The 57,671-nt window shown below is 36.3% G+C and carries 50 protein-coding genes; 29 read left to right on the top strand and 21 right to left on the bottom strand.

The genetic code is table 11. The annotated features are described in order from the left end of the window. The first annotated feature begins 389 nt into the window (after positions 1-389). Genes FLS47_RS00560 through FLS47_RS00570 form a run of 3 tightly spaced genes read left to right on the top strand, consistent with a single transcriptional unit; the run spans position 390 to position 2,455 of the window. The gene (locus FLS47_RS00560; protein WP_149912454.1) at positions 390-1,673 is read left to right on the top strand and encodes a PAS domain-containing sensor histidine kinase; all 1,284 of its coding nucleotides are present in this window, start codon (positions 390-392) and stop codon (positions 1,671-1,673) included. Further along, positions 1,588-2,142, top strand: a complete 555-nt coding sequence (locus FLS47_RS00565) for an IS1634 family transposase (protein ID WP_149912455.1) — start codon at positions 1,588-1,590, stop codon at positions 2,140-2,142. Before FLS47_RS00560 ends, FLS47_RS00565 begins: the two co-directional genes overlap by 86 nt. 1 nt (position 2,143) lies before the next feature. After that, positions 2,144-2,455: a response regulator gene (locus FLS47_RS00570; RefSeq protein WP_188347323.1), complete on the top strand. Its 312-nt coding sequence runs from the start codon at positions 2,144-2,146 to the stop codon at positions 2,453-2,455. Positions 2,456-2,461: 6 nt separating this feature from the next. On the opposite strand, the gene FLS47_RS00575 is transcribed toward FLS47_RS00570, so the two are convergent. From FLS47_RS00575 to FLS47_RS00585, 3 genes are all read right to left on the bottom strand, one after another. Beyond that, positions 2,462-3,142 carry a copper homeostasis protein CutC gene (locus tag FLS47_RS00575; protein WP_149912457.1) on the bottom strand — a complete coding sequence of 227 codons (681 nt, stop codon included), beginning with the start codon at positions 3,140-3,142 and terminating at the stop codon, positions 2,462-2,464. Position 3,143: 1 nt separating this feature from the next. Further along, positions 3,144-4,133, bottom strand: a complete 990-nt coding sequence (locus FLS47_RS00580) for an isoaspartyl peptidase/L-asparaginase family protein (RefSeq protein ID WP_188347324.1) — start codon at positions 4,131-4,133, stop codon at positions 3,144-3,146. 102 nt (positions 4,134-4,235) lie between these two features. Continuing rightward, the gene (locus FLS47_RS00585) at positions 4,236-6,011 is read right to left on the bottom strand and encodes an aminopeptidase P family protein (RefSeq protein WP_149912459.1); all 1,776 of its coding nucleotides are present in this window, start codon (positions 6,009-6,011) and stop codon (positions 4,236-4,238) included. Between the two features lie 90 nt (positions 6,012-6,101). Between FLS47_RS00585 and dacB the strand changes: the two genes are divergently transcribed. The 6 genes from dacB to FLS47_RS00615 all read left to right on the top strand — a co-directional run bounded on the left by dacB (position 6,102) and on the right by FLS47_RS00615 (position 19,180). After that, on the top strand, positions 6,102-7,577 hold the full coding sequence (gene dacB / locus FLS47_RS00590; protein WP_223225072.1) for a D-alanyl-D-alanine carboxypeptidase/D-alanyl-D-alanine endopeptidase: 1,476 nt from the start codon (positions 6,102-6,104) through the stop codon (positions 7,575-7,577). Positions 7,578-7,650: 73 nt separating this feature from the next. Then, the gene (locus FLS47_RS00595; protein WP_149912460.1) at positions 7,651-9,924 is read left to right on the top strand and encodes an NADP-dependent malic enzyme; all 2,274 of its coding nucleotides are present in this window, start codon (positions 7,651-7,653) and stop codon (positions 9,922-9,924) included. A gap of 3 nt (positions 9,925-9,927) precedes the next feature. Then, a complete protein-coding gene (gene ruvA / locus FLS47_RS00600; protein ID WP_149912461.1) occupies positions 9,928-10,512 on the top strand; it encodes a Holliday junction branch migration protein RuvA in 585 nt (194 codons plus the stop codon). Between the two features lie 325 nt (positions 10,513-10,837). Next, the gene (gene sov / locus FLS47_RS00605; protein ID WP_149912462.1) at positions 10,838-17,791 is read left to right on the top strand and encodes a T9SS outer membrane translocon Sov/SprA; all 6,954 of its coding nucleotides are present in this window, start codon (positions 10,838-10,840) and stop codon (positions 17,789-17,791) included. Between the two features lie 68 nt (positions 17,792-17,859). Then, positions 17,860-18,330 (top strand): GAF domain-containing protein, encoded by a 471-nt coding sequence (locus tag FLS47_RS00610; protein ID WP_149912463.1) that lies wholly within the window; start codon positions 17,860-17,862, stop codon positions 18,328-18,330. 31 nt (positions 18,331-18,361) lie between these two features. Beyond that, positions 18,362-19,180 carry a hypothetical protein gene (locus FLS47_RS00615; protein ID WP_149912464.1) on the top strand — a complete coding sequence of 273 codons (819 nt, stop codon included), beginning with the start codon at positions 18,362-18,364 and terminating at the stop codon, positions 19,178-19,180. 4 nt (positions 19,181-19,184) lie between these two features. On the opposite strand, the gene FLS47_RS00620 is transcribed toward FLS47_RS00615, so the two are convergent. From FLS47_RS00620 to FLS47_RS00670, 11 genes are all read right to left on the bottom strand, one after another. Further along, on the bottom strand, positions 19,185-20,084 hold the full coding sequence (locus FLS47_RS00620) for a WD40 repeat domain-containing protein (RefSeq protein ID WP_149912528.1): 900 nt from the start codon (positions 20,082-20,084) through the stop codon (positions 19,185-19,187). Positions 20,085-20,149: 65 nt separating this feature from the next. Continuing rightward, positions 20,150-20,734: a bifunctional phosphoribosyl-AMP cyclohydrolase/phosphoribosyl-ATP diphosphatase HisIE gene (gene hisIE / locus FLS47_RS00625; RefSeq protein ID WP_149912465.1), complete on the bottom strand. Its 585-nt coding sequence runs from the start codon at positions 20,732-20,734 to the stop codon at positions 20,150-20,152. 42 nt (positions 20,735-20,776) lie between these two features. Further along, the gene (gene hisF, locus FLS47_RS00630; protein ID WP_149912466.1) at positions 20,777-21,529 is read right to left on the bottom strand and encodes an imidazole glycerol phosphate synthase subunit HisF; all 753 of its coding nucleotides are present in this window, start codon (positions 21,527-21,529) and stop codon (positions 20,777-20,779) included. A gap of 1 nt (position 21,530) precedes the next feature. Continuing rightward, positions 21,531-22,283, bottom strand: coding sequence for a 1-(5-phosphoribosyl)-5-[(5-phosphoribosylamino)methylideneamino]imidazole-4-carboxamide isomerase (locus tag FLS47_RS00635; RefSeq protein WP_149912467.1), 753 nt, complete (start codon positions 22,281-22,283; stop codon positions 21,531-21,533). An 18-nt stretch (positions 22,284-22,301) separates the two neighbouring features. After that, entirely contained in the window at positions 22,302-22,892 is a 591-nt protein-coding gene (gene hisH / locus FLS47_RS00640; protein WP_149912468.1) for an imidazole glycerol phosphate synthase subunit HisH, read from the bottom strand. 84 nt (positions 22,893-22,976) lie between these two features. Further along, positions 22,977-24,116 carry a bifunctional histidinol-phosphatase/imidazoleglycerol-phosphate dehydratase HisB gene (gene hisB / locus FLS47_RS00645; protein ID WP_149912469.1) on the bottom strand — a complete coding sequence of 380 codons (1,140 nt, stop codon included), beginning with the start codon at positions 24,114-24,116 and terminating at the stop codon, positions 22,977-22,979. A 7-nt stretch (positions 24,117-24,123) separates the two neighbouring features. Continuing rightward, positions 24,124-25,176 (bottom strand): histidinol-phosphate transaminase, encoded by a 1,053-nt coding sequence (gene hisC / locus FLS47_RS00650; protein ID WP_149912470.1) that lies wholly within the window; start codon positions 25,174-25,176, stop codon positions 24,124-24,126. A 54-nt stretch (positions 25,177-25,230) separates the two neighbouring features. Beyond that, entirely contained in the window at positions 25,231-26,142 is a 912-nt protein-coding gene (locus FLS47_RS00655) for a ribonuclease Z (protein ID WP_149912471.1), read from the bottom strand. A gap of 6 nt (positions 26,143-26,148) precedes the next feature. Further along, positions 26,149-26,520, bottom strand: a complete 372-nt coding sequence (locus FLS47_RS00660; protein WP_149912472.1) for an STAS domain-containing protein — start codon at positions 26,518-26,520, stop codon at positions 26,149-26,151. A 19-nt stretch (positions 26,521-26,539) separates the two neighbouring features. After that, complete coding sequence (locus FLS47_RS00665; RefSeq protein ID WP_149912473.1) at positions 26,540-27,484, bottom strand: phosphoribosylaminoimidazolesuccinocarboxamide synthase; 945 nt, start codon at positions 27,482-27,484, stop codon at positions 26,540-26,542. Between the two features lie 35 nt (positions 27,485-27,519). Further along, entirely contained in the window at positions 27,520-28,497 is a 978-nt protein-coding gene (locus FLS47_RS00670; RefSeq protein ID WP_149912474.1) for a PhoH family protein, read from the bottom strand. Between the two features lie 246 nt (positions 28,498-28,743). Here FLS47_RS00670 and FLS47_RS00675 point away from each other — a divergent pair, with 246 nt between their 5' ends. Beyond that, the gene (locus FLS47_RS00675; RefSeq protein ID WP_149912475.1) at positions 28,744-29,526 is read left to right on the top strand and encodes an SAM hydrolase/SAM-dependent halogenase family protein; all 783 of its coding nucleotides are present in this window, start codon (positions 28,744-28,746) and stop codon (positions 29,524-29,526) included. A gap of 1 nt (position 29,527) precedes the next feature. On the opposite strand, the gene FLS47_RS00680 is transcribed toward FLS47_RS00675, so the two are convergent. Beyond that, positions 29,528-30,160, bottom strand: a complete 633-nt coding sequence (locus FLS47_RS00680; RefSeq protein ID WP_149912476.1) for a hypothetical protein — start codon at positions 30,158-30,160, stop codon at positions 29,528-29,530. Position 30,161: 1 nt separating this feature from the next. Further along, entirely contained in the window at positions 30,162-31,409 is a 1,248-nt protein-coding gene (locus tag FLS47_RS00685) for an LVIVD repeat-containing protein (RefSeq protein WP_149912477.1), read from the bottom strand. Positions 31,410-31,525: 116 nt separating this feature from the next. Between FLS47_RS00685 and FLS47_RS00690 the strand changes: the two genes are divergently transcribed. From FLS47_RS00690 to FLS47_RS00760, 15 genes are all read left to right on the top strand, one after another. Continuing rightward, complete coding sequence (locus tag FLS47_RS00690) at positions 31,526-32,077, top strand: hypothetical protein (protein WP_149912478.1); 552 nt, start codon at positions 31,526-31,528, stop codon at positions 32,075-32,077. A gap of 61 nt (positions 32,078-32,138) precedes the next feature. Further along, positions 32,139-33,977 carry an ABC transporter ATP-binding protein gene (locus FLS47_RS00695; protein WP_149912479.1) on the top strand — a complete coding sequence of 613 codons (1,839 nt, stop codon included), beginning with the start codon at positions 32,139-32,141 and terminating at the stop codon, positions 33,975-33,977. A gap of 103 nt (positions 33,978-34,080) precedes the next feature. Further along, positions 34,081-34,455, top strand: a complete 375-nt coding sequence (locus FLS47_RS00700) for a YtxH domain-containing protein (RefSeq protein WP_149912480.1) — start codon at positions 34,081-34,083, stop codon at positions 34,453-34,455. 53 nt (positions 34,456-34,508) lie between these two features. Continuing rightward, on the top strand, positions 34,509-35,171 hold the full coding sequence (locus tag FLS47_RS00705; RefSeq protein ID WP_149912481.1) for a heme exporter protein CcmB: 663 nt from the start codon (positions 34,509-34,511) through the stop codon (positions 35,169-35,171). Between the two features lie 15 nt (positions 35,172-35,186). Then, positions 35,187-35,852, top strand: coding sequence for a cytochrome c biogenesis protein (gene ccsA, locus FLS47_RS00710; RefSeq protein ID WP_149912482.1), 666 nt, complete (start codon positions 35,187-35,189; stop codon positions 35,850-35,852). Positions 35,853-35,860: 8 nt separating this feature from the next. Next, on the top strand, positions 35,861-36,064 hold the full coding sequence (locus FLS47_RS00715; RefSeq protein ID WP_149912483.1) for a CcmD family protein: 204 nt from the start codon (positions 35,861-35,863) through the stop codon (positions 36,062-36,064). Positions 36,065-36,090: 26 nt separating this feature from the next. After that, positions 36,091-37,074, top strand: a complete 984-nt coding sequence (locus FLS47_RS00720) for a DUF6427 family protein (RefSeq protein WP_149912484.1) — start codon at positions 36,091-36,093, stop codon at positions 37,072-37,074. Positions 37,075-37,244: 170 nt separating this feature from the next. Further along, positions 37,245-38,549 carry a hypothetical protein gene (locus FLS47_RS00725; protein WP_188347325.1) on the top strand — a complete coding sequence of 435 codons (1,305 nt, stop codon included), beginning with the start codon at positions 37,245-37,247 and terminating at the stop codon, positions 38,547-38,549. Beyond that, positions 38,542-39,153 carry an LPS export ABC transporter periplasmic protein LptC gene (lptC, locus tag FLS47_RS00730; RefSeq protein ID WP_149912486.1) on the top strand — a complete coding sequence of 204 codons (612 nt, stop codon included), beginning with the start codon at positions 38,542-38,544 and terminating at the stop codon, positions 39,151-39,153. Before FLS47_RS00725 ends, lptC begins: the two co-directional genes overlap by 8 nt. Before the next feature lie 147 nt (positions 39,154-39,300). Beyond that, positions 39,301-41,403 carry a peptidylprolyl isomerase gene (locus FLS47_RS00735; protein WP_149912487.1) on the top strand — a complete coding sequence of 701 codons (2,103 nt, stop codon included), beginning with the start codon at positions 39,301-39,303 and terminating at the stop codon, positions 41,401-41,403. Between the two features lie 62 nt (positions 41,404-41,465). Further along, the gene (locus tag FLS47_RS00740; RefSeq protein ID WP_149912488.1) at positions 41,466-41,984 is read left to right on the top strand and encodes a DUF2480 family protein; all 519 of its coding nucleotides are present in this window, start codon (positions 41,466-41,468) and stop codon (positions 41,982-41,984) included. 30 nt (positions 41,985-42,014) lie between these two features. Next, positions 42,015-42,806, top strand: a complete 792-nt coding sequence (locus FLS47_RS00745) for a DUF3108 domain-containing protein (protein WP_149912489.1) — start codon at positions 42,015-42,017, stop codon at positions 42,804-42,806. A gap of 5 nt (positions 42,807-42,811) precedes the next feature. Further along, positions 42,812-43,375: a DUF3109 family protein gene (locus FLS47_RS00750; RefSeq protein WP_149912490.1), complete on the top strand. Its 564-nt coding sequence runs from the start codon at positions 42,812-42,814 to the stop codon at positions 43,373-43,375. A 57-nt stretch (positions 43,376-43,432) separates the two neighbouring features. Then, positions 43,433-44,404, top strand: coding sequence for a polyprenyl synthetase family protein (locus FLS47_RS00755; RefSeq protein ID WP_149912491.1), 972 nt, complete (start codon positions 43,433-43,435; stop codon positions 44,402-44,404). Position 44,405: 1 nt separating this feature from the next. Continuing rightward, positions 44,406-45,458 (top strand): TerC/Alx family metal homeostasis membrane protein, encoded by a 1,053-nt coding sequence (locus tag FLS47_RS00760; protein WP_149912492.1) that lies wholly within the window; start codon positions 44,406-44,408, stop codon positions 45,456-45,458. A 96-nt stretch (positions 45,459-45,554) separates the two neighbouring features. On the opposite strand, the gene ltrA is transcribed toward FLS47_RS00760, so the two are convergent. From ltrA to tpx, 4 genes are all read right to left on the bottom strand, one after another. Continuing rightward, the gene (ltrA, locus tag FLS47_RS00765; RefSeq protein ID WP_223225073.1) at positions 45,555-46,703 is read right to left on the bottom strand and encodes a group II intron reverse transcriptase/maturase; all 1,149 of its coding nucleotides are present in this window, start codon (positions 46,701-46,703) and stop codon (positions 45,555-45,557) included. Between the two features lie 697 nt (positions 46,704-47,400). Beyond that, a complete protein-coding gene (locus FLS47_RS00770) occupies positions 47,401-48,342 on the bottom strand; it encodes a hypothetical protein (RefSeq protein WP_149912493.1) in 942 nt (313 codons plus the stop codon). Positions 48,343-48,493: 151 nt separating this feature from the next. After that, entirely contained in the window at positions 48,494-49,405 is a 912-nt protein-coding gene (locus FLS47_RS00775; protein ID WP_149912494.1) for a hypothetical protein, read from the bottom strand. Between the two features lie 80 nt (positions 49,406-49,485). Further along, positions 49,486-49,983, bottom strand: coding sequence for a thiol peroxidase (gene tpx, locus FLS47_RS00780; protein ID WP_149912495.1), 498 nt, complete (start codon positions 49,981-49,983; stop codon positions 49,486-49,488). A 129-nt stretch (positions 49,984-50,112) separates the two neighbouring features. Here tpx and FLS47_RS00785 point away from each other — a divergent pair, with 129 nt between their 5' ends. From FLS47_RS00785 to FLS47_RS00795, 3 genes are all read left to right on the top strand, one after another. Continuing rightward, positions 50,113-51,333 carry an OmpP1/FadL family transporter gene (locus FLS47_RS00785; RefSeq protein ID WP_149912496.1) on the top strand — a complete coding sequence of 407 codons (1,221 nt, stop codon included), beginning with the start codon at positions 50,113-50,115 and terminating at the stop codon, positions 51,331-51,333. Positions 51,334-51,338: 5 nt separating this feature from the next. Next, positions 51,339-52,643, top strand: coding sequence for an SGNH/GDSL hydrolase family protein (locus FLS47_RS00790; RefSeq protein ID WP_149912497.1), 1,305 nt, complete (start codon positions 51,339-51,341; stop codon positions 52,641-52,643). Between the two features lie 81 nt (positions 52,644-52,724). Further along, positions 52,725-53,141 (top strand): OsmC family protein, encoded by a 417-nt coding sequence (locus tag FLS47_RS00795; RefSeq protein ID WP_149912498.1) that lies wholly within the window; start codon positions 52,725-52,727, stop codon positions 53,139-53,141. Between the two features lie 419 nt (positions 53,142-53,560). Here the strand turns inward: FLS47_RS00795 and FLS47_RS00800 are convergent, their stop codons facing one another. Further along, on the bottom strand, positions 53,561-54,610 hold the full coding sequence (locus FLS47_RS00800) for a DUF2157 domain-containing protein (RefSeq protein ID WP_149912499.1): 1,050 nt from the start codon (positions 54,608-54,610) through the stop codon (positions 53,561-53,563). Positions 54,611-54,749: 139 nt separating this feature from the next. Here FLS47_RS00800 and uvrA point away from each other — a divergent pair, with 139 nt between their 5' ends. Further along, the gene (gene uvrA, locus FLS47_RS00805) at positions 54,750-57,593 is read left to right on the top strand and encodes an excinuclease ABC subunit UvrA (RefSeq protein ID WP_149912500.1); all 2,844 of its coding nucleotides are present in this window, start codon (positions 54,750-54,752) and stop codon (positions 57,591-57,593) included. Positions 57,594-57,671 lie beyond the last annotated feature (78 nt).

Raw genomic sequence — 57,671 nt, forward strand, 5'->3', positions numbered from 1 at the left:
GTTATATCCCTCGTGTTTCAATTACTTCTATTGTTCGCAAGTTAAAACAAGAATCTACTTATTACATTTCGCGTTCACCACACAGGTCATTCTTATTTAAACATTTTTGGAAAGAACATACTTTCTGATCTGATGGTTATTTTGTTTGTTCAATAGGTGAAGCATCTCCTGATACTATTCGTGAGTATATTATCAATCAGGGTTAGTCGCTTACATCCAACAGGCTAAAGACCTGTGGGTTTTACGCTCCGTTTTATAAAATTGTTAAGAAAAATGTTAGTTATATTATCAAGATCAATTCAAAAAAGAAGTCCAGGTATATCTCCGCAACATTTGAACAATCGGAAAATAAAGAAAACTATATTGTTTCTATCCTTGACAATACGGACTTGATTGAAAAAATTCTTGAATTTAAAAAACAAGAATATCACCAACGACTTCTTGTATCTTCTATCAATGATATTATTTTTGAAGTAAATAAAGACGGAAATTTTTTAAATTATTGGACGAATAAACCTGAGCTTCTAATCCATCCGCCAAGTACATTTATTGGTAGACCTCTTACTGATGTTCTACCACAAGAAATTTCATCAAAAATACTGCATCTAATACGAAACAGTATAAAAGAAAAACAGCATAATAAATTCCAGTATAACCTACCAAACGCAAATAATAAACAGGAATGGTACTCCTTAACCATCAAAAATATTCCGGACCAGGATGAAATCGTAGCTGTCGTCATAACTGATATTACAAAAGAAAAAGATTATCAAGACAAATTGATTTTTTGGGAGAAAAAATTTTATCAAGCCTTCCATTTTTCAGGTATCGGCACAACACTGACTTCACTCGAAGGATATTTAATCGAAGGAAATAATACGGTTTCGGAGATACTGGGATATAGTCGAAAAGAGCTACAACATATTCGATCTATAGATATTACACATCCTGATGACAAAGCATTTGATTTATCGGTGCGCAGTGATTTAGTACAAGGGAAAAAAAATTACCAAACATTTCTGAAGAGATATCTACATAAAGGAAATTATTATGTTTGGTGTTCTATCATAATATCCTTAGTAAGAGAAAATTGGAAAAACCCTCAATATTTTATTGTTCAACTTGTCGATATGACAGAATTCATTAGAAATAATGAAGAACTAATCCTTGAAAAGAAGAAATTAGAAACTATAAAAGCGCAATTAGAGTCTAAGATTTTACAAAATGAGGAAGCTAATCATATTATTGCACACAATCTATTAAGTCCAATTGCTAATATCAAAATGTTAATTGATAATCTTAAAGAAACACAAGAAAAAGACATTTTGTTGAATTTATTAAGCTCATGTTGCGACGAATTAGATGAAACAGTTGCGGATCTAAATGCCATTGCTTCAAACATAAATAATAACTTAAATAATCACGAAATAGAGTTGTGCAGATTCAATGAGATTTTAGACAAAATTATTGAAATCAAGCAACCGGTAATTTCTAAGAAGAATGCCGAGATAATTACTGACTTTCAAGTTCAAGAGATCAAAACTCAAAGGGTAGCGTTGTACTCTATTATAGATCAATTACTAGACAATGCTTTGCAGTTTTCAGCAGAGACAAGATCGCCTCTTACTCGAAAAGCAAATCAACAGTGGCAGGCTTACCAAAAGCAATATTAATAACAGAGGCTATAACAAATACCTTAAAATGGAGGGAAATGTCAAAATCTCCATCGATAGGGAAAAATATGACCAGGACCAAAAATGGGATGGATTAAAGGGGTATGTGACCAATAGCACGCTTCCCGCTAAAGAAATCATAGCAAATTACAAAAATCTTTGGCACATCGAAAAAGCATTTCGGATGTCTAAAACTGATCTTCGGATCCGACCAGTTTATCATAGGTTAAGGCATAGGATCGAGGCTCATATTTGCTTGTCTTTTGTAGCTTACACCATTTATAAGGAATTGGAAAGGGTACTTAATAAGGAATCCTTCTCATTATCACCGGAAAAAGCCGCAGAGATAACAAGAAATATATACCAGCTGGAAATAGTACTCCCGGAATCCAGAGCCATAAAAAACATCCTCTTGAAAATGGATGAAAAACAAACAAGGTTAATCGAGATCGTCAATAAAAATTTCTAGGGTGTCCCTTTGCGGAAAACAGGAAAATGCACTAGATGCGTTAGAAGGATTAAAATCAAGTCTGGTTAATAATTCAAAAATCTCCGATTATCTTTTTGTCGATATTAACATGCCCTATATGACAGGCGGGGAAATGATGGATAAGTTGCAAGAAGATGAATATTCTTTTCTCCAAAATTCTAAAATATTCATCGTTAGTTCCTCACACTCAGAGTCAGGCACAAATAACACCCAACAATACACTTTTATTACTGAGTATATTCAAAAGCCTGTTAAGAAGGAAAAACTAATAGAAATATTAGCTCTTCCTTAAAACATTCTATTTCGATATCTCCTTAAGAACTGACTTTAGAGCAGATACTTCCGCACCTACTGCTGTATCTCCACCATTTGTGATGGCAGAAGAATGATAAAAGTGTGCTCCAGTTTTGCTGTGCAAATTTTGAATATTTGTCGAACGTAAACCGCCACCAGGCATTATAACAATTCTGTCTTTCGCTAATTGAACCAATTCTCTTAGATTATCTATTCCAAAGTCTACATTTGGTTCACAACCTGAAGTTAATATTGTTTGAAATCCACATGAAATAACATCCTCCAAGGCCGTTTCACAATTCGCAACTTCATCAAAAGCGCGATGAAATGTACATGGAGTTGGCGAAGCTAATTTAACTAATTCTTTATTCTGCGTAATATTAACGCTATTGTCCTCCTGCAATACACCAAACACAAAACCATCTACTCCAAATGCTTTAATTCGCAGAATATCTGCTTTCATTTGTTGAAATTCGTGATCAGAATACACAAAATTTCCACCTCGCGGACGAATCATAACATTAAGCTTGATATGTAAATTCTTCCTAGATTGAATAATATCATCGTCACTTGGTGTTGTGCCCCCAACTTCCATTCCCGCACACAATTCCACGCGATCCGCACCATATTCTTGCGCTATTAGCGCTGATTGTATATTGAAACTTGCTATTTCTAGTTTAGCCATTCTATTTTAAAAATGATTTTCCTTTAATCAATACATTGCCCTTTATATCATACTTCGCGAAATTGAAGCCCCCGTGAATACAATATGCACCATATTCTCCTTGCTTATTGAGTGCAATAAAACCAACTTGAATATTATCAAGTGACTTGCCTCTATTTTTTGTGAACTTAATTATTCTTTTCACAGCCTCTTCACATGCTTGCTGCGGAGAATTTCCTTGACGCATGAATTCCACGACCAAATGGCTGCCCACAGTACGGATGACTTCTTCCCCATGCCCCGTTGCTGTCGCTGCTCCAATTTCGTTGTCTACATACAGACCAGCACCTATAATCGGTGAATCACCTACGCGACCATGCATTTTGTAGGCCATACCACTTGTTGTACACGCTCCAGAAAGATTTCCATTTGCATCCAACGCAATCATTCCTATCGTATCGTGATTTTCAATATTAACAACAGGTTCATATTTTGCTGTTTTCAGCCATTCACGCCATTCTTTTTCGGACTCTTCGGTCAATAGATTCTCTTCTATGTATCCTTGTGCTTTTGCAAATTGCAACGCCCCCTCACCTACCAGCATGACATGTGGCGTTTTTTCCATAACGGCACGTGCTACGGAAATAGGATGTTTTATATTTTGCAAAGCTGCCACAGAACCAATATTTGCCTGATCGTCCATGATACAGGCATCCAATGTTACAATGCCATCACGATCCGGGCGACCACCATAGCCAACACTGCGCTCTTTGGGATCTGCTTCTGTCAGTCTAACGCCTTGCTCAACCGCATCCAATGCACGTCCACCTTTGGCTAAAATTTTCCAAGCCTCTTCATTCGCTTGAATACCAAAATCCCATGTAGATAACACAATTGGCTTATTCGATTTAGCTTTTGAAACTAAAGATTTTGCATTCAAAATTGAAGTTGATAAGCCCAATCCTATTCCCGAAAGCCCTAATTTTTTTATAAAAAGTCTTCTTGATTTCATAATTTCTCGTAGCTAGATAGATCTAAAATTGAAACCTTAAATATATCACTTTAAACGCTAATAAATGAAAAATGCCACTCTTCAGAGCAGCATTTTCTTAAATTAAATTGCTTTCGTCTTGTTCGCTAACCAACTTGCTTCAGCGGTAGTCAAGTGGGGTGCTAATTTGTCAAAGACAAATTGGTTATAATGATTTAACCAATCGATATGTTCTTGTGCTAATAAATCTTTATTGACTAAATCCGTATCAATATAACAGATTGTTAGCGTTTCAAAATTCATGAAATCACCAAAAATACTATTATCGTATTTTTTTGCCAAAACAAGGTTTTCAATACGGATTCCATGTTTACCTTCACGATACAAACCTGGTTCTATCGAAGTAATCATACCCTCTTCGATGGCGATGTCTGTTGGAGTAGGATTAAATACATGTGGCCCTTCGTGCACATTCAAGAAAAAACCAATCCCATGTCCTGTACCGTGACCGTAATTGCGCAACGTTGCCCACATAGGTCTTCTGGTAATCGCATCGATTTGATAACCTTTTGAACCTACAGGAAAAATAGCTTGACTTCCTTCAATTGTACCTTTCAACACAATCGTGTAATCATCCTTCTCCTCTTGCGTTATATTACCTAATGAAACCACACGCGTAATATCGGTAGTGCCAGTTTTATATTGCCCACCCGAATCCACCAACAATAGCCCCTCAGCTTTAAGTGTGTAGTTACTAATCTCATTAGCGGAATAATGTGGCAAAGCACCATGATCCAAATATCCTGCAATAGTATTAAAACTTACATCCACAAAACCTTCTTGCTCTGCTCTAAAACCACGTAGTTTCTCAGCAATAGAAATTTCAGACAACTCTTCCTGACCGACAGACTCTTCTAACCATTTGAAAAATTTCGTCATCGCGACTCCATCATTCACCATGGTCTGACGAATATGGTCGACTTCAACTTCGTTTTTTATAGCCTTTAATGAAGTGGAAGGATTGATTTTTTCAACAATGTTGACAGCAGAAGGTATACTATCGTAAACCGCAAAACACGTACGTTTTGGATCTATTAAGATAGAATTTACCTTAATATTCTTAACAAATTCAAACGCTTCATTATAATCTGCGATTTCGACACCTTGATTATTTAAAGTCACGATATCTTCAGCAGTCAGCTTTCCATCTGCAATAAACAAGATAGCTTTTCCTTGAGAAACATATACAAAAGACAGCACCACTGGATTGCAAGGCACGTCTTGCCCACGAATATTTAATAACCAAGCAACATCATCCAACGAAGAAATGAAATGACCTTCTGTACGACTTTTCGCTAAAATTTGACGTACTGCTACTAATTTAGATTCAGTCGATTGTCCCGTTGTTACTACATCTAATAAATAGGCTTTTACTTGCGGAAGTGCTGGTCTATTTTCCCAAATAGCCGTTAATAAATCCACATGACCATTCACATTAATTTGCAAAGGCTTCAATGTGTTTTTAACCGTTTGTGCTACTAACAATGAAGCTAAATTGCCATCAAAAGCAACTAGTGCACCTTCGGTTAATTTCTCTCCTAGCCAATCCGCATATTCCGCAGCACCTTGCGTCTTTAGTTTTACCAGTTCAATTCCTGAACCTTCCAATTGCTCATTTGCTTGGACAAAATAACGTGCATCCGTCCATAATCCTGCAAAATCTTGCGTAATAACCAATGTGCCAGCCGACCCCGTAAATCCAGAAACCCAGGCAATGCATTTGTATCTTTCTGGCAGATATTCGCTAATATGAGGATCAGAAGAAGGAATAATGTAAGCGTCAATTCCTTGACTGCCCATCGCCGTTCTAATCTTTGCTAATCTATCTTTATGTGACATAGTTTTTATATGTAAAAGTAATGCAAGTTAAACATTTATACGCCCAATATCGAAACACAAAGCCCAAAGTAGGTAGCTTTTTTACAAAATATGCACATTACACATACTTTTGAAAAGCGTATATTTGCTTATATGCCAAGAAATATGAAAATACATGCATTACTGCTTACGGGATTGTTTAGCTTAGGTGTAACACAGATCAGCCAAGCACAAAATATCAAACAAAAATTAACGCAAAACTTTACTACATTTTCAGGTCATTCGTCTTTGACGAACGGTATTGCATCACTTCATGTAATGAATACCGAAACTGGCGAAACGGTTTTCGAAAAAAATGCTGAAGTAGGCTTACCAACAGCTTCTACGCTTAAAGTAATCACTTCCATCACTGCGTTAGATTTATTAGGGAAAGATTTTACGTACAAAACTAAATTGTATTACGCTGGCGAAATTGATTCGCTTGGTATTTTACATGGAGATATTGTGATTCATGGCGCAGGCGATCCGACTTTGGGAAGTCATCGTTATGCGCATACAAAGGAAGATGTCATATTAGAAAAATGGAAAAAAGCCATTCTAGAATCAGGAATAACAGCTATTAATGGAAGAATCATCGCAGATGATAGTATGTATAAAGGTATCGATGTACCTGGCGGCTGGCCTTGGACAGATATGGGAAATTATTATGGTGCAGGCATTTCTTCTTTAAATTGGAGAGAGAACAGCGCGGGGATTAATTTCCAAGCTGGCAACCTACAAGAACCCGCACCTATTGCAAACACGACTTCGGATTTGAGTTACTTGAAATTAGTAAACCATGTCACTGTAGGTCTCAACGGTTCTGGTGATAATGTCTATGCCTACTCCGCACCTTACAGTGAAAAAATTGTGATAAAAGGAACGTACGGGCAAGATCTAAAAAAGACCATAGAAATTTCTTTGCCAGACCCAGCTTACGATTTAGCCTTTAATCTAAGTAAAACTTTAGCTTTAGATAGTATTGTTGTAACTAATGGAATTACAACAGGACAACGCTTATTCGAAGAGGGATTAACAGTTCCTAAAGCAACAAAAGAATTAAATACACATACTTCACCTCCTTTGCACGAGATTGTTCATTGGTTTAATCAACGCAGTATTAATCTATACGGCGAAGCAATATTGCGAAGTATCGCATACATTACGGGAGGAAAAACTTCAACTTATGATGGCGCACAATACTTGAAAAAATATTGGGAACAAAAACTAAATATCAAAGCAAGTGAATTGGATGTAGTGGATGGCTCAGGGTTATCACCGCAAAATAACGTAACAACCCAAGCAATGAACCAAATCATGCAATACGCTGTAAAAAGACCGTGGTTTGCAGAATTTAATAAAAGTTTACCAACTTATAATCAAATGACCATGAAAAGTGGAACCATCAATGGAACATTAGGCTATACTGGTTACCATACCGCAAAAGATGGCAAAAAATACACTTTTTCGCTTCTAGTGTATAATTATGCCGAAGGCGGAGCCCAAATGCGTCAACGAATGTTTACACTACTAAATACATTAAAATAATAGTCAATAATTTTCGTCCTTCTTATAAAAGAATAATACTTTTGTAGATTAAGTAGATTACTAAAAAACAATTATGAGCAATATTAACAGAAAAAAGGATGCCCTCAACTACCATGCAATGGGTCGTCCTGGAAAAATTGCAGTCGTTCCAACAAAACCATACAATTCTCAAAGAGATTTATCATTAGCGTATTCTCCTGGTGTAGCTGAGCCTTGTTTAGCTATCGCTGAAAACCCAGAAGATGCATATAAATATACTGCCAAAGGAAACCTCGTCGCCGTAATCAGTAATGGTACAGCTGTATTAGGCCTAGGCGATATCGGCGCGCAAGCGGGCAAACCCGTAATGGAAGGTAAAGGTCTTTTATTTAAGATTTTTGCCGATATAGATGTATTTGACATCGAATTAGACACCAAAAATGTTGACGAATTTGTCAACATTGTGAAAGCTTTAGAACCTACTTTTGGTGGTATCAACTTGGAGGATATCAAAGCTCCTGAATGTTTTGAAATCGAAAGACGTCTGAAAGCCGAGATGAACATTCCGGTAATGCACGATGACCAACACGGTACAGCCATCATTTCGGGTGCTGCATTGATCAATGCGTGTGAATTGCAAGAAAAGAATATTGCTGATGTAAGAATCGTAGTGAACGGTGCTGGCGCTGCCGCAATTTCTTGTACAGCGATGTATGTTGCTGTAGGTGCGCGCAAAGAAAACATTGTCATGTTGGATAGCAAAGGGGTTATTCGCAGAGACAGAGAAACATTGGATGCGACAAAAGCTGAATGGGCAACTGATAGAGATATTACAACATTAGCTGATGCCGTAAAAGATGCCGATGTCTTTATCGGACTTTCTGCAGCAGATGTATTGACATCAGAAATGTTGAAAACAATGGCGCCAAAACCTATTGTGTTGGCAATGGCAAACCCGAATCCAGAAATTGCATACGATCTAGCTGTAGCTACACGCGATGATATCATTATGGGTACAGGTCGTTCGGATTATCCAAATCAAGTAAATAATGTTTTGGGATTCCCATACATTTTCCGCGGCGCTTTGGATGTACGTGCAACAGCCATTAACGAAGAAATGAAAATTGCTGCCGTTAGAGCAATTGCAGAATTAGCAAAAGAATCTGTTCCAGAAGAAGTAAACCAAGCTTATAATACAAGTAATCTGCGCTTTGGAATTGATTATGTGATTCCAAAACCAACAGATCCACGTTTGATTACAGAAGTATCTATTGCTGTCGCAAAAGCAGCTATCAAATCTGGAATCGCGCGCAAGAAAATTGAAAATTGGGATTTATACAAAGAAGAATTACGTAAACGTCTAGGTAAAGATGACGGCATTATGCGTAATCTTTCTGCTGTAGCAAAAAATAATCCAAAACGTGTTGTTTTTGCGGAAGCGGACAACTATAAAACACTTCGTGCAGCCCAAATAGTGAAAGAAGAAGGTATTGCACTTCCAATCCTATTGGGTAATAAAGAAAAAATCAAAAACTTAATCGAGGAATATGCTTTTGATTTAGATAATGTAAACATTATTGATCCAAGAGAAGAAGTAAAAACACCTCGCTTCGGAGAGTATGTGGACAACTTGTACAAAAAACGACAACGACGTGGTTTGTCCAAATTTGACGCAACACAATTAATCACAAACCGCAACTACTATGCAGCAAGTATGGTTGAATTTGGTGATGCCGATACATTGATTTCGGGTTTGACTCGTAATTATGCTTCTACAATCAAACCAGCTTTACAAGTGATCGGTGCTAAACCAGGAAGCCGTATTGCAGGTATGTACATGATGTTGACAGAAAAAGGACCTTTATTCTTCGGTGACACTACGGTCAATGAAAACCCTACAGCAGAAGAATTAGCTGACATTACAGTATTAATTGAAAAAACTGTTCGACGATTCAATGTGAAGCCTCGCGTAGCTTTATTGTCTTACTCAAACTTCGGTTCAAATGATGGTCCAACTTCGATCAAAGTACGTGAAGCAGTGAAATTATTACACCAAAATCATCCTACTTTAGTTGTTGATGGTGAATTACAAGCAAACTTTGCATTAAATAGTGATTTGTTAAAATCAAACTTCCCTTTCAGTACATTGAATGGTGAAGCTGCCAATACGCTTATTTTCCCTAACTTGGAATCAGGAAATATTGCTTACAAAATGTTGCAGGAAGTTGGCAATGCAGAGGCTGTAGGTCCAATCTTATTGGGAATGAACAAGCCAGTTCACGTATTGCAATTGGATAGTTCGGTGCGCGAGATTGTGAATATGGTAACAATAGCCGTGGTAGACGCACAGTCACACGATAAACAATAAAAAATGTACGATTATTTCAACGGTAAATTGGTATTCAAAGCACCTACGCATGTCATTCTTGAAGTAGGTGGGATTGGATACTACATCCATATTTCTTTGACAACGTATACACTAATCAAAGACCACGAAAACTGCAAGCTGTTTATATCTTTTCAAGTTAGAGAAGACGCACACACCTTGTACGGTTTTGCGACAGAAGGCGAACGTCATTTGTTCAATCATTTAATTTCTGTATCCGGAATCGGATCAAATACTGGACGGATGATGCTTTCATCTAGTACACCTGAAGAAATTCAGTCTGCGATTGTCAATGGTCAAGTTGCTTTGATTCAAAAGATAAAAGGAATAGGCCCAAAGACAGCACAGCGTGTTATCTTGGAATTGCAAGACAAATTGAAAAAGCAGGGTGACAATGCGTTATTGCCGTTGCCAATAGCGAAACAATCTGTTCCTGATGAAGCATTATCAGCATTGGTAATGTTGGGATTTGGCAAAAGTCAAGTCGAAAAAGTGTTGTCTTCTATTGTCCAAACCAATGAGGCGCTTACTGTCGAACAAATTATTAAATTAGCTTTGAAAAAGCTTTAGAAATAAAATGCGGATGTTTCAACATCCGCATTTTATTTTGGATACCTTTTGTTAACTGTAGAAATATTCCAATTACTAGACGCTCATACTCTCATCTAAAATCAAAAGGTAGTATTTATAACCATACTTCACCAAAATCATTTCAATTACAAGCAGGATAAATCACAAACTAGTGTTATCCCATTATTCTTTTTAGGAAGAAGACAAAACCTTATTTTGCAAAATACTTTGGGAGGATATTGTGAAGCTTTGTTATTCTTAAAAGAAATCGTATACTTATAAGTAAATAATACACAACGTTTAGCTCTAACCAGCACTAACCTAGATGAATCTTAGATTCTTTAACCTGATTGTGGTGTTTCTTATGCTCTCTATTCCTAGTGAGGCACAGTCACTATGGTCTTTAGGAGATTCCTTAAGAATATCTTGGTATGATTTACATAAAGCTAAAACCCTTAAGAGCTATTTCCAGAAACAACGACAAGATCCATCCAATTTTAAATTTGAATCTGGTTATGATCCGTCCACCCAATTATTTACAATTCAAAATAGGTTAAACAACGGAAGCAACATTCAACACTATCTGAATCGTACACAATATGTCACGCAAACTAATCGGTTAGCGGTAAAACGAAATTGGAATAATCCAACTATACACACGCAGACAAGGAAGGATAACAATTTTATTCAACCTATTAATATCAATAGTCCTGTTTTTGAACGAATTTTCGGGGGTAACAAAATTGAAATTACACCAAAAGGTAGCGTCGATGTATCCATCATGGCACAGCGAAATACCAACGAAAATCCATTGCTAAATGAGCGTCACCGCAAACTTTGGGGATTAGATTTTGATCAGAATTTCAACTTAAATCTCGTTGGAAAAATTGGTGAACGTGGAAGTGTATTGGCAAATTTTAGCTCGGATGCGGAGTTTGATTTGGAAAATCAAATCAAGTTCGATTACGTGGGTAAGCAAGATGACATTTTACAGCGATTAGAAATTGGTAATGTCAATTTTGTCACACGGTCGCAATTGATGGGAAGTACAGAAGCACTCTTTGGTATCAAAACACAATTGCAAATCGGAAAAGTAAACTTTACTGGGGTACTTTCTCAAAAGCGATCTGATCACCAAGAGATTATCCTTTCGAATGGAAAAGCAAAACGTGAACTTAACATTCCGCTCAGTAATTACGAAGCCAATCAACATTATTTCCTAGCGCATTACTTTCGCGAAAACTACAACAAAAGCTTACAAACCGTACCATTAATTAATTCACCGATTCAAATAACCGCCATCGAAGTTTGGTTAAGTAATCTCACAAATAAAACAGAAGGTGCGCGAGATATTCTAGCTTTATTAGATTTGGCGGAGAAAAATACGTACAATCCCAACATAACAGGAAATAAAATAGCTCTCTATCCGCACACGAAACTAACAAATAGCAATAATATCAGTAGCTCCAATAATCTTTTAGAATTTCTCGGTGAAAATGGTCGCAACCCCAATAGCAATTTTGTTCAGTCCTTTTTTGCTAATGCTGGAGACACTGATAATTATGCCAAATTGAGCGCAGCCCGAAAACTGCTTGAAGGACAGGATTTCACAGTACATCGGCGGTTGGGGTATATATCCTTAAGTTTTCCCTTACACGAAGATCAAGTGCTAGCCGTTTCTTATCGGTACATCGCTAATGGTGTAGAATATCAAGTGGGCGAATTGTCAACCGATGTGCCTTTTGATGCGACATCGCCAAAAATGCTCTATACCAAATTGCTGAAAAATGAAATCGTAAACACGAATCTTCCCAATTGGGGTCTGATGATGAAAAATATATATACTCTCGGGGGGAACAATTTCAGCGAGCAGGATATACAACTTCAGATAGTGAGAATAGATACACGAAATGCGACCGAAAATCCTATACTTTTTGAAGGACAACAAACAACCAATCAATCCTGGTTACAATTAACAGGTCTGGATCGACTTGCACAAAATAACGCGGCTAGTGCAGATGGACTCTTGGATTTTATTGACGGAATTACCATTGACAATGCGCGCGGCAAATTGATATTTCCAGTTGTCGAACCTTTCGGAAAAGACCTAGAAGCGAAATTTTCAACCATAGAATCAGATCTAAAAGAAATATACAGCTTTCCAGAGCTCTATCAGTTACAGCAAGTTGAAGCAAAACAGAAGTACAGCAACAAAGATAGGTATCGACTTCGTGGCTCAATCCAATCAAATAGTGCGTCAGAATACCTATTGGGCATATTTGACCTAAAACCCAATACCATAAAAGTCTATTCGGGAGGTATCATGCTCCAAGAAAACGCAGATTATTCTATTGATTACGAATCGGGCACTTTACGAATATTAAATCCTGCATTGTCACTTTCAAATAACACCTTAAAAGTATCAATTGAAGACAATTCAATTTTTGGCGCGCAGCAGAAAACCTTTATTGGAGGTCGAATAGATTATGCTGCGAATGATAAACTATTGTTGGGAGCGACATTTATGAAATTGAATGAACGTCCTTTCTCAGAAAAAGTTTTTGTCGGTTCAGAATCCATTTCCAACACAATGATTGGCGCAGACATCAACTATACAACCAAGTCCACTTGGCTCACGCGTATGGTTGACAAACTGCCATTTATCAAGACAAATCAAGAATCTACAATTAATTTTTATGGCGAAATAGCACATTCAAAACCCGGCTACGCGAAAGCATTGAATACCGAAAATGACAGCCGTGGTGTAGCTTATTTGGATGATTTCGAACATAATTTTAGTTTTATCAATATCAAAAACCAACATGGATGGCAAATTTCAAGTACACCACAACTATTTCCTGAACACACCTTAAGTAATGACCTGGCTTATGGATATAATAGAGCGCAGTTTTCTTTTTATAATATTGACCCTATATTTTACCAATCTTCCAGCTTGAATCCCAATATTGACTCCAAGTTTTTAACAGATCACCGTACGAGACGCGTGACTGAACAAGAAGTTTTTCCTCTCAAAGAAATCAAAACGGGCACAGACGCATTCTTGCCGACCTTAGATTTAGCTTTCTATCCTATGCTACGTGGCCCGTATAACTTTAGCACAAGCTCAATTGACTCGGAAGGGAAGTTATTGCTACCCAAACAACGCTGGGGCGGGATGTTTAAGAAATTGGAGCAAACAGATTTTGAAACCAACAATATCGAATACCTCGAAATGTGGATGATGGATCCGACGCTGACAAATCCCAATCTCGCAGAAGGCGATATCTACATCAATTTGGGGAATATTTCGGAAGATATTCTCAAGGACGGACAGAAATCATTGGAAAATGCGATACCGGCAAATGGTGATAAATCAGGTATGGACAAGACCGCTTGGGGTTATGCTAGCCGTTTGCAACCTATCAACGCAGTTTTTGAAAATTCAGACGAAAGTCGCAAAAACCAAGATGTAGGCTTGGATGGTCTTTCGAATGATGAAGAAGCCGAGTTTTACAGCACATATCTGAATCAAATGCGTAACATTTTGTCACTTGATGCTTACGCAAAATTAGCAATAGATCCCGCAGGAGATGATTACAACTATTACCGCAGTGCGAATTTTGGTAAGGATCAGGGAATACTGAAGCGGTATCAATACACAAACGGTACGGAAGGAAACTCGAAAACACAAAATCAATCACTAGCAGAGTATGGTGTCGAAACTGGAGCTCGCTCCTTACTTCCGGATGCCGAAGACATCAGCCGAGATAACAGTATGAATGAATCGGACAATTATTACCAATATCGGATCTCGCTTAGACCACACGATATGTTGATCGGCTCGAATTATATTGTAGACGAACACACTACCCAAGCAGTTGTAGTGAACAGAAAAAAAGATGTAAAATGGTATAAATTACGTATTCCTGTTCGGGATTTTGAAAGCAAATATGGAAATATCAACGACTTCAAATCGATTCGATTTATACGACTTTTTCTTACTAATTTTTCGGATACTACTATACTGCGTTTTGCGCAAATGCAATTCGTAAAAAGCGATTGGCGACAGTATAACCCCGAAAACTCCTCCCAATGGACCATTGCAGATCCAAATTTAGGCTTGAATCCCCCAGCCGATCAATCCAATCTAGAAATCGCAAACGTAAATATTGAAGAAAACGGAAAACGAACGCCAATTCCTTATGTCGTACCGCCAAACATCAATCGTCAAGTCGATTATTCAAATAATAATCTCGACGTGCAGCTCAATGAGCAATCCCTAAGTTTGAAAATAAAAAATTTGAAAGATGGTTATGGTCGTGCAGCTTTCAAAAATGCTTCATATGACCTCAGACCTTATGGCAACATTGAGTTTTTTGTTCATGCTGAAGGTGAAACCTTGCGCGATGATCACGCATACGCTTTCATTCGATTAGGCACAGATGATCAGCAGCACTATTATCAATATGAATCTGCATTAAAAGTGACACCAGCAGGTAGTAGCTCTCCTCAAATCATTTGGCCTGCCGAAAATAATATAGTAGTCAATTTGAATGCACTTCGTGACGCGAAAATGGCTCGAGATAAAGCGTTCAAAAATGGTGCTCCTTGGCCACTTGACGAACCTTTTGAATACAGCGATGGAAAAAATATTATCACAATCAAAGGCGCACCAGATTTGTCCAAAATTCGATTTTATATGTTAGGTATTAAAAATCCTTTGCAAAATAGAGATTCGGGTAATAGCGTTGACAACGGTAATGAAATTAATGGTGAATTTTGGTTTAATGAACTACGTGTTACACATTTTGAAAATAAAACGAGATGGGCAGCCACGGGTCAGTTACACGTGAAACTTGCGGATTTAGCCAATATATCACTTTCTGGAACTAAAATGTCAGCTGGTTTTGGCGATATTTCGCAACGTATTTCAGAACAAAACAGAACTGAACACCTTTCTTTAGATTTTATGGCGAATGCCGAATTGGGCAAATTTATCGATCCCAAACACGGCATTTCTATTCCGCTCTATTTTAATTTTTCCAAACAAATCGGCACCCCAGAATATAATCCTTTTCAAGGCGACATTTTACTTAAGGAAACCTTAAAAGATCTTTCTGAATATGGGAAAGATTCGTTGAAGCAAATTATTCAAGATTATACCTTCCGTAAAAACTTTAGTATTGTCAATGCGCGTAAAATATTCCGATCTACGGAAAAACAATTGAAACCATGGAATATAGAGAATTTTGCTCTTTCCTTTCTTTATAATGAATACGAACACCGCGACTTGTACACGAGTAATTCAATGCAGAAAAATTATAGAGGTTCGCTAGATTATACGTTCAATAATCCATCCGTCACTTTCCGAGAGCCTTTCAAAAATAGTAATCTGTTGAAATCCGTTAATTATAATTTGATACCTTCCTTACTCAGTTTCCGCATGGAAGTCAATCGAATATATCAAGAAAATACATTTAGGGATAATGCTTCAAACAATGTCTTGCCCACCTATTACAATAAAAACTTCAATACAAATCGCATTTACGGCATCAGTTGGGATTTGACGAATTCGTTGCGTGTGGATTTCAACGCAACCAATTATGCCATCATTGACGAGCCTAACGGGCGAATTGATGGCGCACGCAAAGATACCTTATGGAATAATTTTTGGCGAATGGGAAGAAATATGGACTACAACCATATGCTTAATTTCACGTACAGCTTACCAATAAACAAAATCCCATATTTGGAATGGCTTAATGCTACTACACGCTATGGAAGCCAATTTAATTGGCAAAGCGAACCTTTAAATCTTCTTAAGAACGAAAGTATTAATTTGGGAAATAGCATTCAAAATAACCGAACTATACAAATAAACCCATCTCTAAATTTTAGCAGTCTTTACAATAAATTCAGTTTCTATCGCAATAATACAGGACTAAGGAATCAAGATTGGAAATCATTTTTCGTACATATGTTGACGGGAATCAGAAGTGTGAATGCCGCATATACACGCGTGGAAGGAACGTATTTGCCAGGCTATATACCAAATTCGAATATTCTGGGGAATAGTTTCAATCAGAATGCACCGGGATGGGATTTTATTTTGGGTGCACAAGTGGATATGTTGGTTCGTGCGCAAAGTAACCAATGGTTGTCTACGGATAGTCTTCTGAATAATGCATATACAAGATCTTATGCTGAAAATATATCTGCAATAGCACACGCAGAGCCAATCAAAGGTTTGCGACTCGATATTACATCAACTAAAATTGATAATAGAAATAGTCTACTACCATTGCAAGCTTTGGGAAATCAAACTTTTCACGAAACCGGAAGTTATGCCGTTTCGCAAATTGGAATCAAAACCTCCTTCAAAAATTCACTTTCCTTGTTTCAAGAATTTGAGAAAAATAAGCAATTGGTTTCTGAATTGCTGGGGGATCTTAACCCCAATTCATTGGGAAGAGATGCTAATTTTTTTGCCGATGGCTACAATGAAAATCAACAGGACGTTATTGTTAATGCTTTCCTAAAAACTTTTCTAAATAAAGATTTTAAGCTCGAAAAAACAAATAAACCTACTTTCCCACTGCCGAATTGGCGACTCAATTATTCAGGACTCGCACAACTTTTAGGTATTGAAGATTTTATCCGTTCAATTAATATCAATCACAATTACCAATCTACGTACAGCATTTCCAATTATGTTTCTAATCTGCAGTATGTAGTGGAAGAAAATTTCCCGTATGTGCGCGACCAAAACAATAACTTCATTCCGCAATACCAATACAGTCAATTGACCTTAACTGATCGTTTCTTACCATTAATAGGGCTAGATTTGAGATTTGACAATAATATGAGCGTGACGACGGAATATAGAAAATCACGCGATTTAGCATTGAGTTTAGAAAATAGCCAGCTATCGACTATGCATGAACAGTCTTACATTGCGGGATTTGGTTACAGAAAGCTTAATACACGCTTGCCTTTTGGACTATTCGCTTCGCGGAATTGGAAGAGTGATCTTAATGTGCGGATGGATTTAGCATGGAATGACAGAAAAATACAAATGTACCGTACAGGTGTAAATTATGAAGAAACAACTGGAGGTAACAAAAATATAACACTAAATCCTTCCGTGGATTTCACAATGAATAGATTCTACAACATCCGATTGTTTTACAACTCTAATGCAACACGCCCTTATACATCACAAACTTTTGCTTCTTCTTACACGTATTTTGGTTTCACATTTAAATTATTATTTCAATAAAAATTCCCAAATTTGCTTAACAAAATTGCGGTTGATGAAGTTTTGTACATACTTATGAAAAACAGCACATGGCAGAAGATTTAAAAATAATTGGAGGAGAAAGAGAAGAGCAATACAAGAGTCTAGTTCCACAGATTAAAGGACTTTTGACGGGTGAAAGAGATTTAATAGCCAACCTAGCAAATATCAGTGCTGCATTGAAAGAACAGTTCAACTTTTTTTGGGTAGGCTTTTATTTAATCAAAGACAATGAATTGGTGTTAGGACCATTTCAAGGTCCTGTTGCATGTACAAGAATCGCGTACAATCGTGGAGTCTGTGGCACTGCTTGGGCGAAAGAAGAGACACTTATTGTGCCTGACGTGGAAGAATTTCCAGGTCATATCGCATGTAGTTCACTTTCCAAATCTGAGATTGTCCTACCATTTTATGTCGATAATAAATTAGTAGGTGTATTAGATGTTGATAGTGAACATATCAATCATTTTACAGCAGTAGATGAGAAATATCTGAAAGAAATATTATCTTTAATAAACTAATCCATATCTACATTACTCTTATTAACCAAGGATGAAAAGTGCACATCAATTAGCTTTTCTAAATCTGTTGTTTATAATTATAAATTCGTTTTGGATTATTATTGTAGACGACAAAAAAATATATGGGCTACCCATATACGATACCTTTTTTGATAATTGGTCATTTCTGACACCACATGTTGCGACATTTAACATTTGGAAAATCATTATTGTTACCTTAGTCTTTACAGCTGTGTTGTACTGCATTGTCCTCAAGAGAGAATATGCAGAAGATTTACCATTAGCTCAGAAAATCGAAGATGCTGGTAATTTGATGATATTGAATCAGCTATTACTTGGAATAAGCATGGTGCTCAAGGTGAATAATTATTTGATTGCCGCTTATATTTTTACCTTCGCAACCTATTATACGCTCCATAAACTAAATATTATTTTCAGTATACGTGATCACAAAAACCCATCTTTCGTACATTTCTTCACGCGTACGTCTTTAGGACTTTATAGCGGTTGGTTTGTTTATTTATTGGGCTTTAATGGAATCCCTACACTAAGTTCTATGTTCAATGAAAGAGCTGATCATCCTGTATTTTTCTATGTAGCTATTTTATTTCTTATTGGAAGTTTTTGTTTTACGTTGTACAAATCATTTGTGTGTAATCTACCGGCGATCATGGTAGGATACACCGCTGGCATCTTGGGCTCCTACTATTACAATGTTAGTCAAGGTAAAGAAGATGTCGTCTATTATATTATTATGCGCTATAGCTTTTTGACCCTATTGATTTTAGCGATATTGACGATATTTTATCTCCTATTCAAGCGAAGAAAAACACTAATGTCTTTAGAGTAGAAAATTAATAACTAATCTTCCAAATTTTTACCATTTTGTCGTCACCTGCTGTGCACAAAAGTTGTTGTGTAGAACTGTAAACCACAGTATTGATAGACAAATGATGTGAGTCAATCCCTCGATCGCGCGAAATATTCTTCTGCAATTTGAATTCCGAATCCCAAATCTTTAACGTTTTATCTCGGCTCACACTCGCGAAATAGGAATTTCCCAAAGACACTATGCCATAAACCGTAAACATATGCGGTGTGACTTCTGCAAGCACAGAAAGATCTGTAATTGATAATTTGTACATTTTGGCATCTCTTCCTCCCGAAATCAAATGACTATCGACGAATGACAAACTAGTCACAGACTGTGTATGAATCTTTTTTGATAACAATGTATGGTAATCTCTAAAATCCAAAAGATGCATAAAACCATTCTTATCACCCAAAGCCATTAAATGTTTCTCTTCATCAATTTCTAAACTTCTGACAGTTGTATTGGTTGCTTGAAAAGAATAAAGCAATTCAAAATTTTCTAAATTCCAAACATAAGCTTTTCCATATTCATCGATTGCCAGCAACTCATTCTTGGATAGAATTGCTTTAACAACAAAAGCCGCACCTTTTTCAACTGCTAATTTCGCAACCAATTCAGGTTCTGATTTCCGAATAACCAAGATATCACCTGTTCGCAATGTTGTGACTAACAAATCTTTCTCCGCAATATAGCACAAGTTATAAACCGATGATGGAACGGTACACAAAACACGTTTGAACTTCAATGTATTCAAATCCCATTCCACAATCCCTTTATCATTCCCTGCTGAATACAACAAACCATTTTGCTCATCCACAGCTAAGGTATAAATAGGATTTTGATGTCCAATCAACGTATTTTCTAATGTAACTTCTATCATATCAATAAAAAAAAATGCCGTACGAAGATACGGCACTTTTGTAAGAATATCATCGTAAGAATGTCTTACTGATGTCTACTTTCTAAATTTTTAGCAATTGTCTCTAAGGAAAGCCCCTTTTCACGTAATAACACTATCAAGTGAAATAACAAATCCGAAGCCTCGTTAATCAAATCCGTTTCAGTTTCAGCTAAAGCAGCGATAACTGTCTCCACACCTTCTTCACCTACTTTTTGCGCAATCTTATTCAATCCTCTTTGACGTAAACGATTCACGTAAGACTCTTCCATAGGATGCTCAAAACGATGGCTTACAATACGCTCTAACTGCAACAAAAAGTTTTGATTAAATTCTGTATTAAAACAACTGCGAGAGCCTGTATGACAAGTAGGGCCAACTGGCTCTGCTTTGATTAAAATCGTGTCTTTATCACAATCAATATGATAGCTTTTTACAAGCAAAAAGTTACCACTCTCCTCGCCTTTTATCCACAATCTATCCTTCGTTCTGGAGAAAAACGTAACTTTCTTTTCTTGTTGTGTCTTTTGCCAAGCCTCATCATTCATGTAGCCTAACATCAACACTTCTAATGTTTGAAAATCTTGGACAATTACTGGAACTAATCCATTCCCTTTTTCAAAATCTATCATAGCTTTATTTATATTTCGCCCCTTTCCAAGAGCTTATTTCGATTATCTGACGATAATACCGTTTTTACGTAATGTTTCTTTCAAATCTGGAATCAATATTTCACCATAATGAAATACCGAAGCCGCCAAAGCAGCATCCACATTGGCTTGCTGGAATGTATCCACAAAATGCTGTTGATTTCCTGCTCCGCCCGAAGCTATCAATGGAATATTGATTGTATCGTTAATTTTCTTTAACAATCCATTATCAAATCCATTCTTCGTGCCATCATGATCCATCGAAGTCAACAAGATTTCGCCAGCTCCACGACTTTCAGCTTCTTTAATCCAGTTTTCAGTTTCGATATCTGTTTTGTCACGACCACCACGTAGATGCACATAATTTTTGCCATCCACCAAGCGTGTATCTACCGCAACAACCACGAATTGTGTTCCGAAAGCTTTTGCTAAGTCGTCAATTAATTGTGGATTACGAACCGCAGCCGAATTAATCGAAATTTTGTCTGCACCACTATTCAATAAGATTTCCGCATCTCGCATCTCATTTATTCCACCACCAATGGTGAAAGGTATATTAACTTGACGTGCAACGGATTTAACCAAATCAATAGTAGTTTTACGCTTTTCATGTGTAGCTGTAATATCCAAAAATACCAATTCATCAGCGCCTTGTTCCGAATATTGCCAAGCCAATTCCACAGGATCACCCGCGTCCCGCAAGTCCACAAAATTGACGCCCTTTACCGTGCGTCCATCTTTGACATCCAAACAAGGAATGATACGTTTTGCTAGCATCTTAGAATTTAATTAATGATTTCAAATTCCAATCTTTGATCTCTTCAATTGAAATTTTATTTTCATAAATCGCTTTTCCTACAACGACAGATTCAATACGACCTAAATCGTTCAAGTCTTCGATATCTTTCATTGAAGAAATACCACCTGAACCGATCAATTTGATGATTGGCGAGTGATCTAACAATTTTTTGTACAATTCTACACCAGCACCACCTAATTTTCCGTCTTTAGAAATATCTGTACACAAGAAACGGAAGAATCCTAATGCCAAACATTTATCAATATATTCTACTAATTTGATTGGAGAACTTTCTAACCAACCTGAATATTTGATAACCTCATCCAATACATCAATCGCAATAACGATGTGATCTGCGTATTTAACAGGACCTTGGTTCAATGTTGCTAATTCTTCTAAAAAAGAAGGATTTGTAATCGCTTGCGTACCCACGATAACGCGGTAAACACCAGCATCTACCAGTTCTTTTACTTTCTCAATACTGCGTACACCACCACCGTATTGTACTTTCATATCCGTTTTTTGGATAATTTCGAAAAGGTATTCTTGATTCGAAAAATCACCTTTAGCACCGTTCAAATCTATGATATGCACCATTTCGGTACCATTAGCATAGTAATTTTTGATTTGGTCTTCTAAAGAGATATCGTAAGTCGTCACGTCTTGATAATTACCTTCTCTAAGACGTACTACCTTTTTGTCTAAAACATCAATCGCTGGAATGATATACATAGTAATATTTTTATTTAATTAAAATCTTGAAAAATTCAATAACAACTGCTCGCCAAATTTACCCGATTTCTCTGGGTGAAATTGTACGCCATAGAAGTTATTTTTTTGAAATGCTGCCGCAAAATCCAAATCATACGAACAAGTCGCCGCAACAGTCGATTCTTCGCGCTCAATAAAATACGAGTGAACGAAGTAAAAGTAGCTATTATCTGCAATATCCGTAAAAAGCGGACTATTATTTTCTACACGTACACTATTCCAGCCCATATGCGGAACTTTAGCTCCTATACGTTTGTCAAAATGTAACGTTTTAACAGGGAAAATGTTCAACATATCGGCATTTCCTTCTTCCGAGAAGGAAGTCATCAGCTGCATGCCTACGCAGATGCCTAGAACAGGTTTTTGTAGTGCCAAAATAGTATCCACCAAACCCGTATCCTGCAACTTTTTCATTGCAGCACCTGCATGTCCCACACCTGGAATAATAATGTGGCTATATTTATCGAAGTCTTCTTGAGTATTAATCATGCCATGCTCCACTTGGATTCTATCCAACGCCGCCGTCAATGAAAATATATTCCCCGCTCCGTAATTTACAATTCCAATCATATTTAATTAGATATTAGATTTGAGATAATAGACATTAGACAATTTCAAGGTCTCCTATCTCAAATCTTATGTCTCAAATCTAACCTACAAGACTCCCTTCGTACTTGGCAACTGCATATTGTCTGCGTCGCGGCGTACTGCTTTTTTGATTGATTTCGCAAAAGCTTTGAAAATTGCTTCAATCTTGTGGTGTTCGTTATCGCCTTCGGCTTTGATATTCAAATTCGATCTGGAAGCATCAGAAAATGATTTGAAGAAATGGAAAAACATTTCCGTGGGCATATCTCCTATTTTCTCACGCTTGAATTCCGCATCCCACACAATCCAATTACGACCACCAAAATCCAAAGCTACTTGCGCCAAACAATCGTCCATTGGCAAAGTATAAGAATAACGCTCAATTCCACGTTTATCACCTAAAACTTTTAAGAAAATTTCACCTAAAGCGATACCTGTATCTTCGATAGTATGATGCTCATCAATATGCAAATCACCTTTCGCTTTCACCGTTAGGTCAATCGCTCCGTGACGTGCAATTTGGTCAAGCATATGATTGAAGAACGGCAACCCTGTTTCTATTTCCGCTTTACCCGAGCCGTCCAAATTCAACTTGATATAAATATCGGTCTCATTAGTTTTGCGGTGATGTTCACCAGTACGTGTTCCTAATTTCAAGAACTCGTATATCGCTTTCCAATCTGAAGTTTCCAAACCTATTGCCTCTTGTGCAAATTCTACACCCTCAGCCTTTCCTAATTCGTCGTTATTACGTAACCAAATAGCTTTAGCGCCCAAATTTTGAGCCAATTTCACATCATTTACACGATCACCAATCACGAATGATTCAGCCAAGTTGTATTTTGTAGCGTCAAAATATTCACCCAACATGCCAATTCCTGGTTTACGTGTTTCCGCGTTTTCATGTGGATAAGTGCGATCAATATGTTCTTTAGCAAAAGTAACACCTTCGCCTTCTAATACTTCTAGTATAAAATTGTGAACTGGCCAAAAGTTCGCCTCAGGATGTGAGTCTGTTCCCAAACCATCTTGATTCGACACCAAAACCAATTCAAAATCCAGTTCTTTCGCAATACGTGGAAGGTATTGCAAAGCGCCAGGATAAAACTTCAATTTTGCAAAAGAATCTATTTGTTGGTCTTCCGGCTCTATAATTAAAGTGCCGTCACGATCAATAAATAAAACTCTTTTAATCAAATCTGCCATGTTTCGTTTATATATAAAATTGCTTAATAGCTTCTACTAATTTAATATTTTCTTCTGCCGTTCCGACTGTCACTCGTAGACAACCTTCGCATAATTCTACTTTCGAACGATCACGTACGATAATTCCTTGATTCACCAAGAAATTATACAATTCACGTGGTTCTACTAATTTGGCTAAAATAAAGTTAGCGTCCGAAGGTGTAATGTGATGAACTTGTTCAATCTGATACAAAGCTGTCGCTAATTTCTCACGTTCTTCGACTGTTTCTTTAATCCAAGAATTTACCTGTTCCACATTCCCTAAAGCTTCCAAAACTAAGTCCTGCGTTGCTTGATTGATATTATAAGGCGGTTTTATTTTATTGAAAACAGCGATAATCTCTTTGCTCGAAAATGCCATTCCCAAACGCAAAGCTGCTAATCCCCAAGCTTTAGACAAAGTCTGAAGAATCACCAAATTCGGAAATTCATTCAATTCTTGTGTAAAAGAACGTTGTTTCGAAAAGTTGATATATGCTTCATCAATCACCACTATACCATCAAAATTTGTCAACACCGTTTCGATATCTTGACGACGAATACTATTTCCTGTTGGATTATTGGGCGAACAAATAAAAATCAATTTTGTATTTGCATCGATCGCTGTCGCAATTCCATCCAAATTCAACTGATAATCTGTAGTCAAATTCACTTTACGAATCTCTACATCATTGATATTCGCAGACACTTCATACATACCGTAAGTTGGTGGAACCAATATTACATTGTCCACTCCCGGTTTACAAAATGCTCTGTACAAGATATCAATCGCCTCGTCACTACCATTTCCTAAAAAAATATTTTCTCCCGGAATCCCCTTTATAGCAGATAGTTTGTCTTTAACTTGATGCTGTAATGGGTCAGGATAGCGGTTGTAATGATGCGGTAATGGTGAACCAAATGAATTTTCATTCGCATCCAACAATACCGACGCTTCTCCTTTGAACTCATCACGAGCGGAAGAATAAGGGACCAACTTTTTAATGTTGTCCCGTAAAAGATTTTCTAAGTTAAAAGACATAATTAGAGCCTGTTAAAATTAAGGCGTAAATATGAGGAAAATTATACAAAAACACTAGACATTATACCATTTTCCTTCAAAAGACAACTCAGAATTGAAAAATTCTAATTTTGCTTCTTCAACTAAAGGATTCAATTCACGGTATCGTGCTGAATAATGCCCTAATAATAATTTTTTAGCGCCGACATGCTTGGCTACTTGCGCCGCTTCAAGTGCTGTACTGTGTAAAGTTTCTATCGCTCGCTCCTTCATATCATGCATAAATGTGCTTTCATGATACAAAAGATCAACATTTTGAATACTGGATACATAAGACTCAAAAGCGCGTGTATCCGAACAGTATGCATAACTGCGGGAAGCTGGAGCTGGCTTGGTTAGTTCCGCTGCTTTATAAACTGTTCCATCTAAATCCACACAGTCCATACCGCGCTTCAATTGCTGTAAAAAGACTGTTGGGATTTTTAGTTTTTCGATTTTCTTTCGAATAATTGACGCATTCCGAGGCGCTTCATCGAATCGAAATCCCGTTGTCGGCACGCGATGCCGCAACGGAAATGACTTTACCGAAATAGAATTATTTTGAAAAACAACCTCTTCCTCATTCGAATTTGTTGGGTGAAAAATCAAATTAAATTGTAAAAAGGTTTCCGAGTATTTGAGTTGCAGATTGATAATTTCAATCAATGGTTCAGGACCATACAGATGAAGATCACTATGTCGACCATGCAGACTCATTGATGACAACAAACCTACTAAGCCCAAATAGTGATCTCCATGTAAATGACTGATAAAAATGTGTGATATTTTATTACTTTTCACACCATACCGATGCAATTGCATTTGCGTCCCTTCACCACAGTCAATCAGATATATTTGCTCATTGAAATTAATGATTTGGGCAGTTGGGTGGCGATCATACATTGGCGTAGCCGAACTATTCCCCAAAATCAAAACTTCAAATTTCATATTTCTTTATCCTCCTATTAAATCGCGCTGTAGCTCATTCCCAAAAATCCAATCTTCAGCAGCTGCCAATGATTTCAAGATTGTGAAATGCATATCCAAATGTAATACTTTCAGCGTTTGTTCCACCTGCGGATTGATATTAATTATTATAAAATCTCCGCCCGCCGCATTACAAAGGCGGTGTGCCAATAGGCCCATGCGTATGCCTTCTTCACTGATCTCTTCCACTTGATTAAGATCTAACACAATATTTCGCTGCCCAGCAGTATTTCGTAACATGAATTCTCCTTTTAAATAATTTGCGGCAGCTCCATCTATTACTTCACGCAAAGGTTCGATGACTACATAGCGTTCGTGCTTGTCAATTGTGTATTTCATAATCAAGATATTTATGTTTTTATAATTCCCTTAAAGCTTTGCTGATATTGCTTTCTACACGTGCTAACACCTCACCTTCAGCAGGATATTGAAATTTCTCACCTACGATATGCTCATATAACTCAATGTAACGCTCAGAAATAGATTTCACAATCTCTTCTGTCATTTCTGGAACTTGCTGTCCTTCTTTTCCTTGAAAACCATTTTCAATCAACCACTGACGTACAAATTCTTTTGAAAGCTGTTTTTGAGGCTCTCCATTGGCTTGTCTTTCTTCATATCCTTCTAGGTAGAAATAACGTGATGAATCTGGCGTGTGGATTTCATCCATCAAATAGATTTGTCCATCTTTCTTCCCAAACTCGTATTTCGTATCCACAAGTATCAGTCCTCTTTCCTTAGCGATTTCCGTACCTCTTTGGTATAATGCGTGCGCATATTTCTCTAATTGCTCATAATCTTCCTGACTTACAATACCCTTATCGATAATATCTTCTTTAGAAATATCCTCATCATGCCCCACTGCCTCCTTTGTCGTAGGAGTAATAATCGGCTCTGGAAGCTTATCATTTTCTTTTAACCCTTCGGGCAATGTGACACCACACAACTGACGACCGCCATCACGATATGTACGCCATGCATGACCAGACATATAACCTCTGATAACCATCTCTACTTTGAACGGTTCGCACATGTGTCCAACCGTAGCTGAAGGATCCGGCACAGCGATTACCCAATTTGGCAGAATATCCGCTGTAGCTTTCAAGAATTTTGCAGCGATTTGATTTAAAACTTGACCTTTAAAAGGTATAGGCTCAGGTAAAACCACATCAAAAGCCGAAATACGATCTGATGCTACCATTACCAGGTATTCGTTGTCAATAGTATAAACATCTCTAACTTTACCTCTGTAAAAAGCAGTTTGTTTGTCAAACTTAAAATTCGTTTCTTTTATCGCACTCATACTATCAAAAATGGCACCGCAAGGTGCCTTATATATTAATTATTATTATTTAAATCTCCGTAAGCTTCTAAAATACGTTTTACCAATTTGTGACGTACGACATCGCTCCCTGTTAAGTAGACAATATCGATACCTTTGATACCATCTAAGATTTTAATCGCTGTCGCTAATCCTGATTGGTTTTTCTTTGGCAAATCTATCTGTGTCAAATCACCTGTCACAATAAACTTGGCTGTAGGCCCCATACGCGTCAAAAACATTTTCAGCTGCATATCGGTCGCATTCTGCGCCTCATCCAATATCACAAAACAATTATCCAATGTACGACCACGCATAAATGCTAAAGGTGCAACTTCAATAGTTCTATTTTCTAAATAGCCCTTTAGTTTTTCCGCAGGAATCATATCATCCAAAGCATCGTACAAAGGTCTCAAATAAGGATCTACCTTTTCTTTCAAGTCACCAGGTAAAAAACCCAAATTCTCACCAGCTTCTACCGCGGGACGTGTCAAAATGATTCGTTTGATTTCTTTGTTACGTAAAGCACGAACAGCTAAAGCAACAGCCGTATATGTTTTGCCCGTACCAGCTGGACCTATAGCAAATAAGATATCATTCTTAGATATACTATCTACCATTTTACGCTGATTTGGTGTACGCGCGCGCACGATCAAACCGTTTGGACCATATACTATAGGCTCAGATTTCAACGCTGCAGAAGCATCTTGTTTTCCTGTGGCTATCGAAGCATCACCTTTTGGTTTTACGCCTAAAAGTTCTTCTAGCTGCACAAGCTCAAGGTTGTCATACTTTGATACATGATCTAGGATTGTAGTAAATATGGACTCAAATAGTTTTTGTTCCGTTTCTTCGCCCAAAACTTTTAGTTCTGTGCCACGAGCTATCAATCGTAATTTTGCAAATCTTTCTTTAATAGATTCAAAATTTTCATTGTCAGCCCCCCACAGCGACACTAAATTGACACCTTCTAAATTGATTATTAATTCACTCAAACTATTATATTTTTAGTGTAATGGCTTTATGGTAAAGAATTACTTCAATTTTCCCATAATCGATGTAATTTATCTTACTTACAAAAATACAAACTAATATTCTGACTCTCACCAATTCTAAAAAATATTAACTATTTTAAGCACAATTAAAGTATTAACAGAGGTAGTTTTTATACCTTTGTAGTCATTTTTAGAAATATTAAGGATATATAGTAGAGGCGTGTCTCTCGCACACTAACAAACAGAATGAGTGTAATTACGTTAACAACTGATCTTGGGTATCGCGATTTTTATCAGGCGGCACTTAAAGGAAGCATTATTTCATTGCTTCCTGATGTCAAGTTAATTGATATCACGCATGAAATTCCATCTTTCAATATACAAAATGCAGCATTCGTATTGCAGAATGCTTATCACTATTTTCCTAAAAATACCGTACACCTTATCGGTATTGATACCGTATTCCAAGAGGGAAGCCGCTATATTGCCATGAAATTCAATGGGCATTATTTCGTTGGTGCTGATAATGGAATATTCAGTATTCTTTTGGGCGAAAATAAGGCAGAACATCTTGTAGAAATTGAAATGATGCAAGATTTACGCTTTTTGCATTTTCCATTGGCAGACATCTTAGTCAAAGCTGCTTGTCATATTGCTGACGGCAAAGATATTTTGGAGTTAGGATCAGTGATTGATGCGCCACTTCAAAAAGTAACATTATTACCTATCATCGAAGGCAATATTATCAAAGGACACGTTTCTTACATCGACTCATTTGGTAATGTCATTAGTAACATAAGCAAAGACCTGTTCAATCAAGTGCAGAAAGGCCGTAATTTCATCTTGCACTTCAAACGTAATGAAACCATCAACAAGATGAGCTGGCATTACAATGAAGTTTCAGAAGGTGAAAAACTTTGTCTTTTTGGAATTTCAAATTATCTGGAAATCGCCATCAACAAAGGAAACGCCAGTACACTGTTGGGGCTTCATCCCGATGAAACCATCATGGTGGAATTTAAAGTTTAATCTAAAATCCAATTCCTAACATCACAGATAACCGATGCAAATTATATTTGCTTTTGGTATAATTATCATAGCCACTTAAAATTTCGACATTTTTAACACTTGAAAAATCATTTGCCTCAAACATCCAACCGATATTGTTGAAATAAATATTTTCAGTGAAACGTTGATATTTGTACCCGAAAGATAAAGTAATATGAGACTTCTTATCTTTATTCATATACCACAATAATCCTAGTTGCGGTGAAGCGAGTAAACCTCCTTTATATGATTTTTTGGTATTTGTACTTTCTTCTGATTTATTTAAACTTAAACTGTATCCTAAATCAAAAGCTCCATACAAGGATTTAGATTTATCTGGACATAGAATATATTTTGCTTGTGTAAATAACGGTAAAGCCTTAAATGGATTACCTTCATTTTCATTAAATGTATATTTCTCATACCCTACCCCAAGTCCTGCAGAAAATTTATCTGTATACTTCCATGCATTTACTCCGCGAAAAGAAAGCCCGAGCTCCATAGTCTCGGGACCATAGGTCAATATTCCACCTTCGAGATGAGTAAACCTCTCAATTTGGCAATATGAAGTAGATATTGATAGTAAAAATGAGATTATTATTAATATCTCTTTCATACTAATCTATATGAGGTTTAACAGAAATACAGCTCAACAATTTCAACTTCGATTTGTCTGAATAATCATATTGGCAAACTCCATTTTCACCTATGACAATCAACGATTTTGGACCCGGAATCACATCTGTACTATTCAATTGCGCGAGATGTTCTATGAGCATATCTCCTACTTTCGTCACATCTTTCGCATTAAAACTTTTAAATCCAAACTGTCCTTCGCAAATATAAAGTACATCCCCCGCTAAGCCTAGACCATGTGGATTTTGCATTTGGAACGTTTTTAGAAGCTTTGGCTTTGTCAAATCTTTAATATCCACAACCTCCAAAACATTTACCTTGCCTGCACAAACAGCACCTGTACGTAAAGTTACAAAAGCGTAATCATCATTCACCACGACAGGATCACAAGCACGCACATGTTCATATCGTGACAATTCTTTAGGTTGAGCTGCATTGTCAATATTGTAAATATACATGCCTGAATTTGTACCTATAAACAAATTATTTTTATAAGGAAATATAGTTTCAATACCCCAGCCCAGTTTAATATTTTTAGAAAACACAGGTTTAGTTTTATCCGACACATCGAATAAATTTAAGGACGACTGATCAACCGCATATAAATGTTCATTGGCTAAAGTAAATCTTGCCATCGACCCACCTTGCCCATAACTTCCTCCTCCACTATAATTCAAATGACTTGAAGTTTCCGCATAGTAAGATACGTATGGATTATATTTTCGAAAATCTTCTCTATTAATAACGGTGTCTACATAACCAACTACGACATCCTGCAAAGATTTTGTTTCATAATTGTACTGATATACATTTTTAAACGTTTCTTCTATTCGATGCAATAAAGTAGGGTTTGCAGGATTTGTCAAATCAAAAGTTAACAAATCAACATAACTATCCGCATAAAGAATATTGTCCTTCACAGCCATGTCTACATTACCAGGAATACTCAAAAAAGATAATGCAGTAGGATTAGCAGGATTTGCATTGTTAAAAATATGAATACCCTTCATCGGCTCATTTATAAACAAGAAGTCTTTAAAAATGTAAATCTTACCCGTTTGCTCCAAAGGTTGCGGAGTTACTACCGAGGTCATTAACTTCCGCACGTTCGACATTTTTTCAAAAACGGGAAGTGTAGTTTTGAAATAAGTATTGCTTTCTACCTTGTCGCAACCCGACAACATGCAAAATACGACACCCAGAAATAAAAAAGATTTTATTAAATTCATAATTTGGTTGTTTAGTACTAGTATAACGGTTGTAATACTTTTCACGCTACATTTCAAATAAAAAATTAAACTTATTCGTCAAATCATCGTCTTAATCAACAAAAACATCAGTATACATGAAAAATTGGCTTATTGCACTATTGTTACTTCTCAGCTTCACATACCCTTTTTATAGTTTTTCCCAAACACCTTTGGATACATCAAGTACATTCGAAGATCAGCGCAAACGCGTAAACAATCTTTTGAATGCACGAAATCAAAAATTCGGTGAATATGATGTTTCATTGCAACAGAAAACTGGAATTTTCGGTCTTTTTAAGTCTAAGAATGATATGCAAAAATCCATAGACATCCTTAAGCAAATCGTCATCACAGACAATAATATTTTTGTGGAGACACGTAAACTTTTGGATTTAAAAGACAGTGAAAAAGAACGTTTTGAACAATTGGCTACTGAATACGATCAACAAGTGACAGCTTACATGAAAACCATTTCTAAGCTGCAAAATGAAAATGATAAACTTCGCGAAACTATTAAAAATCTAGAAGAGGAAGACCAAAGCAGCAGTACCTACATCTATCTTTTTAGTATATTAATTGTAGCATTGATAGCAACACTAATCTATCAATATAAGCTATTGAAATCTAAAAATGTGACGAAAGTCTGATAGCTACATAGAGGAATATATGTACATTTGTCGCCATTAAACAAGCATTGAGTTCACGATAATGGCTAGACAAAGATTGAATAGTGGCAATACCCAAGCTGAAGAATTACCAAAACCAAAGATTAACAAAGAACTTGTAAAAAAAGCTTTAGAAATATTTACGTATCTCAAGCCCTATAAATTCAAGTTTATAATCGGCATGGTCTTTTTGGTATTATCTAGCCTGACGATGTTGACATTCCCAGCTCTTTTGGGCGCTATGATCGATGCCGCTCAAGGCAAGCAAACTTATCCATGGCTTGAGCCAAGTATACTCTACATCGGATCAATATCAATTGCAATTTTATTCTTTCAGTCGGTAACATCATTTTTCCGTATTCGACTGTTTGTCGAAATTGCGGAAAAAGCATTAGCTAATATTCGTCGCGACTCTTACCGCAAACTCATAACATTGCCTGTTGATTTCTTCGCAAATCGTAGAGTGGGCGAATTAAATAGTAGACTTTCAGCTGATTTATCACAAATTCAAGATACACTAACGACAACGTTAGCCGAGATTATCAGACAAGCATTGAGTCTTTGTATAGGTGTTTTGTTGCTCGTGTGGGTTTCACCAAAATTAGCTTTAATGAATTTAAGCATTTTGCCAATATTGGTGGTTACAGCTATTTTCTTCGGAAGATTTATTCGTAATCTTTCGCGTCAGACGCAAGATCAATTAGCGGACTCCAACAGCATCGTGCAAGAAACTTTATTGGGCATTTCTAATGTCAAAGCATTTGTTAACGAATATTACGAATCTCAACGCTACGGCAAGAAATTAGACAGTGTTGTAAAATTAGCCATCAAAGGCGCTACTTTCAGAGGTTTATTCGCTTCATTTATTATTTTCTGCATTTTTGGGGCTATCATCGCCGTTATTTGGTATGGCGCGACGCTAGTTGCTACAGGAGAAATTACGGTTGGAGATTTAACAACCTATATTCTGTATTCAATGTTTGTAGCTGGTTCTATGGGTAGCTTCCCTGAATTGTATGCCGGAATCCAAAAAGCATTGGGCGCAAGTGAGCGAGTAATTGAAATTTTGAATGAACAAACGGAAAATATCACTGTTAGTGAACACAATAAAGAAATTAGCAATCCTATTGCTGGAAAATTGACCTTCTCCAATATTCAATTTGCTTACCCTTCAAGACCAGATATTGATATTTTAAAAGATATTTCTTTTACGGCGAATGCAGGCGAAAAAATTGCTATTGTCGGCCCAAGTGGTGCTGGAAAATCCACTATTGCTTCCTTAATCTTACAATTCTATAACCCTTCTAAAGGACAGATTTTATACGATGACGTAGAGTCAGCACATTATTCACTTACAGATATTCGTAATCAAGTCGCTATTGTACCGCAAGATGTTCTTTTATTTGGAGGTACTATACGTGAAAATATTAATTATGGTCGTTTGGACGCTAATCCAGATAGTATTATTGAAGCAGCAAAACGTGCCAACGCACATGATTTTATTATGGGATTCCCTGAAGGTTATGATACGATCGTTGGTGAACGCGGTGTCAAACTTTCGGGTGGCCAACGCCAACGCATTGCAATTGCCAGAGCATTACTAAAGGATCCTTCTATCTTGATTTTAGATGAGGCTACTTCAGCATTAGATTCCGAATCCGAACGCCTGGTTCAAGAAGCATTAGAAGAACTAATGAAAAATAGAACTTCTATCATCATTGCACACCGACTTTCGACTATTAAAAATGCCGATAAAATAGTTGTGGTAGAAAATGGTGTCGTGGCTGAATTTGGAAATCATGACGAATTAATTGCGACAGGCTCAGGACTATATCACCATTTATATACGTTACAATCCGCACAAAGAACTGTTGAAAGTTAAATTTTGTTAATACTATTTTGTCAAAAACTTTTTGGAATGATGGTTGTTCTAATAAAACACTAAATAAGTAGTTATATTTATATACAATCAAAATTTCAATATTATGAAAAATAAAAACGGATTAGTAGCATTTGCATTATTAGGACTTGCGGTGGGTACTGCTGCTTATTATTTATTAGCTACAGAAGACGGCAAGAAAACTTTAGATAAAGCAAATTGTGGTATAAAAGATTTGACTAAATCTATCAAGGAATTATCAAAGAAAGAATCTAAAAAAGCATCTAAATTAGCGGCTAGCGCTAAAGAAGAGTTAGAAAATTTAACTGCAAAAGCTAAAGATGCGGGTAAAAGTGTGTTAGACAGAGTGTCGGACAAAGCTTCTACTTGGGCTAATAAAGCATCCGACGCAGCACATGGTGTAGCTAGCAAAGCAGAAGATATTGCTGATAAAGCTAAATCGGATATTTCAAACGCGTAATCAGGCATTACATGTAATAGACGAATTTCAAATTATGTGTATCTTTGCAACACATGAGTCTTTTGAAAGAAGTCAAAACTTTAGTCCATAAAGATCTTATCTTAGAATGGCGATCAAAACATGCTATCAATAGCATATTTCTATATGTAGTATCTACAGTTTTTGTCTGCTATCAAGCATTCAAAACTGTAGATGATACGTTAATGTGGAATGCTCTTTTTTGGATTATTCTACTCTTTGCCTCCATCAATGCGATTAGTAGATCTTTCGTTCAAGAAAGTCAATATCGACAATTGTATTATTATTCCATCACAGGGCCAAAAGCAATAATTCTTTCTAAAATTATTTATAATACCATTTTGATGGTCTTTCTGTCGTTGATTGCCTATTTCACGTATTCTGTTATTTTCAAAAATCCTGTGGGTGATGGTTTGCTGTATTTTGTAGCTGTACTTATGGGAAGTATCAGTTTTGCGACCGTTTTTACAATGGTTTCAGGCATCAGTTCCAAAACTGGAAACAACAGTACAATTATGGCAATTTTAGCTTTCCCTGTAATTATCCCACTGTTGATTGTTCTCATTAAGCTTTCTAATAATGCATTACAAGGATTGGATAGAGGAATTAGTTTCGGTGAAATCGCTGTTCTCCTCGCAATTAATGTCATAACAATTACTATATCTTTATTGTTATTTCCTTACCTTTGGAGGGATTAAATTTTTAGTAAAATAATGAGAAAAAATTGGTGGAAAATCCTTGCTGCATTTATGGTAAGTGCGTCGGTAGTAGCAGGATTGATTGGACCTGTTCCGGAGCTCCATATTCTTAATGAAACCATTCGAAACGTGTATTTTCACGTTCCAATGTGGTTTTCTATGGTGATTTTATATCTTATTTCAGTCATTTACAGTATCAAATACCTCAATAGTGGGGACATGAAACATGATATAATGGCTGTAGAAGCTGTCAATGTTGGCATCGTGTTCTGCGGATTTGGTTTATTGACTGGAATGCTTTGGGCGAATATAACATGGGGAGAACCATGGCCTAATGACCCCAAGTTGAACGGTTCTGCAATCGCCACATTAATGTATTTGGCCTACCTAGTATTGCGTAATGCATTAGAAGAAGAACAAAAGAGAGCAAAAATATCGGCTGTTTACAATATTTTTGCCTTCCCAATAATGGTCGTGTTATTGTATATCCTACCAAAATTAACAGATTCACTACACCCAGGTAGTGGAGGAAACTCAACTTTTGGTGAATTGGATATGGACAACTACATGCGTCCAGTATTTTATACAGCTGTAGTAGGTTGGATTTTGACTGGTGTTTGGGTATGCTCGATTCGCTACAGACTTCGTTTACTAGAAAATAAAGCAAATAAAATTCAATAGATATTGTAATGAAAAAAATTAGCCTTGTATTGGCATTTATGCTATTCACAATCTGTACTACATTTGCGCAAAGTGATGTAGAAATGGCAACAGGATTGAGAAGTTCGGGAAAGATTTGGGTGGTTGTTGGCGTAATTCTAACCATTGTGATTGGAATGTATGTGTTTTTATTTACCATCGATAGAAAAGTAAAAAAATTGGAAGACAAATAGTCTTTCAATTTTTCTATGTATAAACTATGATAATCAACCAACACAGAAAATTCACACCTATAAACATATTTTGGGTATGTGCAGTGGGAACTTTATTGTGTTTGGGCGCATTTCTACACCTACCAACAGAACTAAAGCCACTGTTTTTAGAGCCCGCTGTTCATAATTTATTAAATATTGAACTGGGTAAAAACCTTCATCCACAATCTAATGTACTACTAACGTTAGTATTGACACTCCTACAAGCTTTCTTACTAAATAGAATCATTAACCACTTTAATTTTTTAGGTAAACCAACCTTTCTGACCGCATTAATTTTCATGACATTGGTCAGTGTTTTTTTACCTTTTTTGGTGCTATCGCCTACATTGATTTGTAATTTCATTACCATCTGGATGATGGGAAAATTATTCAATATCTACAAACAAGCAGATGTCAAAACGCTAATGTTTGATTTGGGAATGATAGTAGCTTTGGGAAGTTTGATTTACTTTCCATTCATCGTGATGCTACTTTTGTTGTGGATAGCACTTATAATCTTTCGTCCATTTATTTGGCGAGAATGGGTCACTCCTATTCTGGGATTCGGGGTAGTTTACTTCTTATTGGGTGTGCTGTATTACTGGATAGATCGTTTTGATGAGTTTTTGCAAATATTCAAACCATTTGCGAATCCTCTTCCGACTGGATTGAAAGTTGATTATCATGATTATTTGGTGGTTATTCCTATCGGTATAGCTGTTTTATTATTTTTATTGGTACTAAAAGATCAATATTTCAGAAGTATTGTGCATCTGAGAAAGTCACTCCAATTATTATTTTACATGTTGTTGTTGATTGTGGGATCTTTTTATCTAAGTAACCAAATTACTATAAATCATTTTTTATTGTGCGTACCGCCATTGGCAATATATTTAGCGTATTATTTTGCGTATGCTAAGATAAAATGGTTGTACGAAAGCATTTACATCATCATTATAGCTACTATAATCTATTTTCAATTCATGTAATGAATTAATATATAAACGATTAACCTTTTTTAACAAAATTGACTAAGGTATTCATTTAAAATTAAATAGTTTTGTATCGAAATAAAGTTAGTATTATTATTGACCTAAGAGTATTAGATAGTAATCCATTATCGGATTTTAATAAATATATGTATAGACAGTCGAACATATTGAGTGCAAAAAAAGCGATAAAAGTTATGCTCGGAACAGCATTGCTGTTTACGGGATCACAGTCTTTCGCTCAAGAAACTACTTCCCATTCTCCTTATTCCAAATTTGGAATCGGCCAAATGCGCGAAGATTTATTGCCACAAACAAGGTCAATGGGTGGCATATCTACAGCCCTTAGATATCAAGCTGGTCTACCTATTCTGAATATTGCTAACCCTGCGAGTTATTCTGGATTAAATAGAACAATCTTGGAAGCGGGGCTTTATGGAAATATCACACAACTAAACAAAGGATCAGCGCAGGACAACACTGCTGATTTTGCTTTTTCACATTTCGGCTTTGGTTTTGCTGTAGCACGTAATCATGGTATTGCTTTTGGATTAATGCCTTATTCGGATATCGGTTACAACATTACTGAGATGCGTACAATGGGCACCATTACAACCAAACAGTCCAAACAAGGAGAAGGTGGTCTGAACAAAGCTTTTATCGGTTATGGATTTTCACCTTTTAAGGGATTCAGTGTTGGAGGTAATGCAGGTTTCTTATTCGGAGAACTGAAAGATAATCTAACAGTTAGTTTTCCTACTGATTTCAACTCATTGAACGCTAGAAGCCAAGTTACACGTTTAGTTCGTGGCCTTATAGTGGATTACGGGGCTCAATATTCATTTCCTGTAAGTAGAAAACACAATATTACCTTAGGCTATTCTGGATCATTAAATAATACAGTAAAAGAAAAAACTTCACAATTAATAACGCGTACTCAGCCATCAGCAGATCCAGACTTCGAAAATGTTGCGTTGGATTCGTTACCAGAAATTGGCGAACGTACACGTAACATTAATCTTCCGATGAAACATAACGTCGGGATAACCATTTCACAAGGTTACGATTGGATGATTGGTGCGGATTTGAAATATGCAGATTGGACTGAATACCAAACTCGTGCGGGAGAAGCATCTTTGGGTAAAAATTACGGTGTAGCTTTAGGTGGACAGTGGAAACCTGATGCTGGTTCAAATAAATATTGGAATATAGTAGACTACCGTTTAGGTGTACGTTATAATCAAGGACATATTACAGCGAATAATACACGCATAGATGATATGGCCGTAACTTTAGGATTTGGACTTCCTCTTCCTGAAACTAACTTCGGAAGCACCTCATCTCGAATTAATATTTCAGCAGAAATAGGTCAACAAGGCACGCTACAAAATAATCTAGTACGTGAACGTTATATAAATATTAATATAGGATTTAATATCAATGACCTTTGGTTCCGTAGAAGAAGTTATGATTAGTAAAATCTTCAAGAAAAACACGATTTCCCTATTTGTTCTTTGCATAATAGGGATTTTGTCATTTACTGCCTGCGAAAATGAGATGAAAGATATCAATGCGATAGAAAACATCAAAAAGGAGGAAGCTGTGGATTTGTACAAGGATGTAAAAATTATTTACAGCGACTCAGCTGTGGTCAAAGCGCAGCTGACTGGTCCAGAAATGAAAATTTACCATGACACGACGCAGGGTAAAAACAATAATTACGAATTTGAAAAAGGACTGCAAATTATTTTTTACGATGCTCTCGGCAAAGAAACCCAACGTATTAAATCGGATTATGGAATTCAAAGAAGTGTAGAAGGGATTACAGAGTTTAAAAAGAATGTGGTAATTAATATGGCTGATGGCTCTATAATAAAGTCTGAAGAAATTTTTTACGATGAAAACCAAAAGATCTATTATAATTCTGTTCCTATTACAATGGATTTTAAAGATGCAAGAGGCAGCCTTCAAGCAATGTCATTTCGTTCAGATACAGAATTCAAAAATATAGAAGGAGAAAACATGACGGGATTTTTCATACCATCAAATAGTAGTCAAATGCCTTCATTTGGTCAGTAAAATCTACTATAACAAAAAACTAAAAGAGATGTTTTGATTTAGCATATATTTTATATGCTTTTTTTTTATAAAAATTGTATCTTGCGCCTTGTTAAAAAACAAAGTCAATTAAATAACTAAAGAACACATAAATACAAATTACGGAATATGGGATTAATGGGTAATTTGCGTAACCGCGCGGGATTAGTAATCTTCGTGATCGGTTTAGCAATTGTTGCATTCTTATTAGGTGATATTATTCAATCAGGAACTCCATTTTGGATGCAAAAACAAAATGAAGTAGGTAATATCAATGGCAATGGAATTGATTATCAACATTTCAATGCATTGGTAGACCAAACATCTAATCAATATCAACAACAAATGGGAGGTGCAGAGACTCCACAAATTAGAAATTTTGCTGTTCAGCAGGTTTGGAATCAAATGGTTTCGCAAGAATTATTAAATTCTGAAATCGAAAAAGTTGGAATTACCTTAGGTAAAAAAGAATTAAATGATCTGATCTCTGGTCCAAACCCAGCGCAACAAATCATTCAAACATTCACTAATCCACAAACAGGTCAGTTTGACAGAGCATATTTAGCACAGGTAATTACAGAAGCTAAAACAAACCCTCAGATTGCTCAACAGTGGGAAAATATGTTGGAACAAATCCGTTCACAAAGATTATCTGAGAAATACTCTAATTTAGTTAGTTCTTCAGTATATGTAACTGCTTTGGAAGCGCAAGATGAATACACTGCTAAAAACAAATTAGCTAATTTCAAATATGTGCTTTTAGACTACTCTTCAATAAATGATGCTGATATCAAATTGACGGATGCAGATTACAAAGAGTATTATGATAAGAATAAGAACTTATTCAAAAACGAAGAAGAAACTCGTACGGTTGAATATATCTTAATTGATGCTAAACCAACAAAACAAGATTCGGCGGCAACACTTGCTACTATTCAAACATTAAAACAAGAGCTAAGTGCATCTACAAATGATTCGTCGTTTGTAACGATAAATTCAGATAATAAAGTTCCTGTTAATTTCTTCAAAAAGGGACAATTAAGCCCTGCTTTAGACTCAGTTGTATTTAACGTTGCTAACGGAACTACAGTAGGACCGTATGTATCCAATGGACATTACGAGATTGCAAAAGTAATTGATTCAAAATTTAGTGCTGACTCCGTAAAAGCAAGTCATATTCTTTTAAATGCAGCTGCAGAAGGTGGTGTAGACAAAGCTAAAGCAAAAGCAGATTCAATCAAAGGCTTGTTGGCTAAAGGCGAAAAATTTGAAACTTTAGCAATTGAGTTTAGCCAAGACCAAGGTAGCAAAAACAATGGTGGAGACTTAGGTACATTCACTAGAGGTCAAATGGTAGGTCCTTTTGAAGAAGCGGCTTTCAATAATAAACCGGGTGATGTAGTGATTGTAGAATCTCAATTTGGTGTACATATCCTGAAAATCGAAAAACACATAGGAAATTCTAAAATTGTTAAAGTTGCTGTAGTGGACAAAGCTATTGTTGCTGGTAAAGAAACAACAGATGCGGCATATACTAAAGCAAATAACATCCTATCAGAAGTAAATAGTAAAAACTTTGCTGAAGTTGCTAAAAAACATAACCTAACTGCTGAAAAGGCTATCCGTCTTCGCGCAATGGACAATACTTTAAATGGTGTCGAAGTGCCAAGAGAACTGGTAAGATGGGTATATGAAGCTAAAGCGGGTGATGTAACGGATAAGATTTTCGAGACAAACGATAACTTTATCATTACTAAAAACCTTTCTATTAGTCCTAAAGGAGTTCAGCCATTAGAAGCTATCAAACCAGAAATTCAACTTGCTGTTACGAATTTGGTGAAAGCACGCATGTTGAAAGAGAAAATGAACAATGCACTAAATGGTTCTTCATCAATCGATCAAATTGCTCAAAAATTAGGTAAATCAGCTATAAACGTTGAGAATATCGTTCTTGCTAATCCTGTTATTCCAGGCGTATCTTTTGAAAGTGCTGTAATAGGAACTGTATTTGGCTTGCAACCAAATAAGCCATCGAAAAGCATTGAAGGCACACAAGGTATTTATGCAGTTCAGGTTTCTAGTTTTGTTAATCCAAAAGAAATGGTAGAAACTGAGCGTAAAGCACAACAAAAACAACAATTAGCAACAAAACAACAACGTTCATGGGGAGCAATCTTCAAAGCGCTGATGGACAATGCTGATATTGATGACAATCGAATTAGATTTTATTAAGATATTATAATTATTTTTATAGCCGAACGCAATACGTGTTCGGCTTTTTATTTTTAACGGATATGGATATTCAAGAAAATATTGTTAATAAAGTTGCTCAAAGTGGATTAATCACCATTGATTTAGCAAAATATTCGCCCAATCCAGAGGACATTATCGTATATGACATAAAAGACAATTTATTTCATGGACTTATATTACGAGAGAAAGATTTTCGTGACTTCGTAAAAGAACATGATTGGTCTCAATACAAAGATAAGCATGTAGGTATTACATGTTCTTCGGACGCTATTGTGCCGACCTGGGCATATATGATTCTAGCAAATAAGTTAACACCTTATGCAGCCTCATTAACTTTTGGAACCAAAGAAGATATTATCCGCGACCAATATAATGCGGCAATCAATGCAATTCCGTACGAAAGCTACCGAGACGAGCGTATTGTAGTAAAAGGATGTGGTGACATTTTTATTCCAGAAAGTGCATTCGTTACTTTTACATCAAAACTTACTCAAGTCGCAAAAAGTATTATGTATGGTGAACCGTGCTCTACTGTCCCTGTCTTCAAACGCAAAAGTTAAACTATTAGCCTTGTAGATTGTCCTAATTATATGAAAAAATTTTACGTAGCATTATTACTTGTATTCATCGGATTTAAATTTGGCTTTAGCCAAACATTACCGTATTTGAAAGAACCAACATTCAAAGAAGGCGAGAAATTATCATACAAGCTAAGATATGGAATGCTTTCTGCAGCAAATGGAGTTCTTTCGGTAAATAAATCAAAATTACAATTTAGCAATAAGAACACATTTCATTTAAGCGCATATGGACAAACGTCTTCTGCGTTTTCGTTATTATTTACTGTCAAAAACAAATACGATTCATATATTGATGGGAATACCTTCCAGCCTTATTTGTATACAGAAGATATCAAGGAAAATAGTTATACACGAAAAGAGTATGCCACTTTTGATCACCGCAATCACACTGTAAAAGGTGCCAAAGGTACATTCAAAAGTCCTTCATCGCAATTATTTGATCTAGTATCTGCGTATTATTTCGCAAGAAATTTGGACCTATCGACATTGAAAAGTGGTAATTCTTTTAAAATTCCTTACTTTCTAAATGATGAAGTAGCAGAATTAAAGGTTACATATGTCGGTACAGAAAAAATCAAAACAGCACTAGGCACTATTGATTGTATAAAGTTGAATCCAGAAATAAAACCCGGACGTATTTTTAAAGATAATAGTAAGTTATATCTTTGGGTCACTAATGATGGTAATCGCATACCCGTAAAAGCACAAGTTGAAATCATTATTGGTTCAATCACCATGGATTTGACTAAAGCGGAAGGATTGAAATACGAATTAGGTAAAAAAGTAAGTTATTCAAAATAAAAGAAATGATTGAGGTTGGAAATGTGTTAGTGCATGAAGATATTATTAATAATGATTTTGTTTGCAATCTTTCCAAATGCAAAGGCATTTGCTGTATAGAAGGTGATTCTGGAGCCCCATTGCGTCAGTCTGAAAAAGCAATTTTGGAGGAAATTTACCCCAAAGTGAAGCACTTAATGACCGAAAAAGGCATAGCGGCTATCGAAGAATATGGCACTAGTGTCATTGATGCAGATGGCGATTTGACCACCACATGCGTGGATGGCAATAAAGAATGTGCTTATGTAACTTGGGAAAACGGCATTACTAAATGTGCTATCGAAAAAGCCTATGAATTAGGAGAAGTAAATTGGAAAAAACCAATTTCTTGCCACCTCTACCCTATTCGTACAACGCATTATCCCGAATTTGATGTATTACATTACGATCGTTGGCATATCTGTCACGATGCATGTTCTTTTGGGAAAGAGCTCAAAGTTCCAGTTTATAAATTTCTTAAAGATCCACTTATACGTGAGTACGGTGCGGAATGGTACACTGAATTAGAAAAATCAGCAGAATCCATCTAGTGTAATTTTACTATATTAGTTAACTATTATTGAAGCTTATTGGTACGTACCATTTTCATGCGAAGTTTAAAAGAAATACAAAAACCCATAGCCACAGAAATCGCTGCTTTTGAAAAAAAGTTTAAGCAATCCATGCAAAGTTCTGTGCCACTATTGGATATTATCACACAATATTTATACAAACAAAAGGGCAAGCAAATGCGCCCTATGTTTGTTTTTTTTGCGGCTGGTTTATGCGGCACAATCAACGAATCTACGTACCGTGGCGCTTCTCTAGTTGAATTATTACATACCGCATCTTTGGTTCATGACGATGTCGTAGACAATGCCAACGAGCGTAGAGGTCTTTTCTCTGTGAATGCACTTTGGAAAAACAAAGTTGCTGTATTAGTTGGTGATTTTCTATTGGCAAAGGGATTACTTCTATCGGTGAACAATAGTGAGCTCCATTTGTTGAAAATTGTATCACACGCCGTTGAGCAAATGAGCGAAGGAGAATTGTTACAGATTGAAAAAGCAAGAAAGTTAGATATTAAGGAAGAAATATATTATGAAATCATTCGTAAAAAAACAGCCTCACTAATTGCTTCATGCTGTGCTTCTGGGGCTTCATCAGTAGGTGCTAGCGATGAAGTTGTTGAAAAAATGAGATTATTCGGCGAAAAAGTAGGTTTAGCATTTCAAATTAAAGATGATTTATTCGATTTTGGGCTAGATGATATAGGAAAACCAGTTGGAAATGATATCAAAGAAAAGAAAATGACACTACCCTTGATCTATGCTTTGAACGAAACTACGAGTGCGCAAAAAAGAAACATCATAAAACTGGTCAAGAACCACAATGATAATCCGGAGAAAGTGGCAGAAGTTATTCAATTTGTAAGAAGTAGTGGAGGGCTTGAATATGCTACAAATAAAATGCTGCAATATCAACAAGAAGCTTTTGATATACTTGCTGAATTTGCCGACAATGAATATAAAATAGGATTACAACAATTAGTAAAATTTACAACAGAACGTAATAAATAAAATGAGTCACGAATTAATGTTTTTTGGAGGATTTATCATCTTTATAATCCTCATGCTGGCTATTGATCTTGGATTATTTAGCAAAAGCGACAAGCCTATTACTCTAAAAGCCGCAGCCATTATGTCCATTATTTGGGTATCTTTCGCTTTAGGTTTTGGCGCAATACTCTATTATTGGGGTAACGAGCTTCATAATGTACATGATTTCGCGCGCTTAAAAGAAGTTATCGTGATGCATCTTCACGATGTAAAAATTAACGAAAATGATTTAGCAGCAAGTATTCAAGCGTATAATAAAACACTCACACTAGAATATCTAACAGGATATGTAGTAGAATATGCTTTGTCTGTAGATAATATCTTTGTAATGGTATTATTATTTACCTCTTTCGGTATTCCAGAAAAATATTACCATAAAGTATTAGTATGGGGAATCATTGGAGCAATTCTGATGCGTTGTATATTTATTTTTATTGGCGCTGCTCTTATTGCTAAATTTGGATGGATTTTATATGTATTTGGAGCGTTTTTAGTATATACAGGTATTATGATGTATAGAAATCGTAATCAGGAAGAAGAGGTTGATCCTCAAAACCATGCTGTAGTAAAGTTTGCTTCTAAATACTTTAAGGTAACCCACAAATTAGACAGTGGAAAATTTTTCGTCGTGGAGAATGGCGTGAAATATGTTACTCCATTATTTTTAGTATTATTAGTAATTGAGTTCACTGATTTAATATTTGCAGTCGATTCTATCCCTGCAATTTTTTCAGTTACAAAAGATCCTTACATAGTATTCTTCTCGAATATTTTTGCGGTATTAGGACTTCGTTCGATGTTCTTTTTATTGGTAAATATCATTGACAAATTCCATTATTTGAAAGTTGGTTTAGCATTTTTATTGGTATTTATTGGAGCAAAAATGCTTTTGCACAGTTATTTGAAAGAGTGGGGATTCACCACAGCACATTCCTTGATAATTATTATATCGATTCTTGCAATCAGCGTTATTGCATCATTAATGTTCCCGAAGAAAAAAGAATACACCGCTTAATATTGCGTTCAAAACTTATAGAGTAGGAAGGTAATCATTATTTGATTACCTGACCCCTCACACCACCGTACGTGCCGTTCGGCATACGGCGGTTCATTAAACATTAACAGTCTTTGGGACTATTATATCGGTAAGATATAATAGTCCTTCTTTCTTTAAGAATGCATTGGTAAGCGTTCGTTTCAAGATTGGGCTATTTACCGTTCGCCACGGACCTTTACGGGTATTACCCCATTGATAAGCTTGGTTAGAAGTCACCCCTAGTTTCTTAAGCTCCTTCACACGCGTCTTGATCCGTTCCCATTGGCTCCAGTAGCAGAGCCTAACACGGCTACGTGTCCACTCGTCTAGCATTTCAAATATGCTTCGCGATTCACTTAACTTGAAGTAACTACCCCAGCCTTGGTTCAATCGTCGGATTTGTATCATCCGTTCCCCCATAGACACAGGGCTTCTGCGACTAGTAATCTTACGGATTTTATCCTTGTAGATACTAATACTTTTACCGTGTACACTAATGCCTTTGCTGCCCTTCTTATGGTAAAACGTAAACCCAAGTAACCGCGTGCGCCAAGGACGAGTAACAACACTCTTTTCTAAATTTACTTTCAGTTTTAGTTCCTTTTCAATGTACTTACTGATGCTTTCCATTACACGATCACCAGCACGTTTACTTTTAACATAAATACTACAGTCATCTGCATAGCGAACAAAACGGTGACCACGGCTTTCCAATTCCTTATCTAGTTTATCTAGTATAATATTGGAAAGTAGCGGGCTTAATGGACCGCCTTGTGGAACCCCCTGCTTGCAAGAAGTCAATTTCCCTTCATCACAAATATCGGCACGAAGGATGCGGTGAATTAGTTTCAGAACTCGCTTGTCAATGATCTTCTTGCTTAATTCATTCATTAGGTAGTCGTGGTTAACTCGGTCAAAGAATTGCGCCAGGTCTAGAGCCACAACATGACTATATCCCAAGTTAATGTATTCTTTGGCTTTTACTAATGCCTGGTGTGCATTCTTCTCTGAACGAAAACCATAGCTATGTTCCGAAAAGTCAGGATCATACATTTTCACCAAAACCTGAGAGATAGATTGTTGGATAAGCCTATCCATATAGGTAGGAATACCCAATAAACGTTCTCCGCCATGGGGTTTAGGGATTTTAACACGTTTAATGGACGATGGACGATATTCTCCCTGCTCTAGTTGTAGTTTAATATGACGCCATTCACATGCCATCTGTTCTTTAAATCAACGTGACCGACTTTATCAGTGCCGGGCGCGCCTTTGTTGCCTACAACCTGATCGTACGCCTCATGAAGATTGCTACTACTCATAATTTCTTCGAGTAACATGTTGTTTTGCATTTTTTTTCCCTGTTTCCGTGTTTTCTATTTTCTTTCAAGATATCGTTCAGCGCTCCCTGCTACTTTTCTGCTTCCAGCATATCCCTTGCAGGGCAGCTCTCCATTTCTCTCCATATACCTGTCGAATATACAGCGGGATGTTTCGGATAGTTTGGGGCTTTGTCTTGTTATGCAGACTTACCCACATCCAACTGCCTAATTCGCTTCCTGTACGTCAGGCCAGAGATTTACCGCCGGCTTCCTTCAGATTCCTCCTCACGGAGGACACCCTTGCCTTAAGTTAACGTTTCCCACTATCAAGGCACGTTCGGGACTTACACCCTAGAGTTCACGCACATGCCAGGCGCACATAACAAAAAAGGATATTATATTGCTAATATCCTTTTTTGCTTTTATAAGACTGATCGTAAAGTATAAAATGTATAACCAATTCTATTTCTATTGATGAGCAATGTTTATTGATGTAGAGTATATAATCATCCTGGTTATTATCACATAATTTATTATAATACAAAAAATAGCCTACCTAAGGCAGGCTATTAAATATCTTACAAATAATAATTTACTAACTATTTAAGCACAACACTTGACCTTCCCATAATTGCATCGTCAGCATATAGCAATACGGTGTAGGCACCTTTTTTAAGTTTGGAAGTATCACTCCATAAAAATTGGTATTCTTCTCCATTATTAGTGAAGTTTATATGTTCTTTGAAAGTATACTGTAACTTGTCACCATGAATATAGAAAATAGAGTTACTTGCTGCAATAAGATTCCCTTGTGGGTCGATGATACGAGCAAATACTTCTTTTCTTCCTTTACGTGCTAACGCATTATCAACTATAGTAAATTTAATTTGCAATTTGTCAGCTCGTTTTGCTTTGTTTTCAATTTCCAAAGTTCCGTTCTTCTTTTCTTCAACACCGTTTACAGCTATATTCGAAACTTTTAATGATGACGCAATCAAAACTTTTTCATTCAATAATGAATTATCGTTGGCCAATTGCTGAACCTTGGTTGAAGTCTCTTTAACAGTACCTTGCAATTCCACATTTTGCTTTTTTAGAATTTCATTCTGTAACTTCAAATCATTTACTTCCCCTAGCAATTTAGAAACATTAGATTTCAAATTCTCCAACTGGGTGTTTGCTAATTGAATCTGACTATCTGAAACATTATTTTCTTCCAATGCAGCACGCAAATCAGCAATGTTTTGCCTTGCCTTTTTTTGTTGTTCTACCACTTCTACAGGTAATCCTTGAATATTTTGACGATCGATATTATCAAGTTCTGCTTCAATTCTATCGATTTCAATTTGCAACTTTTCCTTTTGAAGTGTCAATGTATATAGCTTCTCACCTGATGATTTATATTTTACATAGAAGTATACATTAGTAGCCAATAAGGCAATAATAGCCACGATAAAAAAATAAATTTTTGATTTATCTTTATTACCTTTTGGCTCTACCTCTGTCTTTTTAGATTTGACACTAGCTACTTTATCTTCCATAATCCTACCCCCAAATTAAACATGACTTATTCTTTGTATTATTAAATATTGTTTTTCGTAGATTCAAGAAAACTTCAAAAACTATTCCAATTTATCAAGTTCTATAACATTCGTTGAAAAATTAATTACAAACGCACAACAACTCATCTAATCAACTCAAATTCAATGAATTGTAAATTTTACTTTTAATTAATCTTTTGATTTCCCCCTGGTTAATATTGCTCATTGAGGTGTAAATATCTCTCTTCAATTCAAATTTTGAAATAGCAGAAATTCTATTATAATTTACCTCATTTAATTTAACAATTGTATTGCCTAAACGAATTTTTGAAGTATTAATATTTGATAATGACAAAATATCATCTTCATAGTCAACGATTACTCCTCTCTCATGCTCACCTTTCCCACAAAATTCAATTTCTGCGCCAAATACATCAAAAACTAAGCGAAATATATCTCGTATGCTAATTTGACTGTCTTCTAATTCCGACTTTAAGACCTCAGCAGAATCCTTAATACATTTTACTAGTAGTTCCACATAGGATAATTTTTCAATGAAGACAATGTCTGCTTGTAATGTGTTCAAATACATTTTTTTGCCATTTTCGGAGAAAATAGAATGCACAATTTTAGTTATTACTTCATCCAAAATTTCTGATGTGCATTGCCAGAAATCATGTTGAATAATTGGTATTTTATTTTGCTCTGCCAAAAGAATTAACAGTTGTCTCACCTCAAAAATTGGCGCTTCATTATTAAAATCATAAGAATGATCGAAAAACCATTTTGTGTCAGCTAAACTCTTAATCAAAATTAAATTTTCGCTTTTCCGAATATTCTCTAAAACACTCAAGTTGTCAATACAACCATCTAAAATGTCAATAAATTCAATTTCAGAGATTAAATCAGATATTATAGCTACTTGCTCAAATTGAGCTTTTGTTTTACCCCCTAATAGCAGAACCTTATAACCAGCTTCGATCACCTTTTGTGCTAGAAGAATGCCGTTTGAAGTATATGGATCAAAGATTGTAAGTATTTTTTTAGGTTGATTGTCAATCATAATGCAATATTATTCATTAAAAATAATATTACATAGAATAAAAGCTAAGGATTAATAAAATAACCCCTAGCTTATTATTTTTACAGTACTGCTAATGCTGCTTCATAATTAGGCTCATCAGCAGTTTCTGAAACTTGTTCATTATACACTACTTTACCGCTTTCATCCAAAACAATCACAGCTCTACTCAACAAACCTTCTAATGGTCCATCGCTAAATCGTACACCATAAGCGTCCGAAAAAGACGAATCCTTGTACTCCGAAAGTGTAATTACATTTTCTAAACCTTCGCCTGCGCAGAATCTTCCTTGCGCAAAAGGCAAATCTTTAGAAATGCAAAGTACTACAGAATTTGGCAAAGAGGAGGCAATTTCATTAAATGCACGAACAGAGGCTGCACAAGTACCAGTATCGACACTCGGGAAAATATTTAATATAATTCTTTTTCCTTCGAAATCTTTTAATGATTTTTGCGACAAATCCCCTGATGTTAAAGAAAAGTCTGGCGCTTGTTCTCCAACTTTAGGTAACGTACCATTCGTGTTAACAGGCGACCCCTTAAATGTTACTTGACTCATGATGATATATAAATTTTGATTGTTAAGTTAATCATTTCTATTAATCAAAAAAAGACAAATAATTATTTTATTTCTAAAAAAAATACTATGTTAGCATATTATTTTTGGTCATAGCAAACCTTTCACGATATGAGAAAATTACTTTTTGCCCTACTGCTGGCAAGTCCAACATTAACGTTCGCCCAAGGTTCACAAGTGAACACACAAGGTATTAGAGCACTAGGAATGTCTGGTGCCGGTTCCGCATTATTTGTCGACGAGACTAGTATTTTTTATAATCCTGGCGCATTAGCAAAATCAAAGAACAATGCAATTTCATTAGGTGCTTCTGCGGTGATGTACAGATCAGCATTCAAGGAAACGGGAGGCAATGAACAACATAACACCAAATTCCAAATAACTCCTCCATTTTCGATTTTCGCTTCTTTTGGACCAAAAGATAGTTGGTGGAAAGCTGGAATAGGAGTTTATACGCCATTTGGTGGCGCTGTGGATTGGGGAACGGAATGGCCAGGGAGGTTTGAATTGAATCACCTTGCTATGCGAGCTATATACATCCAACCTACAGTAAGTTTTAAATTAACAGAAAACTTTGGTATTGGCGGAGGATTTGTATACAATAGAGGTTCAGTGGATTTATCTCGTTCTATTCCATTATTTGACCAAAATGGACATGCTGGACGTGCTGAATTAAGTGGCGTCGGCACAGGTATGGGGTATAATATCGGCGTGCATTACAATTTAGAAGAGGATTTTGCGATTTCCTTAAGCTATAGATCTAAAGTAATTACAAAATTAGAAGATGGAGACGCAGAATTCACAGTCCCATCTGCAGTTGCATCATCATTTCCTAACACTAAATTTTCAGCAGAGCTACCTCTTCCATCGTCTTTTAATTTAGGAATCTCTTTCCCTGTGGGAGAAAAGTTTGACATTGCTGCTGACGCCACCATGATTGGGTATAGCATTTATAAAAAATTAGTATTTGATTACGAGGACAATACTCCATTTCTAAGTGACACTGAACAAACTAAAAAATATGAAAATGCATTTTCAGGTAAAGTTGGTTTAAACTACGAAGCAACAGATAAGCTTGATCTTCGTATGGGTACCGGATATGTATACACACCAGTACGTGCACAGTATGTTTACGCTGAGACACCTGACAATAATCGCGTTATGGGCTCAATTGGCTTCACCTATAATCTATCCGATAAATTTGATTTGTCAGGAGCATACACATTCCAACGTATAATTGAACGCACCGTTACGAATGCTGAAACTCGCCTAAGTGGAACTTTTAAAACTAATATTCACGCTCCAGGTATTTCTTTAACCTATAAATGGTAATTACGATGAAAAGATTTGAAAAAAACATAAAACTATGCATTGCGATAGGGGCTTTAGCAGCAATAACAGCGTCATGCAAACCTGAAATTGTAAAGGAATTAACTCCTGAAAACAAAGCTAAGGTCGATTTCTCGAAATATATTGCAGTAGGTAATTCACTAACTGCAGGTTTTGCAGATGGGGGCCTTTATTTGGAAGGTCAGCAAGTCGCTTTTCCCAATCTCCTAGCGAAAAAAATGAAAACACATGGAGGAGGTGAGTTCAATACACCATTCTTTTCTGAAGCACAATCAAATGGTTCTGGATATTATAGATTGAAAGCGTTGGTAAATGGTCAACCACAACTAGAATGGCTGAGCGATAAATCTGCTCTAAATAATGGCGTGCTAACAAAATACGAAGGAACAGAAATTAATAACTTAGGTGTTCCAGGGATGCGTTTAGATCATTCAGGCGTAAGTCTAGTCAGTGCAGGGAACATGTATTTTAAGAGATTAATACCAGATGCTGAGGCAGGCACAAAAAGCTATCAACAGTTTGTAGCAAACCGAAATCATACATTCTTTTCATTTTGGTTAGGAAATAATGATGTTTTAGGTTATGCAACAAATGGTGCAGTAAATGACAATCCTGCAGGTACAACAGTATTAACTTCGTTGGCTACTTTTAGAGCTGTATATACACAATTTATTTCTCAATTGACTGCCAATGGACAAAAAGGTGTGGTGGCTACAATTCCGGATGTAACCTCGATTCCATATTTCACAACAGTGACACGTAAAGCATTATTAGATGCCGCATCAGCAGCTTCTGGACAAACGGTTACTAATTTATTTATAACAACAAAAACAAACCCTTCTCGACCAGCGACGGATAATGATTTATTTGTATTGCCTTTCTCTAGTTCTGGATTACTAGGTAACACAAATGGCTCTCCAGCGCCTTATGGATTACACCCTAATAGACCTATCGAGGATAAATATGTGTTAGATACTGAAGAAACAGCCGCTATTAAAGCACATATAAATGAATTAAATAAAGTAATAAAAGAGATTGCAACCAGTAAAAACATAGCCGTAGCAGATGCTAATGCTTTTTTAACACGCTTGAAAAATGGCATAAACTATAATGGCGTAGGAATTAGTTCAGCATTTATCTCGGGTAATGCATTTTCTTTGGATGGTATTCATTTAACGCCAATGGGTAATGCAGTAATGGCAAATTTAGTAATCGAGGCTATTAATGCAAAATACGGCACAAAATTGGAAAAAGTTGATGTTACTGAATATAGAGGTGTAAAAATGCCTTAACACTAAAAAATAAAACACGTGGAAAAGGTCACTGAATTCAGTGACCTTTTCTTATTTTAGTAATAAAATAATTTATAAAGCATGAAAGTCGAGTTACAACGTATAAATAAAGGTGTTCATTTTGAAGCGTCTAGCGAATTGTCAACGGTAAAAGTAAATATTGATGGATCTGATTCTATCGGCGGTGAAGGAAAAGGTGTAAGGCCAATGGAACTTGTATTGATGGCCTTAGGCTCATGTAGTGTTTTTGATTTAACAACAATTCTTCAAAAACAACGTCAGCAGATTGATGATATTCAAGTAGAAGTAAAGGGTGATCGCAGAGAAGAAATTCCCAACATTTTCACCAATATTCATCTTAGTTTCATATTGAAAGGAAATATTGACGAGGTCAAAGCACAAAAAGCTGCTGAACTCGCCGTAAAGAAATATTGTTCTGTCCATGACATGCTAGCAGCAGGAGGCGTTAACATTACTTACAGCTTAAAAATAAATTAACTTACTATCATTACAAGAAACAAAGATTCCGCATAACATTTAAATAAATCAACCAATAAGGATAGCGGTTGATTTATTTAAAGGCAATCCTAGAAATATGATTTGCAAGTCTAAAATCACCAAAATTTATTGTTAAATATTATTTAATTTAATTTCTATAAAAAGTTTATAAAAACATTTTTATGTTGCAGTAATTAATATTTATCTCTATTTGTCCCTTTGATTATAATCCAGTCTCAAAAAGACAAATACCAAAATTATTTGGATATGCAAGAAATGGATACGGTGTAAGAAGTAACCATGCTTATAACGGAATAATAGCTGGAATTATCATGCTTTGGATGGGGAGAACTTTAAGAATATAAAAACATAAAAAGATGGAAATATAGACCCGATTAGACATCTTAAACAAAGCGCTTCTATTCTGAAGAGCTTTGCTTTTTCCATATCTTTTCGGACCAACGTCCTACTAACCAAAATGATATTGCTAAGATAAGGAAGAAAATTGTTCGATTGATATTATCCCAAAGGTACTCCACAAATCGTGTATATAGATTTAACAAAAAGAATACAAATCCAATATCACGAATTACCGTATCTCTTTTCTTCAAACCGAAAAAAGCCAAACCTAATGACAAAAATACAGCTATCAATCCCCAATAAAATATTTCCCATTGCCTAATCTTTGACCACGCCTCGAAATCACTATAATTTCCAAAGATAGACAAACACCACAAGGCAATCATGGTATATAATAAACCTATCACTATAGTTGTCGACTTAAATGGCTTTAATTGCATAAACTTTGGTTGAACAAACACAGCACAGGTGGTTAGAATTATTCCGAAAATCGTAAAACGTAATGGATAATTCATTCCCCAAAATTTCCATCCCCAATCACTATGGTAAGCTGTTTCGGTTGCAAACCATATGCCCAAAGCAACTAAGGTAAAAACCCAAATCAATTTTGAACTTAACTTGACGGATAACACACCGTAAATTAGGATAGAAAGAAAAAATAAGATGCTGAAAAAATGATTATCTCGATCTAAAATTTGCCCTAAAAACCCAATACACGCTGCTGTTGAAAATGATCCCGCCAACATTAAGGTTTCATTTGAAAAGGTTTTATCTGGATATAATTTTTTATTTCTAAACCCCAGGAAGTAAAATAAAAAGGATAACCCAGCAAAAGCAATGCAAAATATCACATTGGGAGTATCATAAAATTGCTGAATAAACTTTTCAAGAGCATTATCTGAAAACAAAGAAATCACTGAAAAAATCAAAGACGCCAACGCTACCCAAAAAGCATATCGAGCAAGCACCCTCCACTCAAAACTACGCTCATCAATAGTAGCTTTAAGCTCCTCCGTTTTTTGGTTATCCAAATTTCCATTTACATTCCAAAAATCAAGCGCTTGCTCTACGGTTTCTTTTTCTTGGCGACTTAAATCTAATTTTTTCAAGGGCTAATTGTTTATAAAAGTAAATTACAAAAACTATTCCATCATCCGAATATAATATTAGGTAATAACACCTTAGACATCAGTACAAATTCCGCTTAATAATGAGTAACTTTGCAAGTTCGTAAATTTTTAGCTCGATATGTCCAAAACAAAAGTAGTCGATTTAGGTGATCAAAGTGAAGTAGAAGTATATGGTGCTCGTGTACACAATTTAAAAAACATTGATGTTTCTTTTCCGCGCAATGAGCTGGTGGTTATCACAGGATTGAGTGGGTCGGGAAAATCATCATTGGCTTTCGACACCATTTATGCAGAAGGACAACGTCGTTATATGGAAACTTTCTCTGCCTACAGTCGTCAGTTTTTGGGTGGATTAGAACGTCCTGATGTAGACAAAATCTCAGGTTTGAGTCCGGTTATCTCTATTGAGCAAAAAACCACGAACAAAAATCCTCGTTCTACCGTAGGTACAATTACCGAAATTTACGACTTTTTACGTCTGCTGTATGCACGAGCAAGTGAAGCATTTTCGTATGCAACGGGTAAAAAAATGCAGCGTATGTCTGAAGAGCAGATTGTAGATCGAATCTTAACTGACTTTAAAGACGAAGGAATTAATATTTTGGCTCCTGTTGTCAAAGGTCGTAAAGGGCATTACCGCGAGTTGTTTGAGCAAATTCGCAAGCAAGGCTATTCTAAAGTACGCGTAGACGGCGACGTCTTGGATTTAGAGCCAAAAATGCAAGTGGACCGCTACAAAATACACGATATCGAAATCGTTATTGATAGACTTCACGCTTCTGAAGGCGATAAAAAACGTTTGTATACATCGGTGCTCCAAGCGATGAAAGCTGCAAAGGGCATCATCAAAATTGTAAATCGCGATAATACTAAAGAACAGTTTTTTAGTAAATATTTGATGGATGCCGAGTCAGGCATTTCATACGACGAACCGCAGCCGAATACATTTTCGTTCAACTCACCTTATGGTGCATGTTCCAAATGTGATGGATTGGGCTATATTTTTGAGATTGACAAAAACATTGTCATTCCAGATAAGAAATTAAGTATTCAAAAAGGTGCAATCGTTCCTTTGGGTTCGCTAAAAGAAAGTTGGAATAGTGCGATTATCAAGGCAGTAGCAAAGAAATTTGAGATTTCGCTTACGACTCCTGTCAATAAGTTGACAGAAGAACAAATAGATTTGATGCTTTTTGGTGCGGAAGAACCTATATCACTTACTGTTTCATACGGGTCTTATGGCGCAAGAGAATATAAAGTCACTTTTTCGGGCATCTTCAAGATGCTGGAAGAACAAAGTGGTAAATATTCCGATGATGCGCCTGCACTGGATGACTTTCGTACGCAAGTGGTGTGTCCAACTTGCCATGGTGACAAATTGCGTATGGAATCACTACATTTTAAGATCGCCGATAAAAACATCGCAGAATTGGCGTCAATGGACATTTCAGTTCTGGCAACTTGGTTGGAAAACGTTGAGGAGAAGATGGATGATCGTCAAAAAACCATTGCCGTCGAAATCCTGAAAGAAATAAGAACTCGTTTAGGCTTTTTATTGGACGTAGGTTTGAATTACTTGACATTGAATCGTTCGTCAAAAACATTATCAGGAGGTGAAGCACAGCGTATTCGTTTGGCTACGCAAATCGGTTCGCAACTGGTAAATGTCTTGTATATTTTGGATGAGCCAAGTATTGGTTTGCATCAACGTGATAATGAGCGTTTGATTAATTCCCTGAAAAACCTTCGAGACATAGGAAACTCGGTTCTAGTTGTGGAGCATGACAAGGACATGATTCTGAATGCGGATTATGTAATCGACATGGGACCTGCAGCAGGTGTGAATGGAGGAGAAATTGTTGCAGAAGGTCTTCCAAAAGACATATTAAAAGCAGATTCACTTACCGCAGCCTATTTGAATGGCAAAAAAGAAGTAGCTATTCCTAAAGAACGCAGAAAAGGTACAGGCGAAGTATTATCACTAAAAGGCGCGACAGGCAATAACCTAAAAAATGTATCTGTTGATTTTCCATTGGGAAAATTAATTTTAGTTACTGGAGTATCGGGCTCTGGAAAATCGAGTTTAATAACAGGTACGCTCTACCCTATTCTGAATAAACATTTTTTCCGAGCGAAAGCAACGCCAATGCCACACAAAAGCATTGAAGGCTTAAAAAATATTGATAAAGTTATCGAGATAGACCAAAGTCCTATTGGAAGAACACCACGTTCGAATCCATCGACCTACACAGGTGTGTTTTCGGATATTAGAACGCTTTATGTACAACTTCCAGAAGCTAAAATCCGTGGTTATAAGCCGGGACAATTCTCTTTCAATGTCAAAGGAGGACGTTGTGAAACTTGTCAAGGTGCAGGCATGAAGATTATTGAAATGAACTTCTTACCAGATGTACAAGTTCCTTGTGAATCGTGTAATGGCAAACGCTATAACCGCGAAACATTAGAAGTGCGCTACAAAGGTAAGTCGATTTCGGATGTCTTGAACATGAGTATCAATGAAGCTGTAGATTTCTTCGAACATATTCCATCTATTTATCGCAAGATTAAAACATTACAAGATGTTGGTTTGGGCTATTTGACTTTAGGCCAATCGTCCACTACCCTTTCAGGTGGTGAGGCACAACGCGTAAAATTAGCGACAGAATTATCGAAAAAAGATACTGGAAATACGTTTTATATCCTTGATGAACCAACAACAGGATTACATTTTGAAGATGTCAATGTTTTGTTGGGAGTAATTAAACGTTTAGTCGACAGAGGAAATACGGTTTTGATTATAGAACACAATTTGGATGTAATCAAAACAGCGGATTGGATTATTGATATGGGACCAGAAGGTGGCCGTAAAGGCGGACAACTTCTTTTTGCAGGTACACCAGAAGATTTAATCAAAGTTAAAAACTCTGAAACCGCCCGATTCTTGAAAGAAGAGATGAAGTAAACGCACAAGCTCCATTTGAAATTCAAATGGAGCTTGTTCTTTCTACAAAATCATTATATTAAGTATAACTTAAATTAA

Origin of the sequence: Sphingobacterium cavernae, assembly GCF_008520265.1 — a bacterium.
GTDB lineage: Bacteria > Bacteroidota > Bacteroidia > Sphingobacteriales > Sphingobacteriaceae > Sphingobacterium > Sphingobacterium cavernae.

Bases quoted from the DNA above. Each gene is read 5' to 3' on its own strand.
- FLS47_RS00700 (WP_149912480.1), top strand. From the start codon at position 34,081: ATGAAAAATAAAAACGGATTAGTAGCATTTGCATTATTAGGACTTGCG.
- FLS47_RS00790 (WP_149912497.1), top strand. From the start codon at position 51,339: ATGAAAAGATTTGAAAAAAACATAAAACTATGCATTGCGATAGGGGCT.
- FLS47_RS00720 (WP_149912484.1), top strand. From the start codon at position 36,091: ATGATAATCAACCAACACAGAAAATTCACACCTATAAACATATTTTGG.
- hisC (WP_149912470.1), bottom strand. From the start codon at position 25,176: ATGTCTTTTAACTTAGAAAATCTTTTACGGGACAACATTAAAAAGTTG.
- FLS47_RS00585 (WP_149912459.1), bottom strand. From the start codon at position 6,011: ATGTCACATAAAGATAGATTAGCAAAGATTAGAACGGCGATGGGCAGT.
- FLS47_RS00620 (WP_149912528.1), bottom strand. From the start codon at position 20,084: ATGATAGAAGTTACATTAGAAAATACGTTGATTGGACATCAAAATCCT.
- FLS47_RS00635 (WP_149912467.1), bottom strand. From the start codon at position 22,283: ATGTATATCATTCCAGCGATTGATGTTTTAGACAAAAAGGTAGTACGT.
- ruvA (WP_149912461.1), top strand. From the start codon at position 9,928: ATGTACGATTATTTCAACGGTAAATTGGTATTCAAAGCACCTACGCAT.
- tpx (WP_149912495.1), bottom strand. From the start codon at position 49,983: ATGAGTCAAGTAACATTTAAGGGGTCGCCTGTTAACACGAATGGTACG.
- FLS47_RS00595 (WP_149912460.1), top strand. From the start codon at position 7,651: ATGAGCAATATTAACAGAAAAAAGGATGCCCTCAACTACCATGCAATG.
- FLS47_RS00770 (WP_149912493.1), bottom strand. From the start codon at position 48,342: ATGGAAGATAAAGTAGCTAGTGTCAAATCTAAAAAGACAGAGGTAGAG.
- FLS47_RS00755 (WP_149912491.1), top strand. From the start codon at position 43,433: ATGCGAAGTTTAAAAGAAATACAAAAACCCATAGCCACAGAAATCGCT.
- sov (WP_149912462.1), top strand. From the start codon at position 10,838: ATGAATCTTAGATTCTTTAACCTGATTGTGGTGTTTCTTATGCTCTCT.
- FLS47_RS00610 (WP_149912463.1), top strand. From the start codon at position 17,860: ATGGCAGAAGATTTAAAAATAATTGGAGGAGAAAGAGAAGAGCAATAC.
- FLS47_RS00615 (WP_149912464.1), top strand. From the start codon at position 18,362: ATGAAAAGTGCACATCAATTAGCTTTTCTAAATCTGTTGTTTATAATT.
- FLS47_RS00695 (WP_149912479.1), top strand. From the start codon at position 32,139: ATGGCTAGACAAAGATTGAATAGTGGCAATACCCAAGCTGAAGAATTA.
- lptC (WP_149912486.1), top strand. From the start codon at position 38,542: ATGATTAGTAAAATCTTCAAGAAAAACACGATTTCCCTATTTGTTCTT.
- FLS47_RS00750 (WP_149912490.1), top strand. From the start codon at position 42,812: ATGATTGAGGTTGGAAATGTGTTAGTGCATGAAGATATTATTAATAAT.
- hisB (WP_149912469.1), bottom strand. From the start codon at position 24,116: ATGGCAGATTTGATTAAAAGAGTTTTATTTATTGATCGTGACGGCACT.
- FLS47_RS00680 (WP_149912476.1), bottom strand. From the start codon at position 30,160: ATGAAAGAGATATTAATAATAATCTCATTTTTACTATCAATATCTACT.
- hisIE (WP_149912465.1), bottom strand. From the start codon at position 20,734: ATGATAGATTTTGAAAAAGGGAATGGATTAGTTCCAGTAATTGTCCAA.
- ccsA (WP_149912482.1), top strand. From the start codon at position 35,187: ATGAGAAAAAATTGGTGGAAAATCCTTGCTGCATTTATGGTAAGTGCG.
- FLS47_RS00715 (WP_149912483.1), top strand. From the start codon at position 35,861: ATGAAAAAAATTAGCCTTGTATTGGCATTTATGCTATTCACAATCTGT.
- FLS47_RS00575 (WP_149912457.1), bottom strand. From the start codon at position 3,142: ATGGCTAAACTAGAAATAGCAAGTTTCAATATACAATCAGCGCTAATA.
- FLS47_RS00735 (WP_149912487.1), top strand. From the start codon at position 39,301: ATGGGATTAATGGGTAATTTGCGTAACCGCGCGGGATTAGTAATCTTC.
- hisF (WP_149912466.1), bottom strand. From the start codon at position 21,529: ATGCTAGCAAAACGTATCATTCCTTGTTTGGATGTCAAAGATGGACGC.
- FLS47_RS00655 (WP_149912471.1), bottom strand. From the start codon at position 26,142: ATGAAATTTGAAGTTTTGATTTTGGGGAATAGTTCGGCTACGCCAATG.
- uvrA (WP_149912500.1), top strand. From the start codon at position 54,750: ATGTCCAAAACAAAAGTAGTCGATTTAGGTGATCAAAGTGAAGTAGAA.
- dacB (WP_223225072.1), top strand. From the start codon at position 6,102: ATGCACATTACACATACTTTTGAAAAGCGTATATTTGCTTATATGCCA.
- FLS47_RS00740 (WP_149912488.1), top strand. From the start codon at position 41,466: ATGGATATTCAAGAAAATATTGTTAATAAAGTTGCTCAAAGTGGATTA.
- FLS47_RS00690 (WP_149912478.1), top strand. From the start codon at position 31,526: ATGAAAAATTGGCTTATTGCACTATTGTTACTTCTCAGCTTCACATAC.
- FLS47_RS00685 (WP_149912477.1), bottom strand. From the start codon at position 31,409: ATGAATTTAATAAAATCTTTTTTATTTCTGGGTGTCGTATTTTGCATG.
- hisH (WP_149912468.1), bottom strand. From the start codon at position 22,892: ATGATTGGAATTGTAAATTACGGAGCGGGGAATATATTTTCATTGACG.
- FLS47_RS00565 (WP_149912455.1), top strand. From the start codon at position 1,588: ATGCTTTGCAGTTTTCAGCAGAGACAAGATCGCCTCTTACTCGAAAAG.
- FLS47_RS00795 (WP_149912498.1), top strand. From the start codon at position 52,725: ATGAAAGTCGAGTTACAACGTATAAATAAAGGTGTTCATTTTGAAGCG.
- FLS47_RS00675 (WP_149912475.1), top strand. From the start codon at position 28,744: ATGAGTGTAATTACGTTAACAACTGATCTTGGGTATCGCGATTTTTAT.
- FLS47_RS00760 (WP_149912492.1), top strand. From the start codon at position 44,406: ATGAGTCACGAATTAATGTTTTTTGGAGGATTTATCATCTTTATAATC.
- FLS47_RS00745 (WP_149912489.1), top strand. From the start codon at position 42,015: ATGAAAAAATTTTACGTAGCATTATTACTTGTATTCATCGGATTTAAA.
- FLS47_RS00580 (WP_188347324.1), bottom strand. From the start codon at position 4,133: ATGAAATCAAGAAGACTTTTTATAAAAAAATTAGGGCTTTCGGGAATA.
- FLS47_RS00705 (WP_149912481.1), top strand. From the start codon at position 34,509: ATGAGTCTTTTGAAAGAAGTCAAAACTTTAGTCCATAAAGATCTTATC.
- FLS47_RS00660 (WP_149912472.1), bottom strand. From the start codon at position 26,520: ATGAAATACACAATTGACAAGCACGAACGCTATGTAGTCATCGAACCT.
- ltrA (WP_223225073.1), bottom strand. From the start codon at position 46,703: ATGGCATGTGAATGGCGTCATATTAAACTACAACTAGAGCAGGGAGAA.
- FLS47_RS00785 (WP_149912496.1), top strand. From the start codon at position 50,113: ATGAGAAAATTACTTTTTGCCCTACTGCTGGCAAGTCCAACATTAACG.
- FLS47_RS00775 (WP_149912494.1), bottom strand. From the start codon at position 49,405: ATGATTGACAATCAACCTAAAAAAATACTTACAATCTTTGATCCATAT.
- FLS47_RS00665 (WP_149912473.1), bottom strand. From the start codon at position 27,484: ATGAGTGCGATAAAAGAAACGAATTTTAAGTTTGACAAACAAACTGCT.